The 55,790-nt window shown below is 72.9% G+C and carries 53 protein-coding genes and 1 pseudogene (1 of these 54 running past the window's edge); 30 read left to right on the forward strand and 24 right to left on the reverse strand.

Annotated elements, in window-relative coordinates:
• Nucleotides 1-132: 132 nt before the first annotated feature.
• A complete protein-coding gene (locus ACIA79_RS31980) occupies nt 133-354 on the reverse strand; it encodes a hypothetical protein (RefSeq protein ID WP_399431916.1) in 222 nt (73 codons plus the stop codon).
• A 12-nt stretch (nt 355-366) separates the two neighbouring features.
• Nucleotides 367-1,629 carry an anion permease gene (locus ACIA79_RS31985; protein WP_399431917.1) on the reverse strand — a complete coding sequence of 421 codons (1,263 nt, stop codon included), beginning with the start codon at nt 1,627-1,629 and terminating at the stop codon, nt 367-369.
• 251 nt (nt 1,630-1,880) lie between these two features.
• Here ACIA79_RS31985 and ACIA79_RS31990 point away from each other — a divergent pair, with 251 nt between their 5' ends.
• The 3 genes from ACIA79_RS31990 (at nt 1,881) to ACIA79_RS32000 (ending at nt 5,628) form a co-directional block, all read left to right on the forward strand.
• On the forward strand, nt 1,881-2,549 hold the full coding sequence (locus ACIA79_RS31990; RefSeq protein WP_399431918.1) for a class II aldolase/adducin family protein: 669 nt from the start codon (nt 1,881-1,883) through the stop codon (nt 2,547-2,549).
• 479 nt (nt 2,550-3,028) lie between these two features.
• Complete coding sequence (locus ACIA79_RS31995; protein ID WP_399431919.1) at nt 3,029-4,156, forward strand: alpha/beta hydrolase; 1,128 nt, start codon at nt 3,029-3,031, stop codon at nt 4,154-4,156.
• A gap of 80 nt (nt 4,157-4,236) precedes the next feature.
• A complete protein-coding gene (locus ACIA79_RS32000) occupies nt 4,237-5,628 on the forward strand; it encodes a hypothetical protein (protein ID WP_399431920.1) in 1,392 nt (463 codons plus the stop codon).
• An 81-nt stretch (nt 5,629-5,709) separates the two neighbouring features.
• On the opposite strand, the gene ACIA79_RS32005 is transcribed toward ACIA79_RS32000, so the two are convergent.
• Nucleotides 5,710-6,114: a VOC family protein gene (locus tag ACIA79_RS32005; RefSeq protein WP_399431966.1), complete on the reverse strand. Its 405-nt coding sequence runs from the start codon at nt 6,112-6,114 to the stop codon at nt 5,710-5,712.
• A 379-nt stretch (nt 6,115-6,493) separates the two neighbouring features.
• Here ACIA79_RS32005 and ACIA79_RS32010 point away from each other — a divergent pair, with 379 nt between their 5' ends.
• From ACIA79_RS32010 to ACIA79_RS32020, 3 genes are all read left to right on the forward strand, one after another.
• The gene (locus ACIA79_RS32010) at nt 6,494-8,092 is read left to right on the forward strand and encodes an ABC-F family ATP-binding cassette domain-containing protein (protein ID WP_399431921.1); all 1,599 of its coding nucleotides are present in this window, start codon (nt 6,494-6,496) and stop codon (nt 8,090-8,092) included.
• A 388-nt stretch (nt 8,093-8,480) separates the two neighbouring features.
• Complete coding sequence (locus ACIA79_RS32015) at nt 8,481-8,702, forward strand: helix-turn-helix domain-containing protein (protein ID WP_043439149.1); 222 nt, start codon at nt 8,481-8,483, stop codon at nt 8,700-8,702.
• A gap of 176 nt (nt 8,703-8,878) precedes the next feature.
• Nucleotides 8,879-9,679: an enoyl-CoA hydratase/isomerase family protein gene (locus tag ACIA79_RS32020; protein ID WP_399431922.1), complete on the forward strand. Its 801-nt coding sequence runs from the start codon at nt 8,879-8,881 to the stop codon at nt 9,677-9,679.
• A 25-nt stretch (nt 9,680-9,704) separates the two neighbouring features.
• On the opposite strand, the gene ACIA79_RS32025 is transcribed toward ACIA79_RS32020, so the two are convergent.
• Nucleotides 9,705-10,484, reverse strand: a complete 780-nt coding sequence (locus ACIA79_RS32025; RefSeq protein ID WP_399431923.1) for a hypothetical protein — start codon at nt 10,482-10,484, stop codon at nt 9,705-9,707.
• Nucleotides 10,485-10,577: 93 nt separating this feature from the next.
• Here ACIA79_RS32025 and ACIA79_RS32030 point away from each other — a divergent pair, with 93 nt between their 5' ends.
• The 5 genes from ACIA79_RS32030 to amaP all read left to right on the forward strand — a co-directional run bounded on the left by ACIA79_RS32030 (nt 10,578) and on the right by amaP (nt 12,917).
• Nucleotides 10,578-11,084, forward strand: coding sequence for an Asp23/Gls24 family envelope stress response protein (locus tag ACIA79_RS32030; RefSeq protein ID WP_399431924.1), 507 nt, complete (start codon nt 10,578-10,580; stop codon nt 11,082-11,084).
• Nucleotides 11,085-11,151: 67 nt separating this feature from the next.
• Entirely contained in the window at nt 11,152-11,352 is a 201-nt protein-coding gene (locus ACIA79_RS32035; protein WP_399431925.1) for a hypothetical protein, read from the forward strand.
• Nucleotides 11,353-11,368: 16 nt separating this feature from the next.
• Nucleotides 11,369-11,791, forward strand: a complete 423-nt coding sequence (locus ACIA79_RS32040) for a hypothetical protein (RefSeq protein WP_399431926.1) — start codon at nt 11,369-11,371, stop codon at nt 11,789-11,791.
• On the forward strand, nt 11,788-12,342 hold the full coding sequence (locus tag ACIA79_RS32045; RefSeq protein ID WP_399431927.1) for a DUF6286 domain-containing protein: 555 nt from the start codon (nt 11,788-11,790) through the stop codon (nt 12,340-12,342). The genes ACIA79_RS32040 and ACIA79_RS32045 overlap by 4 nt, the downstream gene beginning before the upstream one ends.
• Nucleotides 12,339-12,917: an alkaline shock response membrane anchor protein AmaP gene (gene amaP / locus ACIA79_RS32050; protein WP_399431929.1), complete on the forward strand. Its 579-nt coding sequence runs from the start codon at nt 12,339-12,341 to the stop codon at nt 12,915-12,917. Before ACIA79_RS32045 ends, amaP begins: the two co-directional genes overlap by 4 nt.
• A 160-nt stretch (nt 12,918-13,077) precedes the next feature.
• On the opposite strand, the gene ACIA79_RS32055 is transcribed toward amaP, so the two are convergent.
• The 6 genes from ACIA79_RS32055 to ACIA79_RS32080 all read right to left on the reverse strand — a co-directional run bounded on the left by ACIA79_RS32055 (nt 13,078) and on the right by ACIA79_RS32080 (nt 20,661).
• The gene (locus ACIA79_RS32055; protein WP_399431930.1) at nt 13,078-13,833 is read right to left on the reverse strand and encodes an SDR family oxidoreductase; all 756 of its coding nucleotides are present in this window, start codon (nt 13,831-13,833) and stop codon (nt 13,078-13,080) included.
• Nucleotides 13,834-13,837: 4 nt separating this feature from the next.
• Nucleotides 13,838-15,628 carry a glycoside hydrolase family 15 protein gene (locus tag ACIA79_RS32060; RefSeq protein ID WP_399431931.1) on the reverse strand — a complete coding sequence of 597 codons (1,791 nt, stop codon included), beginning with the start codon at nt 15,626-15,628 and terminating at the stop codon, nt 13,838-13,840.
• Between the two features lie 143 nt (nt 15,629-15,771).
• Nucleotides 15,772-16,569, reverse strand: coding sequence for an SURF1 family protein (locus ACIA79_RS32065; RefSeq protein ID WP_399431932.1), 798 nt, complete (start codon nt 16,567-16,569; stop codon nt 15,772-15,774).
• A 105-nt stretch (nt 16,570-16,674) separates the two neighbouring features.
• A complete protein-coding gene (locus ACIA79_RS32070) occupies nt 16,675-16,911 on the reverse strand; it encodes a hypothetical protein (RefSeq protein ID WP_078887695.1) in 237 nt (78 codons plus the stop codon).
• 64 nt (nt 16,912-16,975) lie between these two features.
• Nucleotides 16,976-17,968 (reverse strand): DEDDh family exonuclease, encoded by a 993-nt coding sequence (locus ACIA79_RS32075; RefSeq protein WP_399431933.1) that lies wholly within the window; start codon nt 17,966-17,968, stop codon nt 16,976-16,978.
• A gap of 110 nt (nt 17,969-18,078) precedes the next feature.
• Nucleotides 18,079-20,661, reverse strand: a complete 2,583-nt coding sequence (locus ACIA79_RS32080) for an MXAN_6230/SCO0854 family RING domain-containing protein (protein WP_399431967.1) — start codon at nt 20,659-20,661, stop codon at nt 18,079-18,081.
• 245 nt (nt 20,662-20,906) lie between these two features.
• Between ACIA79_RS32080 and ACIA79_RS32085 the strand changes: the two are divergent.
• Nucleotides 20,907-21,398, forward strand: a pseudogene (locus ACIA79_RS32085) (VIT1/CCC1 transporter family protein); the annotation flags it as partial.
• Here the strand turns inward: ACIA79_RS32085 and ACIA79_RS32090 are convergent.
• The 3 genes from ACIA79_RS32090 to ACIA79_RS32100 form a co-directional block, all read right to left on the reverse strand.
• Nucleotides 21,385-24,501, reverse strand: a complete 3,117-nt coding sequence (locus tag ACIA79_RS32090; protein ID WP_399431968.1) for an NACHT domain-containing protein — start codon at nt 24,499-24,501, stop codon at nt 21,385-21,387. The pseudogene ACIA79_RS32085 and the gene ACIA79_RS32090 sit on opposite strands and share 14 nt — an antisense overlap.
• A 167-nt stretch (nt 24,502-24,668) precedes the next feature.
• A complete protein-coding gene (locus ACIA79_RS32095) occupies nt 24,669-26,054 on the reverse strand; it encodes a CoA transferase (protein ID WP_399431934.1) in 1,386 nt (461 codons plus the stop codon).
• A 39-nt stretch (nt 26,055-26,093) separates the two neighbouring features.
• Nucleotides 26,094-27,644: a S8 family serine peptidase gene (locus ACIA79_RS32100; protein WP_399431935.1), complete on the reverse strand. Its 1,551-nt coding sequence runs from the start codon at nt 27,642-27,644 to the stop codon at nt 26,094-26,096.
• Between the two features lie 259 nt (nt 27,645-27,903).
• On the opposite strand from ACIA79_RS32100, the gene ACIA79_RS32105 reads away from it, so the two are divergent.
• From ACIA79_RS32105 to moaA, 3 genes are all read left to right on the forward strand, one after another.
• Nucleotides 27,904-28,269, forward strand: a complete 366-nt coding sequence (locus ACIA79_RS32105; protein WP_399431936.1) for a DUF485 domain-containing protein — start codon at nt 27,904-27,906, stop codon at nt 28,267-28,269.
• Complete coding sequence (locus tag ACIA79_RS32110; protein ID WP_399431937.1) at nt 28,266-29,906, forward strand: cation acetate symporter; 1,641 nt, start codon at nt 28,266-28,268, stop codon at nt 29,904-29,906. Before ACIA79_RS32105 ends, ACIA79_RS32110 begins: the two co-directional genes overlap by 4 nt.
• A gap of 152 nt (nt 29,907-30,058) precedes the next feature.
• Nucleotides 30,059-31,048 carry a GTP 3',8-cyclase MoaA gene (gene moaA / locus ACIA79_RS32115; RefSeq protein WP_399431938.1) on the forward strand — a complete coding sequence of 330 codons (990 nt, stop codon included), beginning with the start codon at nt 30,059-30,061 and terminating at the stop codon, nt 31,046-31,048.
• Here moaA and ACIA79_RS32120 read toward each other — a convergent pair.
• Nucleotides 31,031-31,258: a hypothetical protein gene (locus ACIA79_RS32120; RefSeq protein WP_399431969.1), complete on the reverse strand. Its 228-nt coding sequence runs from the start codon at nt 31,256-31,258 to the stop codon at nt 31,031-31,033. The genes moaA and ACIA79_RS32120 overlap by 18 nt on opposite strands.
• 220 nt (nt 31,259-31,478) lie before the next feature.
• On the reverse strand, nt 31,479-31,865 hold the full coding sequence (locus ACIA79_RS32125; RefSeq protein WP_399431939.1) for a DUF3099 domain-containing protein: 387 nt from the start codon (nt 31,863-31,865) through the stop codon (nt 31,479-31,481).
• A gap of 237 nt (nt 31,866-32,102) precedes the next feature.
• Here ACIA79_RS32125 and ACIA79_RS32130 point away from each other — a divergent pair, with 237 nt between their 5' ends.
• Nucleotides 32,103-32,378, forward strand: a complete 276-nt coding sequence (locus ACIA79_RS32130; protein ID WP_399431940.1) for a GlsB/YeaQ/YmgE family stress response membrane protein — start codon at nt 32,103-32,105, stop codon at nt 32,376-32,378.
• Between the two features lie 102 nt (nt 32,379-32,480).
• On the opposite strand, the gene tyrS is transcribed toward ACIA79_RS32130, so the two are convergent.
• The 3 genes from tyrS to ACIA79_RS32145 all read right to left on the reverse strand — a co-directional run bounded on the left by tyrS (nt 32,481) and on the right by ACIA79_RS32145 (nt 36,807).
• On the reverse strand, nt 32,481-33,749 hold the full coding sequence (tyrS, locus tag ACIA79_RS32135; protein ID WP_399431941.1) for a tyrosine--tRNA ligase: 1,269 nt from the start codon (nt 33,747-33,749) through the stop codon (nt 32,481-32,483).
• 60 nt (nt 33,750-33,809) lie between these two features.
• The gene (locus tag ACIA79_RS32140) at nt 33,810-35,201 is read right to left on the reverse strand and encodes a metallopeptidase TldD-related protein (RefSeq protein WP_399431942.1); all 1,392 of its coding nucleotides are present in this window, start codon (nt 35,199-35,201) and stop codon (nt 33,810-33,812) included.
• 82 nt (nt 35,202-35,283) lie between these two features.
• Nucleotides 35,284-36,807: a TldD/PmbA family protein gene (locus ACIA79_RS32145; protein ID WP_399431943.1), complete on the reverse strand. Its 1,524-nt coding sequence runs from the start codon at nt 36,805-36,807 to the stop codon at nt 35,284-35,286.
• Nucleotides 36,808-37,007: 200 nt separating this feature from the next.
• Here ACIA79_RS32145 and fabG point away from each other — a divergent pair, with 200 nt between their 5' ends.
• From fabG to ACIA79_RS32160, 3 genes are all read left to right on the forward strand, one after another.
• Nucleotides 37,008-37,724: a 3-oxoacyl-[acyl-carrier-protein] reductase gene (gene fabG, locus ACIA79_RS32150; protein ID WP_031072440.1), complete on the forward strand. Its 717-nt coding sequence runs from the start codon at nt 37,008-37,010 to the stop codon at nt 37,722-37,724.
• Nucleotides 37,725-37,729: 5 nt separating this feature from the next.
• Nucleotides 37,730-38,497, forward strand: coding sequence for an enoyl-ACP reductase FabI (fabI, locus tag ACIA79_RS32155; protein WP_399431944.1), 768 nt, complete (start codon nt 37,730-37,732; stop codon nt 38,495-38,497).
• Nucleotides 38,498-38,734: 237 nt separating this feature from the next.
• Nucleotides 38,735-39,019, forward strand: coding sequence for a hypothetical protein (locus ACIA79_RS32160; protein WP_399431971.1), 285 nt, complete (start codon nt 38,735-38,737; stop codon nt 39,017-39,019).
• On the opposite strand, the gene ACIA79_RS32165 is transcribed toward ACIA79_RS32160, so the two are convergent.
• Complete coding sequence (locus ACIA79_RS32165; RefSeq protein WP_399431945.1) at nt 38,998-39,681, reverse strand: FadR/GntR family transcriptional regulator; 684 nt, start codon at nt 39,679-39,681, stop codon at nt 38,998-39,000. The genes ACIA79_RS32160 and ACIA79_RS32165 overlap by 22 nt on opposite strands.
• 152 nt (nt 39,682-39,833) lie before the next feature.
• On the opposite strand from ACIA79_RS32165, the gene ACIA79_RS32170 reads away from it, so the two are divergent.
• The 4 genes from ACIA79_RS32170 to ACIA79_RS32185 all read left to right on the forward strand — a co-directional run bounded on the left by ACIA79_RS32170 (nt 39,834) and on the right by ACIA79_RS32185 (nt 42,380).
• Nucleotides 39,834-41,198 carry a CynX/NimT family MFS transporter gene (locus tag ACIA79_RS32170; RefSeq protein WP_399431946.1) on the forward strand — a complete coding sequence of 455 codons (1,365 nt, stop codon included), beginning with the start codon at nt 39,834-39,836 and terminating at the stop codon, nt 41,196-41,198.
• Nucleotides 41,199-41,216: 18 nt separating this feature from the next.
• Nucleotides 41,217-41,336 carry an SGM_5486 family transporter-associated protein gene (locus ACIA79_RS32175; protein WP_107064446.1) on the forward strand — a complete coding sequence of 40 codons (120 nt, stop codon included), beginning with the start codon at nt 41,217-41,219 and terminating at the stop codon, nt 41,334-41,336.
• A gap of 267 nt (nt 41,337-41,603) precedes the next feature.
• Entirely contained in the window at nt 41,604-41,804 is a 201-nt protein-coding gene (locus ACIA79_RS32180) for a hypothetical protein (protein ID WP_399431947.1), read from the forward strand.
• A gap of 57 nt (nt 41,805-41,861) precedes the next feature.
• Nucleotides 41,862-42,380 (forward strand): SixA phosphatase family protein, encoded by a 519-nt coding sequence (locus tag ACIA79_RS32185; protein ID WP_399431948.1) that lies wholly within the window; start codon nt 41,862-41,864, stop codon nt 42,378-42,380.
• A 157-nt stretch (nt 42,381-42,537) separates the two neighbouring features.
• Here the strand turns inward: ACIA79_RS32185 and serB are convergent, their stop codons facing one another.
• Nucleotides 42,538-43,746 (reverse strand): phosphoserine phosphatase SerB, encoded by a 1,209-nt coding sequence (gene serB / locus ACIA79_RS32190; protein WP_399431949.1) that lies wholly within the window; start codon nt 43,744-43,746, stop codon nt 42,538-42,540.
• A gap of 701 nt (nt 43,747-44,447) precedes the next feature.
• Here serB and ACIA79_RS32195 point away from each other — a divergent pair.
• The gene (locus ACIA79_RS32195) at nt 44,448-47,054 is read left to right on the forward strand and encodes an FHA domain-containing protein (protein ID WP_399431950.1); all 2,607 of its coding nucleotides are present in this window, start codon (nt 44,448-44,450) and stop codon (nt 47,052-47,054) included.
• A gap of 118 nt (nt 47,055-47,172) precedes the next feature.
• Here the strand turns inward: ACIA79_RS32195 and ACIA79_RS32200 are convergent, their stop codons facing one another.
• The 3 genes from ACIA79_RS32200 to ACIA79_RS32210 form a co-directional block, all read right to left on the reverse strand.
• Entirely contained in the window at nt 47,173-47,901 is a 729-nt protein-coding gene (locus ACIA79_RS32200; RefSeq protein WP_399431951.1) for a transglycosylase SLT domain-containing protein, read from the reverse strand.
• 312 nt (nt 47,902-48,213) lie between these two features.
• The gene (locus ACIA79_RS32205) at nt 48,214-49,314 is read right to left on the reverse strand and encodes an S-adenosylmethionine:tRNA ribosyltransferase-isomerase (RefSeq protein WP_399431952.1); all 1,101 of its coding nucleotides are present in this window, start codon (nt 49,312-49,314) and stop codon (nt 48,214-48,216) included.
• Nucleotides 49,311-50,012, reverse strand: coding sequence for an SDR family NAD(P)-dependent oxidoreductase (locus ACIA79_RS32210; RefSeq protein WP_399431953.1), 702 nt, complete (start codon nt 50,010-50,012; stop codon nt 49,311-49,313). Before ACIA79_RS32210 ends, ACIA79_RS32205 begins: the two co-directional genes overlap by 4 nt.
• 173 nt (nt 50,013-50,185) lie before the next feature.
• Here ACIA79_RS32210 and ACIA79_RS32215 point away from each other — a divergent pair, with 173 nt between their 5' ends.
• The 3 genes from ACIA79_RS32215 to ACIA79_RS32225 all read left to right on the forward strand — a co-directional run bounded on the left by ACIA79_RS32215 (nt 50,186) and on the right by ACIA79_RS32225 (nt 52,395).
• Nucleotides 50,186-51,352: a GAF domain-containing sensor histidine kinase gene (locus ACIA79_RS32215; protein ID WP_399431954.1), complete on the forward strand. Its 1,167-nt coding sequence runs from the start codon at nt 50,186-50,188 to the stop codon at nt 51,350-51,352.
• Nucleotides 51,345-52,028 carry a response regulator transcription factor gene (locus ACIA79_RS32220; protein ID WP_234334831.1) on the forward strand — a complete coding sequence of 228 codons (684 nt, stop codon included), beginning with the start codon at nt 51,345-51,347 and terminating at the stop codon, nt 52,026-52,028. The genes ACIA79_RS32215 and ACIA79_RS32220 overlap by 8 nt, the downstream gene beginning before the upstream one ends.
• Nucleotides 52,029-52,149: 121 nt before the next feature.
• The gene (locus ACIA79_RS32225) at nt 52,150-52,395 is read left to right on the forward strand and encodes a chaplin (RefSeq protein ID WP_399431955.1); all 246 of its coding nucleotides are present in this window, start codon (nt 52,150-52,152) and stop codon (nt 52,393-52,395) included.
• A gap of 257 nt (nt 52,396-52,652) precedes the next feature.
• Here the strand turns inward: ACIA79_RS32225 and ACIA79_RS32230 are convergent, their stop codons facing one another.
• Nucleotides 52,653-53,441: a hypothetical protein gene (locus ACIA79_RS32230; protein ID WP_399431956.1), complete on the reverse strand. Its 789-nt coding sequence runs from the start codon at nt 53,439-53,441 to the stop codon at nt 52,653-52,655.
• Between the two features lie 139 nt (nt 53,442-53,580).
• Between ACIA79_RS32230 and ACIA79_RS32235 the strand changes: the two genes are divergently transcribed.
• The 3 genes from ACIA79_RS32235 to ACIA79_RS32245 all read left to right on the forward strand — a co-directional run.
• On the forward strand, nt 53,581-54,372 hold the full coding sequence (locus tag ACIA79_RS32235) for an ABC transporter ATP-binding protein (protein WP_399431957.1): 792 nt from the start codon (nt 53,581-53,583) through the stop codon (nt 54,370-54,372).
• An 86-nt stretch (nt 54,373-54,458) separates the two neighbouring features.
• Complete coding sequence (locus tag ACIA79_RS32240) at nt 54,459-54,887, forward strand: NfeD family protein (RefSeq protein ID WP_399431959.1); 429 nt, start codon at nt 54,459-54,461, stop codon at nt 54,885-54,887.
• A gap of 142 nt (nt 54,888-55,029) precedes the next feature.
• Nucleotides 55,030-55,790, forward strand: partial view of an SPFH domain-containing protein gene (locus tag ACIA79_RS32245; protein ID WP_399431960.1) — the 5' portion only. The gene runs 190 nt beyond the window's last position; only the first 761 of its 951 coding nucleotides appear in the window; the start codon lies at nt 55,030-55,032; its stop codon lies off the right edge, out of view.

The following is a 55,790-nucleotide window of genomic DNA, read 5'->3' on the forward strand; positions in this document are numbered from 1 at the left end:
TCGGGGGGGCGAAGTGGGGCGGGCGCCCCCCCGGGGGGGGGGGGGCGGCCGGCCGGGGGGGGGGGCGCCCCCCCCGGCCGGAGGATAGGTCCCGGGAGGACGGGCCCGTCCCTGGGAGGACGGGCCCGGTTCTCAGGTCACGATCAGATAGATCCCGAAGGCGACGGCGGCCGCGCACAGCGCGAACGCCGCGTAGGCACCGGTGCGGGCCATGGCGGCCGAGCCGCCGTTCGCGGTGGCCTGCTCCTGCTTGGAGAGGCCGACGATGCCGAGGGTGAACAGGCCCACCAGTGCGACGGTGGCCAGGAGGCTCACACCGAACACGGAGCAGAGAGCTGCCCAGTCGATCTTCATGCTGTTCTTTCCTTACACCGTGGCGGCGGGAGCCGGGGCGGCCTCACCGGACGCGGCCGGGATGGTGGCCTTGAGGTCGTCGGAGGCGAGGGTGGCGGCGACGGCACCGGTCGGGGGCGGGGTGACCGCGGCGATCGCGGTGGTCACCACACCGGCGGGCTCGGCGTCCGCCGGCTCCACGTCGTTGACGTTGGTGTGGTCGACGACCTGGCGGCGGGAGATGAACCAGATCGCGGCGCAGGAGGCGACCAGGAAGACCGCGACGGCGGCGACGCCCCAGTCGCCCTGCTGGGTCACGTACTCCGAGCCGGCGGCGACGAGGCCGGCGGCCGGCAGGGTCAGGCCCCACGCCACGAACATCCGGGTCGCGGTGGACCAGCGGACGACGCCGCCCTTGCGGCCGAGGCCGGCGCCCATCACGGCACCGGAGCAGGAGTGCGTGGTCGAGAGCGAGAAGCCCAGGTTGGACGAGGCGAGGATGACCGTGGCCGCGCTGGTCTGGGCGGCGAAGCCCTGCTGCGGCTGGAGGTCGGTGAGGCCCTTGCCCATGGTGCGGATGATGCGCCAGCCGCCGAGGTAGGTGCCGAGCGCGATGGCCAGACCGGCGGAGACGATCACCCACAGGGGCGGGTTCGAGCCGGGGGCGAGGATGCCGCCGGCGACCAGCGCCAGGGTGATGATGCCCATGGTCTTCTGCGCGTCGTTGGTGCCGTGGGCGAGGGAGACCAGGCCCGCGGAGGCGATCTGACCGGCGCGGTAGCCCTTGCGGCCGGTCTTCTCGTCGATGTTCGCGCCGGCCTTGTACGTCAGCCGGGTGGCCAGCATCGCGGCGAGGCCCGCGACGAGCGGGGCCGCGACGGCCGGGATCAGGACCTTGGTGACGACGACGCCGCCGTTGACACCGCTCAGGCCGACCGAGGCGATGGTGGCGCCGACGAGGCCGCCCATGAGGGCGTGGGAGGAGCTGGAGGGCAGACCCACCAGCCACGTCACGAGGTTCCAGAGGATGGCGCCGACGAGCGCCGCGAAGATGACCTCGGGTGTGATTCCTTCTTCGTTCACCAGGCCGCTGGAGATCGTCTTGGCGACCTCCACGGACAGGAACGCGCCGACCAGGTTCAGCACGGCGGACATGGCCACCGCCGTCTTGGGCTTCAGGGCGCCGGTCGAGATGGTGGTGGCCATCGCGTTGGCGGTGTCATGGAAACCGTTCGTGAAATCGAACACTAGAGCTGTCACGACCACAATGGCGAGCAGCAGCGTGATGTGTTCCATTTACCCAGGCAATCGTTCGACGTCAGTGGCTCGGCGAACGTAAGCAACCTGAGTGAACGGAAGGTGAACTGGGTCGGGCGTCATGGTGTCCGAAGATCCGGATGGGGTTCCTCCGGTTCCAGTGGTGGACGCCCCGATCCCAGCGCCCACGGGCCCGGGAAGTCGGATTGCCGCCGTTTCGCGCCTTTCCGTGGAGACGCATCTCACGCCCCGGATCCCCGTCCGGACGCCGGCCTGACAGGATCGGGTGCATGACACAGGACACGGCCGAGCCCCGCGAAGCGATCGAACGGGCGTGGGACGCCCTGGTGGCCACCGCCCGCCGGACGGTGACGGACGGGCTGGTCGTCGGCACCTCCGGAAACGTCTCCGTACGGGTCGGCGACCTCGTCCTCGTCACGCCGAGCGGCGTGCCCTACGACCGGCTCACCCCCGCCGACCTCACCGCCGTCGACCTGGACGGACGCCAGGTCCGCGGCACGCTCACGCCCACCAGCGAGCTGCCCATGCACCTGGAGATCCACCGCCGCACCCCGGCCCGCGCGGTGGTCCACACCCACGCCGTGCACGCCACCGCGGTCTCCACCCTGGTCGGCGAGCTCCCCCCGATCCACTACATGACCGCGGCGCTCGGCGGCCCGGTCCGCGTCGCCCCGTACGCCCTGTACGGCACGCAGGAGCTCGCCGACCACATGCTGCGCGCCCTCGACGGCCGCACGGGCTGCCTGCTGCGCAACCACGGCACGGTCACCTACGGCGACACCCTCGACCAGGCTTACGACCGCACGGCCCAGCTCGAATGGATGTGCCGCCTCTGGCTCACCGCCACCTCCGTCCCCGGCCACGCCCCGACCCTCCTGACCCCCGCCGACCTCGACGCCGCCGCGGCCAAGCTGCACGGCTACGGCCAGCCCGGCTGAGCCCCCCGGCGCCGGGCCCACGGCCGCCGGGCGTCCGGGGCCGACCCGCGGCCGGCGATGGCGTCCCGGGGCTTCCGGCGGGCCCGCCCGGCCCCCCGGCCGGCAGGCCCCACCCGGCCGGCGCCTTTCCGCCCCGAGGCCGCCCGGGTGCGCGGCCCATGGCCCCGGGGCGGCGGCTGACCCGGGGCGGTGCCCCCCCGCCGTGCCCCGCGCCGGGGCCGCGCGGGCGCCGGGCGTCGGGGACCGCCCCGCCCGGGGCTCCGGGTGCCGACCGCCGCGGCGGCCCGGGTCGCCGTCCTGGGCGTCACCGCGCCTCGCCCGCTGCCCGGCCCGGCCGCGGTCGCGCCCGCCGGCATGGCCACCCTCACGGCGGGCCCGGCCCGGCGCCCCCGGCGGGGAACCCGTACCCCCGGAGCGGCCGTGCCACCGGCGGAGCAGGCCCACTGGCAGGGCGGAGGCGCCCCGGCGAAGATGGAGCGGTGCGCCCGGCTACAGCGACGGCAGCGGCCGTCACCACCCTCATCGGTGTCGGCGCGGCCACGATCGCGGCCGGCCGGTACGCCAGCGACGCCGCGCTCAGGCCGCGGCCCGGCCGGCCCCTGCCCGGCGAGCCCCGGCTCACCGTGCACGCCACCGCCGCCGGACAGGTCACCCTGACCCGCCACCTGGCCTCGCTGCGCCCCGGCACCTACGGCCTCCAGGGCCCGGACGTCCACGCGGTCGTCGGACCCGTCCTGGACGACGTGCCGCACTCCGCCGACACGGTCGTACGCCGCCTGGAGAGCGTGTCCCTCGGCATCCTCGACAGGGGCAGTCGCGTGAGGCTCACGCCGCAGCTGCACACCGGCACCCCCGCCACCGCCCTCGGCCTCGACCACGAGGACATGGACATCCAGGGCGAACTGGGCGAGATGCCCGCGTGGTTCGTCCCCGCCACCCGCGCCACCTGGGTCATCGCCGTCCACGGCCTCGGCACCACCCGCGCACACACCCTGAACGTCATGGGCTTCCTGCACGGCCTGCGGCTCCCCGTGCTCGCCCCCGCCTACCGCGGCGACCCGGGCGCCCCCCGCCCCGCGGACGGCCTCGGCCACCTCGGGGACTCGGAGTGGCGCGACCTGGACGCGGCGATCCGGCACGCCGTACGCCACGGCGCCGACCGCGTCATCCTGTACGGCTGGTCCACCGGCGCCTCCATGGCCCTGCACGCCGCCGCCAACTCCGGCCTGCGCGACCGCATCACCGGCCTGGTGCTGGACTCCCCGGTCCTCGACTGGGAGACCACCCTGCGCGCCCTGGCCACCGCCCGCCGCACCCCCGCACCGCTGCTGCCGCTCGCGGTCCGCGCCGCCCAGGGCCGGACGGGCGTGCACCCCGACCGCATCGCCGAGGCCGCCGACGCCGGCGGGCTGCGCGTACCGACGCTCCTCCTCCACGGTCCGGACGACCACCTCGCCCCCTGGCAGGGCTCGCGCGAACTGGCCGCCCGCCGCCCCGAGCTGGTCACCCTTCACACCGTCGCGGAGGCGCCGCACGGCGCCATGTGGAACGCCGACCCCCACCGCTACGAGGAGGCCCTGCGCCGCTTCCTCACCCCCCTCCTGTAGCAACCCCCTCCGGTACCCCCGGAGCCCGGGGAATCCCATTCCGTTTGGGCTTTCGGGCCGTCAGCGGGAAGACTGCCCCCGTGACGTCTCGAAAGCCTGATGAGCAACTGGCGCGCAACTCCAGACTCCGACTCGTCCGTCCGCGGCCCCTGTCCACGGCCCGACGGGCTGTGACGACCCGGCGCACCCGGCCGGCGCCGCGGCCGCCCGAGGGCACGCCGCCCCCGACCGAGCTGGCCCGTCAGGCGAGGGCCGTCCTCGACGACGCGGTGCGCATCGCCCGCTGGGCAGCCGTCGAGCGCCACCCCGACGCCACCCCCGCCCAGGAACGCGCCGCCGCCGCGCTCGGCCTGACACCCGAGCAGGTGCGCGCCGGCTGGGACCGGGCGCGCCTCGCCGGCCTCGTCGAACTGCACGACGGCACGGCGCGCCCCGGGTGGCGGCTGCGTGCCTGGGACCGCGACGACTCGGCCGTCCTGCGCGGCTGGGTCGCCCTCTTCGACGCCTGGTCACTCGTCCACCCGGCGCCCGCCGACGTCGCGCCAGCCGCCGTGGCCGAGGTCGTGGAGGCCGTGCCCCAGGTGCTCTCCCTCCTCCAGCTCTCCGCCGGGCCCGTACCGGTGCCGTCCCTGCTCGACCTGCTCCAGCAGCGCGTCGCCGAACTCCGCGAGGAGCGCTGCGAGGTCCCCACGGGCCCCGCCGCCGGCGCGGCGCCGCGCGAGCACGTGCCCGAGCCGCTGCCGGGCCCCGACTCGCTCGCCCAACTGCTGGACTGGGCGCTGGAGGGCCTGGCCGCCGTCGGCGCCCTGACCCTCGGCGAGGGCCAGGCCACCCTCACCCCGCTCGGCAACTGGGCGGTGTGGGTCAAGCTGGAGCAGATCTGCGTCGCCGCGCAGAGCCCCGCCGGCCACATCGAGCAGTCCGCCGAGGACATGCTGCGCGCCTGCGCCCGTCTCACCCCCGGCCCGGCCCGCGCCGAGTACCGCGCCTGGCTCGCCGCCCGGCCGGTCGGCAGCGCCGTCACCGAGCTGCTCGACGTCGCGCGCGGCGAGGACGCCCTGCTGCGGGGCCTCGCCTTCGAGGCCCTGCGGGTGGTCGGCGCCGCGGCCGAGGGCGAGGTGCGGACCGCCGCGCAGGAGGTCTCGCTGCGCCCCTACGCCCTGCTGTGGCTCGCGGAGTACGAGGGTGCCGACCCCGACGACGCGCCAGACGTCCTCACCCGCGAGGAGGCCACCTGGCTCTGGGTGGACACGGCCGCCGCCGTCGCCGACCACGGGGAGGCCAGCCTGCTCGTCCGCCACCTGGAGTCCGCGGTCCAGGGCACGGTCCCCGCCCTGCTCGACGAGGTCCGCGCGGTCGGCCACCCGCGCACCGTGCAGGTCCTGGTCGCCCTGGCCGCGGCCCACCCCGACCCGGCCCTCGCCAAGGCGATGCGCCGTGCGGCCTTCCAGGTCCACACCGGCGGAGCCTGACCGCCGGCCGGCGCCGCGACTCCCGCCCCCGCCCGCCGTGCGGCCTCCCGAGGCCCCGGCGGGCGGCCCGGCCGCGGGGGCCTAGCCCGCCGCCGTACCGGGGGCGTACGTCCCGAAGCTCCAGATGTTGCCCTCGCCGTCCCGCGCCATGTAGTCCCGAGAGCCGTAGTCCTGGTCCGTCGGCGGCATCAGGATCTCCACCCCGTGCTCCACCGCCCGCGCATGGTGCGCGTCCACGTCGTCCACGACGACGTACACCCCCACCGGGCCCGCCCCCGCCATCGCCTTGGCGAAGACGCCGTCGCCGCCCTTGGTGCCCAGCATCACCATGCCGTTGCCGCAGGCCAGCTCGGAGTGGACGACGGAGCCGTCCTCGCCCTCGTACACACTCACCTCGGTGAACCCGAAGGCTTCCTTCAGCGTTCTGATGGCCGCCTTCGCGTCCTCGTACAGGATCGTCGGATAGATGCTCGGTACGTCCGCCATGCTGCTCACGCTCCGATTCGGCGCTCGATGCGACCTTGCGACCTTTCGACTGTGACCCGGATCTCAGCTGTTCCCCAGTCTGGCAGCCGCCACCGACGACGCCGCCCGGAGCGGCCGCCGGTCACCGGAAGGTGTTGCGCCGCGCCATACCGCCCGTGCGGCAGCCGCCGGCGCACTACAGCCCCCCGCACAGCCCGCGCGCACGCAGGACCCGCCCGGGCCCGGGGCCGCCCGCCCGCCGCGGCCGAAAGCGTGCCGAAAAGCAGTTGCAGCCGCCCGTTAGACTGGCCCGTATGGCCATTCTCCCTGTGCATTAGCCGGCGTCGAAGCCACCGCACTCGCCGTCCTTCCGCCGTCCATACCGCCCTGGAGTCTGTCCGTGATCACCGCTTCCGGCATCGAGCTGCGCGCCGGTGCCCGCATCCTCATCGAGTCCGCTTCCTTCCGCGTCGCCAAGGGTGACCGCATCGGCCTGGTCGGCCGCAACGGCGCCGGCAAGACCACCCTCACCAAGTGCCTCGCGGGCGAGGGCATCCCCGCCGCCGGCACCATCGCCCGCTCCGGCGAGGTCGGCTACCTCCCCCAGGACCCGCGCACCGGCGACCTCGACGTCCTGGCCCGCGACCGCATCCTGTCCGCCCGCGGCCTCGACGTCCTCATCCGCAAGATGCGGCTGAACGAGGAGCGCATCTCCAGCGGCCAGGGCGCCACCCGCGAGAAGGCGATGCGGCAGTACGAGCGCCAGGAGACCGAGTTCCTCACCAAGGGCGGGTACGCCGCCGAGGCCGAGGCGGCCACCATCGCCCACGCGCTCGGCCTGCCGGACCGCGTCCTCGGCCAGCCGCTCCACACCCTGTCCGGCGGTCAGCGCCGCCGCGTCGAGCTGGCCCGCATCCTCTTCTCGGACGCCGACACCCTGCTCCTGGACGAGCCCACCAACCACCTCGACGCCGACTCGATCGTCTGGCTGCGCGACTACCTCAAGACGTACCGCGGCGGCTTCATCGTGATCTCCCACGACGTCGACCTCGTCGAGACCGTGGTCAACAAGGTGTTCTACCTGGACGCCAACCGCTCGGCGATCGACATCTACAACATGGGCTGGAAGCTGTACCAGCAGCAGCGCGAGGCCGACGAGAAGCGCCGCAAGCGCGAGCGCGCCAACGCCGAGAAGAAGGCCGCCGCCCTCAACGCGCAGGCCGACAAGATGCGCGCCAAGGCCACCAAGACGGTCGCCGCGCAGAACATGGCCCGCCGCGCCGAGCGGCTCCTGGCCGGCCTCGAGGACGTCCGCGCCTCCGACAAGGTCGCCAAGCTGCGGTTCCCGGACCCGGCGCCCTGCGGCAAGACCCCGCTCACCGCGGAGGGCCTGTCCAAGTCGTACGGCTCCCTGGAGATCTTCACCGACGTCGACCTCGCCATCGACAAGGGCTCGCGGGTCGTCATCCTCGGCCTCAACGGCGCGGGCAAGACCACGCTGCTGCGGCTGCTCGCCGGCGTGGAGACGCCGGACACCGGCCAGGTCACCCCGGGTCACGGCCTGAAGCTCGGCTACTACGCCCAGGAGCACGAGACCCTCGACCCGGACCGCACGGTCCTGGAGAACATGCGGTCCGCCGCGCCCGACATGGACCTCGTCGAGGTCCGCAAGGTGCTCGGCTCCTTCCTCTTCTCCGGCGACGACGTCGACAAGCCGGCCGGTGTTCTCTCCGGCGGCGAGAAGACCCGCCTGGCGCTGGCCACGCTGGTCGTCTCCTCGGCGAACGTGCTGCTCCTCGACGAGCCGACGAACAACCTCGACCCGGCCAGCCGCGAGGAGATCCTCGGCGCGCTGCGCACGTACAAGGGCGCGGTCGTCCTCGTCACCCATGACGAGGGCGCGGTCGAGGCGCTCCAGCCGGAGCGGATCATCCTGCTGCCCGACGGCGTCGAGGACCTCTGGGGCGCGGACTACGCCGACCTCGTCGCGCTCGCCTGACCCCGTTCCCGTGCCCGTGGAGGCCCTCGCCGCGCCCGTCCGGTGCCGCGGCGGAGGCCGCCCGGGGCCTTCCTGATCGTCTCCGTATGGATCATTCGGCTTACGCGTGATCCTTCATCTGAGTGAGTGCGTCTCATACCGCGGCGTGGCGGGCTGCGGAGGCCCGCCTTCCGCCCCCGAGCCGACCGGTCGTCCCGGGCACCGCGCTGACCTGGCACTTCGCCGTCACGCCCGCCGCGCCGCCGGTCTTCCGGTCGGGACGGTGACCGTGCGGTGACCTGCCGGTGGCGAAACCTTGCAGCACCGACCTTGTCGAATGGCTGGCCATGTGGCGCCGGAGGGGTGATCATGAGAAGTCCAGAGGCGCACTTCCCATGAGGAGGCACGGGTGGCCGAGACTCTGAAGAAGGGCAGCCGGGTGACCGGCGCCGCGCGCGACAAGCTCGCGGCAGACCTGAAGAAGAAGTACGACTCCGGTGCGAGCATCCGGGCACTGGCCGAAGAAACCGGCCGGTCCTACGGCTTCGTCCACCGGATGCTCAGCGAGTCCGGAGTGACGCTGCGGGGACGCGGCGGAGCGACGCGAGGCAAGAAGGCCCCTTCGGCCTGACGGTCACCGCGGGTTCCGGGTGTACCCGGCGCTCCGGCGTCCGGGCTGACGTCCGAGCGGGCCCGACCGGCCCCATGGTTCCGGCAGGGCCACCCGGTCGATCGATGTGTCGGCCGGGTGGTTACTGTGCAGTCACTTAATTGGCTGCACTGTCGCACCGGATCCGGAGGCGCCTCATGACCTCGCTCGACCCAGCCCTCGAAGTGTTCGACAAGGACGGCGTACGGCTCACCGTCGAGGACGCCGTCGCCACGGTGACGCTGGCCAATCCGGCCAAGCGCAACGCGCAGTCGCCCGCCCTGTGGCGGGCGCTGGTGGAGGCCGGCCGTTCGCTCCCGGGCAGCGTGCGGGTCGTCGTGCTGCGCGGCGAGGGCAAGTCCTTCTCCGCGGGGCTCGACCGGCAGGCGTTCACGCCCGAGGGCTTCGACGGCGAGCCGTCCTTCCTCGACCTGGCGCGCGGCTCGGACGAGGACCTGGACGCGGTCATCGCCGAGTACCAGGAGGCGTTCACCTGGTGGCGCCGCAACGACATCGTGTCGATCGCGGCGGTCCAGGGGCATGCGATCGGGGCCGGCTTCCAGCTCGCCCTCGCCTGCGACCTGCGCGTCGTCGCGCCGGACGTGCAGTTCGCCATGCGCGAGACCAGCCTGGGCCTGGTGCCCGACCTGACGGGTACGCACCCGCTCGTCGCGGCGGTCGGCTACGCGCGGGCGCTGGAGATCTGCGCCACGGGCCGCTTCGTGCACGCCGACGAGGCCGAGCGCATCGGCCTCGCCAACCTGGTCGTTCCGGCCGATGAGCTGGACGGCGCCGTACGCGACCTCGCGGCCGCGCTGCTCGCGGCCCCGCGCGACGCCGTCATCGAGACGAAGGCGCTGCTGCGCGGCGCCCAGGAGCGCACCTACGAGGACCAGCGCGTCGCCGAGCGCGCCGCCCAGGCCCGCCGCCTGCGCGACCTCGCGGGCCTCTCCGAGTAGGTCGCTGTCCCGGTCCGGCCGGCCGTTACGGCTCGCCGGTCGCGACGTCCGTGACCAGCACGCTCACGGGCAGGGTGCCGCCGACGGCCGCCCGGACCGCCAGCGCCACGTCCAGTGCGCGGTGGCCCGGCGCGGTCGCCAGCTCGATACGGAGATGATCGGCGCCCCGGTGCACGGAGGGGCCCAGCGCCGAGGTCAGCCGCAGCACGCCCGGTACTGCCGCGGCCACCGCGGCCGTCGTGGCCGTCGGGCCCGTGCCGGTGCCCGTACCGCCATCCGTACGCATATCCGTACCGGCCGCCGGGCCGAGGGCGTCTGCCGGCGCACCGCTCGCGGCGCCGGGCGCCTCTTCCCCGCCCGCTTCTCCCGGCGCCTGCTCCTCGCCGGGCGCCGCGCCCTCCAGCAGGGCCGTCACCCGGAGGTCCGCGACCGTCACCAGCAGGCCCAGCCGTTCCTCCGCATCCCGCAGCAGGGCGGTGCGCAGCAGCTCGGCGGTGTCCGGCAGCGGTACGGTCCGGTTGCCCGCCAGGCGCACCGCGAAGTCCGCCTCGATGCGCAGCGGGCCGGGCGGCAGGGCGCCGGGCGGAGGCGGGACCACCGGCTCCCCGGCCGATTCCGGGTCGGCGAGGCCGATCCGGAGTCTGCCGGGTGACACACCCGGCACCGCCCACGCGGTCCGGCGCAGCACCCCGGCCGCCGCCCGCTCCGCCAGCCACACCCCGTCCGCCGCACCGCCCAGCGGGAGCAGCCGCCCCAGGCCGAGCCTGCTGCGCACCGCCGTGGCCCATCCGTCAGCCGTCGTCATTCCTCCAGACTGCCCCATTTCCGGCGCAAGATGGAGCAATCAGCCTTAGTGTGGTCAAGAGAGCCCAAATCCTCCCTGAAGGGACGAACGGCGATGAGTGATACCTCGCAGACCCCGCAGGCCGCCCAGGCGGCGAAGTCCTCGCAAATCAGGGAACCGGCGGCCGAGGCGACCCGGAAGGCCTCGGCGGCCCGGCGCTCTGCCGACCCGGGGGCACGCGGCCGTACCACCATCGCCGACGGCGTGGTCGAGAAGATCGCCGGACTCGCGGCCCGGGACGTCGACGGCGTCCACGCCATGGGCAGCGGGATGTCCCGCACCTTCGGGGCCATGCGCGACCGGGTGCCCGGCGGCCGGTCGAGCGTCACGCGCGGCGTGAAGGTCGAAGTCGGAGAGGTGCAGACGGCGCTGGACCTGGAGATCGTCGTCGAGTACGGCGTCTCCATCATCGATGTCGCCCGGGATGTCCGGGAGAACGTCATCGCGGCGGTTGAGCGGATGACCGGACTGGAAGTGGTCGAGGTCAACATCGCCGTCAGCGACGTGAAGCTGCCGGAGGAAGAGGAGGAAGAAGAGGAGCAGGAGACACGGCTCCAGTAGCCGCGGGCACTACGGACGCCGCAGGCAAGCGGCGTCACAGGCAAGCGCAGAGCGCGGAGGAGCGCAGATGAGCATGGCGATGGTCGGCCTGCTGGCCGGGATGGCGCTCGGGTTCGCCGGGTATTTCGGCGGCTTCGGCGCGTTTTTGCTGGTCGCGGCGTTGGGTGCGGTCGGCTTCGTGGTGGGGCGGTTCGTGGACGGAGACCTGGAGCCCGGTGACTTCTTCCGCAGCCGCGACCGTTACGACCGCTACGACCGGCGGCGGTGACGCGGTGACGGGGGCGATGACGGTCTCGCGCGGTCCGGGAGGCCCCGGTGGCCGCCCGGACGGCGGCGCAGGCGGTGAAGGCGGCGGTCGCGTCGGCGCGGCGGACCGCGGGGCGACGACGCTCGCCGACCGCGTCGTCGCGAAGATCGCAGCGCAGGCGGCCCGCGAGGCCCTCGACGACCTGCCGGAGGGCGGCGTACCGCAGGGCGGCAAGCCGCCGCACGCGTCCGTCGTCGTGCACCGGGACAGCGCGCGCGTCCGGATCAGCCTGGAGCTCGGATACCCCTCGGATCTCGGCGCCCAGTGCGGAGCCGTGCGCCACCACGTCGGCCGCCGGGTGGAGGCCCTCGCAGGCCTGCGGGTGCCGGAGGTCGCGGTCCGGGTGGAGCGGCTCCATTCGCCGCACAGGGGCGGCCGGGACCGCAGGAGGGTCCGATGAGCACACGGGACAAAGGGCGGTTCTGGTCCGTGCGGCGCGTCCCGGCCGTACTGGTCGGGCTGGTCGTCCTGGGCGGCGCGGGACTGCTGCTGTACGACGTCGCGGCGGTATGGGCCGGACGGCGGGGCATGGCCTGGCGCCGCGTGCTCTCCGACGAACTGGCCACCCGGCCCCTGGACGACACCTACGTCCGCGTCGGCGCCGCGGTGGCGGTGGCGCTCGGCCTGTGGCTGCTCGTGCTGGCCCTCACCCCGGGGCTGCGCACGATCCTGCCGATGCGGCGCGACTCCGTACCCGTACGCGCCGCTCTCGACCGGAACGCGGTGACGCTGGTGCTGCGTGACCGGGCGCTGGCCGTGTCCGGCGTGCAGTCCGTCCGCGTCCGGACCCGTCGGCGCGCCGTCGCCGTGCGTGCGGTGTCGCACTTCCGAGAACTGGACGAGGTGCACGACGACCTGCGCACGGCGCTCGACCAGGCGATCGCGGACCTCGGGCTGCAACGGCCGCCGTCGCTGTCGCTGCACGTCGCCCACGCGGTGAAGAGGAGGTGACCGGCGTGCTCCGTACCGTCAACCGCGCCCTCGTCGGCCTGGCCGGGCTGGTGCTGCTCTGCGTGGGCGGCGCGGTCCTGGCGGCCGGCCTGGACCTGGGCGTGCCGTCGTGGTGGCCGTGGCGCGGCCCCGACGCGGTGCTGCTCGCGGAGGACCGGCGCGGCACGGGCGACTGGCGGTGGCCCGTCGCTGTCGCGGTTCTCGCGGCCCTGGTGCTGCTGGCGCTGGTGTGGCTGCTGGCGCAGCTGCGGCGTCAACGGCTGACCGAGGTGCTCGTCGACACGGGCGATGGCGAGGGCGCGGTGCTGCAGGGCCGGACGCTGGAGGACGCGGTCGAGTCCGAGGCGGAGACACTGGACGGCGTGGCCAGCGCCCGGGTCCGGCTCACCGGCCGCCGCACGGCCCCCGAGGCCCGTGTCTCCCTGACACTGGAGCCGCACGCGTCGCCGGCCGCCACGCTCACGCACCTGTCGTCCGAAGCCCTCGGCCATGCCCGTACCTCGGCCGGCCTGCCCGTGCTCCCGGCCGAAGCCCTTTTGCGCCCCCTCAAGCACCGCCCGGGCCGCGTCACCTGACGCCGACCGCCCGGCTGGGGGCCGCCGACGAACTCCGCGGCCCCACGACGGCCCCCTGAGGGGGCTCGGAAGACGCGAAACCGGCCGCGGCCCGAAGCCGTGCCGCGGCCGGACCGGCCCGTCGGTCAGAACCCGTGCCGCGGCCGGACCGGCCCGTCGGTCAGAACCCGTGCCGCGCGCCCCCGTCCACGGGCAGCATCACGCCCGTCAGGTAGGAGGCGGCGGGGGAGAGGAGGAACGCGGCCGTGGTGCCGAACTCCTCCGGGGTGCCGTAGCGGCGCAGCGGGATCCGCTCCTCGTTGGCCGCGCGCGCCGCGGCGGCGTCCCCCGACAGGGCGTCGAGTTCGCGGACGCGGTCGGTGTCGATCCGGGAGGGCAACAGGCCGACGACGCGGATGCCGCGCGGCCCCACCTCGTCGGCGAGGGACTTGGCGAAGCCCGCCAGCCCCGGCCGCAGGCCGTTGGAGATGGTCAGGCCCGGGATCGGCTCGTGCACCGAGCCCGAGAGCACCAGCCCGATCACGCCGCCCTCGCCCAGCGCGGCCGCCGCCGAGCGGGCCAGGCGCACCGCCCCCAGGAACACCGCGTCGAACGCCGCCCGCCACTGCTCCTCGGTGGTGTCCGCCGCCGAGCCCGGCGCCGGGCCGCCCACACTGATGAGGATGCCGTCGAACCGGCCGAAGTGCGTACGGGCGGCGTCGATCAGGCGCTCGGGCGCCGCCGGATCGGCGTTGTCCATGGCGACGCCCACGGCCCCCGGCCCCAGGTCGGCGGCCGCCTGAGCCACCGCCTTCTCGTCGCGCGACGAGAGCACCACCCGCGCCCCGTCCGCCACCAGCGCCCGCGCCGACGCGTTGCCCAGCCCCCGCGACGCGCCCGTCACGACGTACACACGGTCCTTCAGTCCAAGATCCATGCGCCTATCCTGCTCCGGCGGCCTCCTCGCGCGCCAGGGCACAGGCGGTTCCGACCAGTCCGACGTGGCTGAACGCCTGCGGGAAGTTGCCCAGCTGCCGCCGCGCCGCCGGGTCGTACTCCTCCGCCAGCAGACCGACGTCGTTGCGCAGCGCCAGCAGCCTTTCGAACAGCTCCCGGGCCTCCTTGGCGCGCCCCGTCATCCGCAGGGCGTCCGCCAGCCAGAACGAGCACACCAGGAACGTGCCTTCGCCGCCCGGCAGCCCGTCGATCGCCACACCCTCCACGCTGTAGCGGCGGACGAGCCCGTCGTGCGTCAGCTCCCGCCGCACCGCGTCCACCGTCCCCACCACCCGCGGATCGTCCGGCGGCAGGAAGCCGACCCGCGGTATCAGCAGCGTCGCCGCGTCCAGCTCCCGGGACCCGTACGACTGCGTGAAGGTGTTCCGCTCCGGGTCGTAGCCCTTCTCGCACACCTCGCGGTGCACCTCGTCCCGCATCACCCGCCACCGCGCCGCGTCGCCGCCCAGCTCCGGGTGCGCCTCCAGCGTCCGTACGGCCCGGTCGGCGGCGACCCACGCCATGACCTTCGAGTGCACGAAGTGGCGCCGCGGCCCGCGCACCTCCCACAGGCCCTCGTCGGGCCGCCGCCACGCCGACTCCAGGAAGTTCAGCAGGCTCAGCTGGAGGTTCCACGCGTGCGACAGCGCGGCCATGCCCGCCTCGCGCGCCAGGTACAGCGAGTCGATGACCTCCCCGTACACGTCGAGCTGCAACTGGTGCACCGCGGCGTTCCCGGTCCGTACCGGACGGGACCCCGCGTACCCGCGCAACCACGGCAGCTCGGTCTCCGGCAGCCGCCGCTCGCCCGCCAGCCCGTACATGATCTGCAGGTCGGCCGGGTCGCCCGCGACCGCCCGCAGCAGCCAGTCCCGCCACGCGCCCGCCTCCTCCAGGTAGCCGGCGGACAGCAGCGCGCCCAGCGTGAGGGTGGAGTCGCGCAGCCAGCAGTAGCGGTAGTCCCAGTTGCGCACGCCGCCGATCTCCTCGGGCAGCGAGGTCGTCGGCGCGGCCACGATCCCGCCCGTGGGCGCGTACGTCAGCGCCTTCAGCGTGATCAGCGAGCGGAGCACCGCGTCCCGGTAGGGCCCCTCGTAGGAGCACTGCGCCGCCCACGACTTCCAGTCCTCCAGCGTGTGCTCCAGCGACTCGTACGGGTCGATCAGCGGCGGCCGCGGATGGTGGGAGGGATGCCAGGTCAGGACGAAGGCGACCTTCTCCCCGGCGCCGACCGTGAAGGACGAGCAGGTGCTGTACTGCTGGCCCCACGTCTTGACCTCGGGCTCACTGCGCAGCCAGACGGAGTCGGGGCCGGCGATCGCCACCCGGTGGCCGTCCGAGCGGCGCACCCACGGCACGATCGACCCGAAGTCGAAGCGCAGCCGCAGCACCCCCGCCATCTCGACGGTGCCGCTGATGCCCTCCACGATGCGGACGACATCGGGCGCCTCGTCCCGCTGCGGCATGAAGTCGAGGACCCGTACCGTGCCCGTGCGGGTCTCCCACACCGACTCCAGGACGAGCGAGTCACCGACGTAACTTCGTCGTGTGCACGCCGACGCGCCCTTCGGCGCCAGCCGCCAGTGCCCGTTCTCCTCGTCGCCGAGCAGCGCCGCGAAACAGGCCGACGAGTCGAAGCGCGGCAGGCACAGCCAGTCGATGGAGCCGTCCTTGCCCACCAGCGCCGCGGTCTGCAGGTCGCCGATGAGGGCGTAGTCCTCGATGCGTTGCGTCACGACTGGCGTGTTCCCGCACCGGCGTTCGGCTAAGCAAACGCCCACGCGGCGGGAGCGCCCAACGGACGCCGCACGCGCCGGCGCCTCAAGGCCGCGTTCGTGCCCGGCGGCGCCTCAAGGCCGCGTTCCTGCCCGGCGGCGCCTCACGCGACGGACGGTTCGGGCGCGGCGCCCTCCTGCGTCCCCGCGGCCTCCGCCGCCTCGCGGTCGCGCTTCTCGCGGCGCACCAGCACCACCCACCCGACCGGTACACCGGCCGCGAACAGCCACCACTGCACCGCGTACGCCATGTGCGCGCCGATGGAGTCGTGGTCCGGCTCGGCGATCAGCTCGGGGGTGTCCCCGGCCGGCCGCGGCTCGGTCTGCTCCAGATAGCCGCCGAGGACCTCGCGGCCGAGCCGCTCGGCCTGCTGCTCACTGTTGATCAGCATCACCTGGCGGGGCGGCAGACCGCTGAGGTCCTTGATGCCGCTGGCCCCGGTGGTCTCGTCCGCCTTGAGCCGGCCGGTCACCGTCACCTCGCCCGCGGGGGCGGGCGGGACCTCCGGGTACGCCATCTGATCGGCGGCGGCCGGCACCCAGCCCCGGTTCACCAGCACGGCGCGGCCGTCGGCGAGGACCAGCGGGGTCAGGACGAGGACGCCGACCTTGTCGTCGGCGTTGGTGCGGCGGCGGACGACGACCTCGTGGGCGGAGTCGAAGGTGCCGGTCGCGGTCACCTGGCGCCAGTAGTCACCGCGCGGGACGGTGTGCCCGGGGGAGGTGAGCTCCGTCACGGGCACGGGCTCCGCCTTGAGGTTGTCCGCGATCAGGGCGTTCTGCGCGACCCGGTGCTGGTGCCGGTGGAACTGCCAGAAGCCCAGCTCGATCATCACGGGGATGAGGACGAGGGCGACGAGGGTGAGGATCACCCACTGCCGGGACAACAGGAAGCGGTACACCCCATGACCGTACAACTCGGGCCATGGGGTGTGGGGAGCGGGGGTCCCGGCCGCGGGGCGACGGGGCCGGGCGAACCGGCCGGGCGGCGGGACCGGGGCGGGGGATCACACCTTGTCGACGATGCCCACCTGGCCCTTCTCCGCGCGGGCGCAGTGCCCGCCGCAGAACCACTGGCCGTCGACCTCGACGCCCTGGCCGATGATCTGGACCCGGCAGTGTTCGCAGATGGGCGCCATGCGGTGGATGGCGCAGGCGAAGCAGTCGAAGACGTGCACCGCGCCCTGCGCGTGCACCTCGAACGACATGCCGTAATCGTTTCCGCAGACCTCGCAACGTGCCATGCGCCACAGGGTGCGGCGCCCGTCGTCGGAACGGACGGCGAAACGCCCGACGGCGGCCGCGCGGTCACCCGTCTGCCGAGTCCTCCGCCGGAGCCACGTCCCGCAACAGATGGGTGAACGCCGCCTCGTCGAGGATCGGCGTCCCGAAGGACTTCGCCTTGATGGTCTTCGACGTTGCCGCGTCCGGGTCGTTGGTGACGAGCAGGCTGGTGAGCCGCGACACACTGGACGCCACATGCAGGCCCGCCTCCACGGCGCGGTCCTCCAGCAGGTCACGGTCGATGGACGTATCACCCGAAAAGGCCACTCGCATGCCCTGCTTGAGCGGCTTGTCCGCTTCGTAGCGTCCGGGGTTGGGGTACGGGCACGGCGGGCGCTTGCGCGAGGGCCGCCAGCTGCCCGGCCGGTACGAGGACGACGTGGCCTGCCGGCCGATGCGCGGGACCGGCGCCGCCGACCACTCGGTGAGCGGCCGGCACTCCAGCAGCGGCAGCCGTACGTCCCGCTCCGCCGCCGTGTGCAGGCTCGGCCGGAACGCCTCCGCCAGCACGCGCGCGTCGTCCAGCGCGTTGTGCGCGCGCCGCTGGACGACACCGAAGTGCGCGGCCAGCGACTCCAGCTTCAGGTTCGGCAGCGGCAGCGCCAGCTCCTTGGCGAGTGCGATGGTGCACAGCCGCTGGCGTACGGGCGCGGTGCACTCCGCGCGGGCGTACTCCCGGGCGATCATCGACCAGTCGAACATCGCGTTGTGCGCGACGAGCACCCGGCCGTCGAGCCGCTGCGAGAACTCGGCGGCGACCTCGGCGAAGAGCGGCGCCCCCTCCAGCACGTCGCTCGTCAGGCCGTGGATCCACACCGGGCCCGGGTCCCGCTCCGGATTGACCAGCGTGTACCAGTGGTCCTCGACGTTGCCCTGCGCGTCGAGCCGGTAGACGGCAGCGGACACTATCCGGTCGTCGCGGGCGAGTCCGGTGGTCTCCACGTCGACGACCGCGTACCCCTGCGGGTAGGCGGCCGGCCACGCTGCTGCTGTCGTACGGTCGTCGAGCATGGTCACTGAGAATAGAGGCCGCCACTGACAACGCCGTCCCCGGCATCCCCCGTCCCGTCGCCGTGTTGACGCCCCGTGCCCCCAAAACCGGTCCCCGTACGGCAGTTGGGGCCGCGTCAGCCGAGCGGGGCGAGCAGGTCCCCGGCCGACGCCTGGTCCAGGCCGCAGCCGTCGACCGCGCCCGGGAGCAGCCGGTAGACCGTTCCCGACGCCCTCTCGGGCGCCACCGCGCCGTCGACCAGCGCCAGCAGCGCCCGCCTCCCGGCCGCCGCCCTCGCCGCGAGCGCCACCGGGTCGTCGTCGCGCCGCCGCGCGTCCGGTGCCCCGTTCGTGCGGATACGCCCGGCATAGGCGCCGAGCGTCTCGCCGAGCCGGCGCGTGAAGTACAACAGCTCGCCATCGCGCACCACCAGGGTCTCCTCCGCGCGGGCCGCCGCGTGCCACACCGCCAGGTCCCACAGGGTCGTACGCCCCGCGGTGAAGTACTGGAACAGGTCCCGGCCGATGCCGCCCAGGGCGGTGCTGTGCCGGGCGACGCTGTGGTAGCCCTCCGCCGGCGGCAGGTGCACGTCCGTCCACAGGAAGGTGCCCCGCTCCAGGTCCACCAGCAGCGGCACGTGGATCCTCGACTCGCCCGCCAGGTCGTAGCGCTGGCGCACCGCCCTCGGGTCGTACCGCGAACTCCTGGCCTCCTTCGAGCCCAGCGCCATGAAACCGGCGAACGCGTCGAGGAGCCGGTCGAAGGGGATGTTGTTGAAGCTGAAGACGATGGGCAGCGCGAACCGCACCCCCGCCGCCGACAGCGCCGGCAGGTCCAGGTCGACGTACTCGGTCGCCCCGTCGGGCGCCGGCGCGGACGTCAGGTCGCCGGAGTGGACCGCCGCCCGGGCGCCGTACACCAGCCTCGTGTAGTCGCACAGGCCGAGGTACGTCCAGTCCGCGTCGTACAGCGCGACCGACAGGTCCAGGTCCACGCGGGTCCCCGGCGGCTCGGTCCAGTGCAGGAACAGGCGCAGCACGTCCCCCTCCGGCAGCGGCTGGGTGCTGCCGCGCGGCACCGACACCAGGGACTTCGCGGCGGCCCCCTCGGCCGAGGGGACGGCCAGCCCGGCGAGGCCCGCGTCCAGCACCGCCAGGCGGAACCGCGACGCACCGGACAGACGGCGCAGCGCCTCCGCCTCCAGCAGCGCGCAGACCCGCGCGGTCAGGGCGCGGGGCAGCGGCGCGCGCGTGTCCTCCGCGGTGTACGCGCGGGTCACCCGACCGCGGGGGAAGAACACCCGCCGCTCGCCCGGCAGGTGACGGGTGCGCAGCCGGCCGAGCGCCGCGAGCAGCGGTCCGGGGCCCGCACTCGGCAGGGCGCGCGCCAGCGCCGCGCTCTCCCCCTGCGACAGCGGCCGGGCTCCGTCCAGGCGCAGCAGGTGGTCCAGGCGGCGCAGCAGCTCTCCCGGGCGCTCGGCGAGCAGCGCCAGGGCCGCCGGCCGGTCCCCGGCGCGCAGGGTCTCCTCGACCCGCGCGCCCCAGGTGTTCGCCCTGATGCGGGTGGAGTCGACCCGCACCGCGTCCGGGTGCTCGGCGGCCGTGCGCAGCAGCGCCGCGCCGAACGAGACGGCCGAGGTGTCGGTGGCCCGCAGCACCGCGAAGGCGAGCGCCGCCTTCGGGTGCCTGCCGTGCTGCTCGAACGGGTGGAGCACTTCGGCCGCGCGCTTCCACAGGCCCGGGTGCCGCAGCACGTCCTCGACGAGCGGAGCGGCGGCCAGACCGTCCAGGACGGTCAGGAGCCGGCGGCGCAGCCCGCGCGGGAGCGACCGGAACCGGCGCGGCTCCAGCAGGTCCGGCGTACCGCCCGACAGCACGGCCAGCAGTCGCAGCACGTCGGTCGCGGTGGTCAGCCGGTCGCCCAGCAGCGGGTGCACGGCCTCCCGGGTGCGCGGGTCGAGCAGCAGCGTGCCCAGGACGAGCGCCTTGGTCTCCCGTACCGGGACGTCGGCGGGCAGCCAGTCGAGCGCGGGCGGCGCGTACGCCAGGAGCACCCCGAGGTCGTCGCGGTCCTGCGGCGGCAGCGGCGTGCGGCGCGCCAGCAGGGCGCGCAGCGCGGTGGCGGCGTCCGCGGCCCGGTCGACGCCCAGATCCAGCAGCCGCAGCGGCCCGCCCGGCGCCCCGGAGGAACCCCGCGGCGCGCTCGCCGCCGGCTTCGCGGGCTCCAGGAACGGGTCCGCCGGGTCGACGCGGCGGTGGCAGACCGGGCAGCCGGAGTAGTCGGCGCCGTCCCAGCACCGGCGGCACACCAGATGCGCGCAGGGCGACACCGGGTGGACGGTGCCGACCGTGCCGCACAGCACGCAGGGCTGGGCGGGCCACTGGAGCAGCACCGTGAAGACCCGGTCCACGAAGAGCCGGTACGTGTCGTCCGGGACGGACGCCGGGAAGCCGCGGAACAGCGGCATGTGCGTGCGGTCCGCGCCCAGTTCCGCGTCGAGCCGGGCGAGCAGCTCCTTGCCCGCGTCCGCGAGACCGGCCGGTCCGAGCCGCGCCAGCGCGGCGCGCAGGCGTGCCGTCGGGGCGAACCCGCGGTCCAGCAGCTCGGCTTCGAGGGCGACGAGGCCCTCGGCGGCCGACGCGTCACCGGGGCGGGGCCCGGCCCCCTCGACGTACACCGTGCGCAGCCGGCGGAGCAGGACGGACGAGACGGACGACAGCACGGACAAACAGATCCCCCTGGGACACCGGACGACCGGAAGAAGTCGGAGGCGGGGACGGAGAGTGGGCGCGCTACGGATTCTGTGGAAGAGAAGAGGAGAAGGAAGCACGCGTACGGAGCCGTCCCCGCGGCACCGACTCTAGGGAACGCCTGTGCGCCGCCGCCACCCGTTTTCCCCCGCCGCGCCCCCGCGGGCCGTTCGCCCCGACACCCGGCCCGGCAGGCGCGGGGCCCACGATGGACGAGTACGTCTCCGTCCCCACGCAACGAGACTCGAGAAAGGAAGCTGGCCGTGGAGAAGCGCGAAATGCGCGAGCAGCCCGAGGAGCTCACCGACCTCCTGGAGGTTCGCGGCCTGACCGGGAGGGTCACCCACGAGGCCGCCGAACAGCTCACGGAACGCGACGCCCTGCGTGCCCACGCGCGCGTGTGGAGGTGGGCATCGACCCCGGCGAACTCACCAACCCCTGGCACGCGGCCGCCGCGAGCTCTCTCGCCTTCACGATCGGCGCGCTGTTCCCGCTTCTCGCGATCGTCCTGCCCTCGGCCCCCCGCGCGCCTGTACGTGACCGTCGTGTCGATCCTCGCGGCCCTCACCTTCACCGGCTGGTCCGGCGCCCGCCCTCGGCGCCGCCCGGCCCGCCCGGCGGCCCTCCGGGTGGTGGGCGGGGGAGCGGTGACGTACTGGGCGGTTCGCTGCTTGGTGCAGCGGGGGTGACCGTCACGTCGTCCTGATGCGGATCTCCACGATGCGTTCGGGCGGAAACAGCTCCGTGCCAACGACCGCCGTGTCATCGGGGATCTCCAAGGTGAGCTGTTCCATGCTCGCCAGGGGGCTCACGTCGAGCGGGGCTCCTGAGGGCGGGCACTGACTGAGAGTGAGCCTGTTCAGGGCCGGCATGTCGCGCAGGGCCCCGAGGCCGGCAGGCAGGTCGCACCGCCAGAGATAGAGCTCCTGGACGTGGCTCAACTCGGTGAGCAGGCTCGGTTCCAGTGGGTTCAGCTCGTACAGGGCCAGCCGCGCCAAGGAGGGGGGCAGCTGCATCTGGGACAGCTGTCGGAGCTGGGCCCGTCCGGCGAGGGAGACGGACCGCAGTCTGGGCCAGCGGTCGAGGCCCTCGAGGCCGACATGGCGGGTCTGCTGATGCAACCCCAGGTGAAGGAGCTGCTGCCCGACCGGCAACTCGGCAAGGCTTTCGATGATGAGGGGCTGGGACAACATGATGCTTTCCAGGCCCGACATGTCGCGCAGGGGCTCCAGGAAGACGTCAGGATGCACGTCGTACAACGACAGGTGCCTCAAGGCCGGTCCGGCCAGCGGGGAGAGATCCCGTACCCCGGCGCAGCGGCTCAGTCCGACCTCTCGTAGACGCGGGAACCGGGCCAGCACCGAGAGATCGGTGAGCGTGCCGTTTTCCAGGATGAACAGCCACTCGGGATTCTCCACCGCGAGGAGAGGGCTGAGATCGGCGTGGTCGCCCGTGATGTGCAGACGACGGGCCGTGGGGACGTGCCGTAGGGCATGCAGTTGCTCATCGCTGTGTGCGTACAGGTACGACGTGTTCCAGGGCACTGCCGCGAGTACCTGCTGGGCGAAGCGTTCGGTCTCAAAGGATCCCCAGGCCTTGGAGACCTGCATCGCAACCAGCACCCTCGTATCGTCGCGGAACCTCGCCACCATCTCGAAGGCGGAATCGCCGCCCACCAGGGCGGCCGTCCGCACCACCGCGCCCGCGCTGAAATCGTCGAGTCCCTCCTCCGGCCCGGGCAGCAGCTCCAGCACCAGCTCGCCCACTTTCGCCAGCTCTTCAGCATCGCTCAGGCTGCGCGGTGGCAAGAGTTCCTGCGTCCGCTCCTGGACCGCCGCCCGGACCTCAGGGTCCAGCTCGGGGGCGTGCTCCAGGCACGCCGCCGCCAGCAGCACCAGCCGGTGCCGGTGGTGCGGCTCGTCGTCCGCCCTGCGCAGCAGGTCGGTCAGCAGCCGCGCCCGCTCGTCCACGCGCGCGTGTCCGACCGCCATCTGCACGACGTCGTCCCACTGGTCATCGTGCGCATGCCGCACCAGCACCCCGAAGTCACGGCTCTCCACCGCCGCCTTCGCCCCCAAGTAGTCCTGAAAGGTCCGGTGCACGAAATTGACGGCGCTCGGCTGGGGCTCCCGCAGCAGGCCGCTTCTGATCAGCAGGTGGGAGAACACCTGCTCGGCCGTGCCCTCCACCTGGGGCATCGCGCCGAGCCAGCCCTTCACCATGTCTGCGGCCTCACCCCGGTCTGCCTCGGTCCGCCCGTTGCGGATGAGCCAGTACGCGAACCGCTGGAGTAGCGCCAGCTGCTCTTCACGCGTGAGGTCGACGCCTTCGACCCCGATGACTTCGCGTTCCGTGTCCCGGCGGACCAACAGCATGTCCAGGGCGGCGTCGTACAGCTCCTTGCGGGCACGGGGCAGTTGCATCCTGCGGTCCCGGTTGAGGGCGCACAGCAGCGCGCACATGAGCGGGTTGGTGGCCAGCCGCCCCAGCGCCCGCCGTGTGCCGACCGCTTGCAGCAACGACTTCTCGTAGGTGTCGAGCTGCGCTCGCTCGGCTTCACCGCCGCACTCGAGGCGTGCCGCCTCGTGCCAGTGCTCGATGAAGGCGCGGATGTCGTCCCGTTCCATGGGCAGCAGGGAGTGGGCGGCGAAGCCGTGCCGGGCCAGCCAGTCCTCGGGCACCGCGGAGGGGCGGGTCGTCACCACGTAACGCGCGTGGGGGAAGGCAGCGATCAGGCTCTTGAGCCAGTCCTGGGTCCGTTTGCGCAGCCGTGCCGGAACCTCGTCCACCCCGTCGACGAGGACAAGAGCCCTGCCCTCGGCCATCAGGTGCTCGACCCATCCTGCGGGCGCTGAGCCGTACAGGGGCACCCCGGCTGCTCGCAGAAAGTCACCGGGGCCGGGCAACGTGTCGGACGAGCCGAAGGTGCGCAGCCGCAGGACGAAGGGGACACACCGGTTCCAGTCGTCGAGTTCCCGGCCGAAGCGGCGGTGGGCGGCGTTCAACGCCAGCCACTGCACGAGTGTGCTCTTCCCCGAACCGGCCGGCCCGCGCAGCAGGATCCGGTAGGCCTCCGCGAGCGCCTGCTCGGCCTTGACCGTGACCTGCCCCATACCGGGCGGACCGAAGCCCTCGTGGTGGATGCCCTCGCCGCTCACCGCCAGCGAGATGTACGCCGTGTCCAGCGGCCACTCGCTCGCCGACCGCCCCAGCGTCAGCCCGAACAGCTCCAGCCGCCCGTGCGTCGCCGCCACGTAGTCGGCGTACCGCTGCTCGAACTCCAGCGCCACCGCGTCCGGGCGGCGGCGGTCCGCGGCGAGGCCCTCGACCAGGGCCTGCGTGCGGCCCGCCGCGCGGGTCTGTTCGACGGCGGCGCGGGCCGGGAACGACGGATGCGCGGTGAGCTGCTCCACCACGTGGGCGCAGCACAGGGACAGCAGCTCCTCGTACAGGTCCGACGCCCGTTCGCCGAGCCCGGCCAGGGCCGAGGGCGAGCGCAGCTCCTCGTGGAGCCGGGCGGGGTCCAGGCCCAGCCGGAAGAGCCGGTCCGCGTCGAGGGCGCCCGCCGCCGCGAAGCTGTCCCGTACGGCGTCGACGGCAGCGAGCCGCTCGTGCTCGGGCAGCGCCGCGTACGACCCGGCCAGCCGCCGGGACAGGACCGTCGCCAGCCGGTCGGGTTTCGCGGGGAGGGGGAGCGGGCGCACGGGCCGGTCCACCAGGCCCGCGCCGGCGCCCGGCCGCGCGGGCAGCAGAGACGTGGCGACCGCGCCCAGTACCGTACCCGCGAGGCGGGCGACCACAAGTTCCATGCCCTGCACGGCTGCTCCCCCCAGGTCGTCGCCCGGGGATGGTACGACGTCCCGCACGACGAAGGTCACGGAACGTCAGGTTGTCGTACCACCGGCGTACGGTGGACGGTCGTATCCGGCCGAAAACCGACGGAGCGAGCGCTGTCGCCGCCGTACCGGAGCCGTGATCAGGACCCGAGCCACTCGGCGCGGTCCGCGCCCCAGCGGCCCGGCGGGCGCGCCCAGTCCGCCGGCGCGCCGTCGTACGCCACCGGGGGCAGCGCGTACCGCAGCCGCCCCATGGGGGTGTCCCGCTCCGTCAGCCACCGGTCCGGGCCGGGGGACCCGGCGGCGTCGTCCGCCGGACCGCGGGTGAGGCCGTGCACCAGCCAGTGCGCGGTCTGCGTCAGGGCCAGGCGGGCGAGCCACGTCCCGCCGTCCCGGTGGCGCTCGGTCAGCGCGCGCAGCAGGGCCGCGGCCAGCAGGTAGCCCGTGCCGTGGTCGAGGGCCTGCGCGGGCAGGGCACCAGGCTCGCCGGCGGAGCCCTCCAGCACGGCGATGCCCGTCGCCGCCTGGACCAGGCTGTCGAAGCCGCGCCGCTCGCCCCAGGGGCCGTAGCGGCCCCACGCGGACAGCTGCCCGACGACCAGGCCGGGGCGGCGCTCGGCCAGCGCCTCGGGGGAGAGCCCGAACCGGTCGAGCGCGCCCGGACGGTAGCCGGTGACCACCACGTCGGCATCCGCCAGCAGCGCGTCGAAGGCGCGGCGGTCCGTGTCGCGCCGGAGGTCCAGGGTCGTGGACCGCTTGCCCAGGCCGGTGTCGTTGTGCGCCTCCTGGCTCTCGGGCAGGTGCGGGGCGTCCACCCGCAGGACGTCGGCGCCGAGCAGGGCCAGCGTCCGGGTGGCGACCGGCCCGGCGAGTACCCGCGTCAGGTCCAGCACGCGCAGGCCGGAGCAGGGCAGCGGCGCGTCGTCCGGGACCCGCCCCGGCGCGTCACCGGTGCGCTCCAGGGTGAGCAGCGGCCGGCGCGGCACCAGGGCGCCCTGCTCGTGCGCCGCCCACTCCCGCGGGCTGCGTACGGCGACGGCCAGACCGCCCGCCGCGTACACGGCGTCCTCCACCTCCCGGGCCGGCCGCCCGGCGACGGCACGGGCCACCTCCTCCGGCCCGGAGCCGTCCGGCAGGCCGAGCGCGGCCAGCAGCCGGGCGCGGTGATGCGGGTAGTTGGCGTGCGTGCGCACCTGCCCGTCGGCGGCGCGCCAGAACCGCGACAGCGGTGCGAAGGCGGTCCATGCCTGCCCGTCGAGGCGGACGAGCCGGTCGCTGCGGAACGCCGCCGCGACCGCCCCGTCGTCCACGCGCACCCTCGGCACCGGCCGCCCGGCGCGTACGGCACCGAGCTCGGCGGCCGCCAGCGAACAGGCCGCGACCGTGGCGCGGGCCAGTTCCATGACGGGCAGCCGCGACGGCAGAGCGCCCCGCGGGCCGACCGGGGAGATCCGGTCGATCAACGAAGTATCGGCACCGAGTGCCACCCAAACCGGGGTGACATCGTCAGGAGTGGGCGAGTTCATCCTCGCACTATGGCACTCGGTGCCACTCCGGGGAAGGGGCTACCGCTTCACGGCGTCCAGGGCGTCGATCATGCCGCGCCCGTAGAAGCCGTTCTTGTGCTCGCCGCCCTCGCAAACGGCGTCGATCTTGCCGTCCTTGTCGATGTCGTACGACTCGGTGCAGGCCATGTCGTCGGCCTGTGCGTAGAGCAGCGCCTTCACCTGGGCCGGCGTGGCCTGCGGGCGGGCGGACTTGATCAGGGCGGCGACACCGGCGGCGTGCGGGGCCGCCATGGACGTACCGCCCTTGTAGTTGTACGTGTGGCCGCCGCGGAACGTCGTCGACAGGATCAGGCCGCTGGTGGCCGGCGCCTCCGGCGCCTGGTACCGCGTGGAGTCACCGCCCGGCGCCGCGACGTCCACGACACCCAGACCGTAGTTCGAGTACGACGCCTTCAGCCGCTGCGCGCCCGTGGCGGAGACCGTCACGACACCCGGCAGCTGCGACGGGATGTCCAGGCAGTCCCGGGTGTTCACCTCGCGCTCGACCGGAGTGGTGTCGTTCGGGCTCGTCCTGTCGGTCAGCGTCTCGGACGCCAGGTCCGTCCGGGCGTTGCCGGCGGCGGCCACGTTGACCACGCCCTTGCGCTCGGCGTACCGGGACGCCCGCGTGACCGCCTCGACGAGCGCCTTCTGGTCCGCGTCGGTCGTGCAGTTGAACAGCCAGGGGTCCGTGTAATAGCTGTTGTTGGTCACGTCGGCGCCGTGCTCCGCCGCCCACACGAAGCCGCAGACGACCGCCTCGGTGTAGTACAGACCGGTGTCGGGCTCGGCCACCTTGAGGCTGGAGACCTTCACCCCCGGGGCCACGCCCGTGACGCCGACGCCGTTCTTCGCCGCGGCGATGGTGCCCGCCACGTGCATGCCGTGGTCGCTCTCGTCCGCCGCCGGCCGCCAGGCGTTGTCCTTCTGCACCGGCACACCGCCCAGGCAGCTCGCCGAGGCCGCCCGGTCGAAGTTCGGCGCGATGTCCGGGTGCGTGTCGTCCACGCCGGAGTCGAGCACGGCGACCGTGACGCCGCGGCTGCCCAGCGTCCGCTGGTGCGCCTTGTCCGCCTTGATGGCGGGCAGGTCCCACTGCAGCGGCTGCAACGGGTCGTCGTCGGCCGGGGAGGCCGCCGCCCGCGCCGCCGCGGCCTGCGCCTCGGAGGCCTTCAGCGGCTGCTCCGCCGAAATGTCGTCACTAATCTGCGCCGCCAGCGGAGCGGTCCGCGTCGCACCGGCCGACGACACGCCCGCCACCCCGCGGATCTCCTCGGCGAAGGCCGGGTTCTGCGCGTGGACGACGATGACGCCGATCTGGTCGTACGCGATGACCACCGTGCCACCGGCCCGGGCTATCGCCTTCTTCACCGACGCGGCGGTCGCGTGGCCGCCCGTCACGTTGACGACGTACGACATCGTGGGGCCGTTCGTGACGGCGGCCGCCGGTGCCGTGCCCGCCGGGGCGGCGGACGCCGCTCCCGCGGGCAGCAGACCGAGCGATGCCGTGAGCGCCAGTCCGGCGGGCAGAGCGAGTACGCGCCCGCGCCTGGATCCCAGATGAGCCATGGGTTCTCCACATCATCCGTGACAGCCGCCCGCACGCCGTGCGCGTACGGGCAGGTACATGACGAGTGAAGCTATCGCCGATCATCTTCGCGCATCAACGGATTGGCGCATCCCGGTGGCCGCGGAGGAAAAAACGGCCGGTGGTGAACCGCTTCGCCCCGCCCTCCGTGACGTTGTCAGGGGGAGGAGCGTCACCGGCCCCCGTCCAGTGAGGATCCCTTGTCCATGCCCAGCTCATCCGCGTCGCGAGGAGTTTTCCGTGGCTACCGATGCACCGCCGCCCCGGGGCGGTACGGACACCAGCCCCGTCCAGCCCACGACAGAGTCGTTCGTCGAGGTGCAGGGAAGCGCTGACTTCGGCGAACTGCGCCGCACGTACCGCTCCTTCGCCTTTCCCCTGACCGTCGCCTTCATCGCCTGGTACCTGCTGTACGTCCTGCTGTCCAACTACGCGGGCGGCTTCATGGGCACCAAGCTGTTCGGCAACATCAACGTGGCCCTCGCCCTGGGCCTCGCCCAGTTCGTCACTACGTTCCTCATCGCCTGGTTCTACTCGCGGCACGCGGCCGAGAAGCTCGACCCGAAGGCGGAAGCCATCAAGTCCCGTATGGAGGCCGACGTATGAGCGCCGCCGACACCATCGACGCCGCCACCCTGCTGGCGGCCGCGTCCGATGCCTCCGAGCACCGCCCGCTGATCATCACCCTGTTCGCCTGCTTCGTCGTCGCCACCCTCTTCATCACCGTCTGGGCCGGCCGGCAGACCAAGAGCGCGGCGGACTTCTACGCGGGCGGCCGCCAGTTCACCGGCTTCCAGAACGGGCTGGCCATCTCCGGCGACTACATGTCCGCCGCGTCCTTCCTCGGCATCGCCGGAGCCATCGCCCTCTTCGGCTACGACGGCTTCCTGTACTCCATCGGCTTCCTGGTCGCCTGGCTGGTCGCCCTGCTCCTCGTGGCCGAGCCGCTGCGCAACTCCGGCCGCTTCACGATGGGCGACGTCCTGGCGTACCGGATGCGCCAGCGCCCGGTACGCACCGCCGCCGGCACGTCCACGATCGTCGTCTCGATCTTCTACCTGCTGGCCCAGATGGCGGGCGCCGGCGTGCTCGTCTCCCTGCTGCTCGGCATCACCTCCGACGGCGGGAAGATCGCGATCGTCGCGCTCGTCGGACTGCTGATGATCGTCTACGTCACCATCGGCGGCATGAAGGGCACCACCTGGGTCCAGATGGTCAAGGCCGTCCTGCTCATCGCGGGCACCCTGCTCATCACCCTGCTGGTGCTGTGGAAGTTCCACTTCAACGTCTCCGACCTGCTCGGCAAGGCCGCCGAGAACAGCGGCAAGGGCGCCGCCTTCCTCGAACCGGGCCTCAAGTACGGCGCCACCGGCACCTCGAAGCTGGACTTCATCTCCCTCGGCATCGCGCTGGTCCTCGGCACCGCCGGCCTGCCGCACATCCTCATCCGCTTCTACACCGTGCCCACCGCCAAGGCGGCCCGTAAGTCCGTCAACTGGGCCATCGGCATCATCGGCGCCTTCTACCTGATGACCATCGCCCTCGGCTTCGGCGCCGCCGCGATCGTCGGCCCCGCCGACATCACCGCCTCCAACAAGGCCGGCAACACCGCCGCACCGCTGCTCGCCCTGCACATCGGCGGAGTCGACTCGGCGGGCGGCGCCATCCTGCTGGCCGTGATCTCCGCGGTCGCCTTCGCCACCATCCTCGCCGTCGTCGCCGGACTGACCCTCGCCTCCTCGTCCTCCTTCGCGCACGACATCTACGCCAACGTGATCCGCAAGGGGCAGGCCACCGAGCAGGAGGAGGTCCGCGCGGCCCGCTGGGCGACCGTCTTCATCGGCATCGTCTCCATCGGGCTCGGCGCGATGGCCCGCGACCTCAACGTCGCCGGCCTCGTCGCGCTCGCCTTCGCGGTGGCCGCCTCCGCCAACCTGCCGACCATCCTCTACAGCCTGTTCTGGAAGCGGTTCACCACCCAGGGCGCGCTGTGGTCCATCTACGGCGGTCTCGTCGCGTCGGTGACGCTGGTGCTCTTCTCCCCGGTGGTCTCCGGCAAGCCCAGCTCGATGTTCCCCGACGCCGACTTCGCCTGGTTCCCGCTGGAGAACCCGGGCCTGATCTCCATCCCGCTCGGCTTCCTGCTCGGCTGGCTCGGCTCGCTGCTCTCCAAGGAGCAGCCCGACAAGGGCAAGTACGCGGAGCTCGAGGTCAAGTCCCTCACCGGTGTCGGAGCGCACTGACCCGCACACCGTACGCAGCGGCGGGAGGGCCGGGTCGTAGATCCCTACGACCCGGCCCTCCCGCTCCTGTGGACAATGGCCCGTGTCGTTGTCGGAGGCGTCGCGTAGTCTCGCTGGTGTACGGATCCCGTCAACACGGGGGAGGGGGCCCAGTGCTCATCGACACCTACGGCCGTGTGGCCACCGACCTGCGGGTCTCGCTCACCGACCGCTGCAATCTGCGGTGCACGTACTGCATGCCCGAAGAGGGCCTGCAGTGGCTTGCCAAGCCCGACCTGCTCACCGACGACGAGATCGTCCGGCTGATCACCATCGCCGTGACCGCCCTCGGCGTCACCGAAGTGCGCTTCACCGGCGGCGAACCGCTTCTGCGCCCCGGCCTGGTGTCCATCGTCGAGCGCTGCGCCGCCCTGGAACCGCGCCCCCGGATGTCGCTCACCACCAACGGCATCGGGCTCAAGCGCACCGCCGGCGCCCTCAAGGCCGTCGGCCTCGACCGGGTCAACGTCTCCCTCGACACCCTGCGGCCCGACGTCTTCAAGACCCTCACGCGCCGCGACCGCCACAAGGACGTCCTGGAGGGCCTGCAGGCCGCCCGCGACGCCGGCCTCACCCCGGTGAAGGTCAACGCCGTGCTGATGCCGGGGCTCAACGAGGACGAGGCCCCCGAGCTGCTGGCCTGGGCCGTCGCCCACGACTACGAACTGCGCTTCATCGAGCAGATGCCGCTCGACGCCCAGCACGGCTGGAAGCGCGACGGGATGATCACCGCTGGTGACATCCTGGAGTCGCTGCGCACCCGCTTCACGCTCACGCCCGAGCCGGACGAGGCGCGCGGCTCCGCGCCCGCCGAGCGCTGGATCGTCGACGGCGGCCCGCACCGGGTGGGCGTCATCGCCTCCGTCACCCGCCCGTTCTGCCGGGCCTGCGACCGCACCCGGCTCACCGCCGACGGACAGGTGCGCACCTGCCTGTTCGCCCGCGAGGAGACGGACCTGCGCGCGGCGCTGCGCTCCGACGCGCCGGACGAGGAGATCGCCCGCATATGGAAGCTCGCCATGTGGGGGAAGAAGGCCGGCTCGGGCCTGGACGACCCGAGCTTCCTGCAGCCCGACCGTCCGATGTCAGCGATCGGAGGCTGAGCCGGCCTCCCACTCGGCGAGGGTCACCACGTCCTTGAGGAAGCCGCGCACCCCCAGGAACTGGGACAGGTGCTCGCGGTGCTCGTCGCAGGCGAGCCAGGTCTTGCGGCGCTCGGGCGTGTGCAGCTTCGGATTGTTCCACGCCAGCACCCAGACGGCCGCCGCCCGGCAGCCCTTGGCGGAACAGATCGGAAGGGTTTCGTCGCTCACCACACGTCCCAGTAAAAGGCCCGAACAAAGGCGACGCCGGGCAGCCACGGGGGGAGCTGCCCGGCGTCGGTCCGTCGCTCCGACGGGGGATGCGGAGCGCCTACGCAGTATGTCACGCGCGCATTGCCGCGGTGCACCGGAACGTCATGATTGATCTGAGCTTTTTTTGAGCTTGTCTGTCCCGTCGCAGGTCAGCGCGGTCCCCGTCGCGCCGGGTGTGTCATCTCTGCTCGTACTGACGCTCCTGTACGGCGTCCGGCACCGGCTGCCGCGCGGTGTCCGCGCCGCCGCCCGCCGGTGGCCGCGACGACTCCAGCGCCGGATGAACGGGAGTCGGCGTGACCGTGAAGGATGCAGGCGCCGGAGGGGCGGTCTCCCGCCCGGCGTTGGCGATCACCACCGCGATGTACGGCAGCACCGCGCCCAGGACGAGCGCCACGATCGCCACGTGCCGCTCGACGTTCCACAGTGTGGCCGCCGCGATCACCGCAAGCGTGCGCACGGACATCGAGATGACGTACCGGCGCTGCCGGCCCCGTACGTCATCCGCCAGACTCTGGCGCGCGCCGGTGATCCGGAAGACCTCGTCCCGACCGTGCTTCCGCATCGCGTTCCACCACCCGACGTCTGTGCCGGACCCTCCCCGGGCCGGACCTGTTTCCACCGTACGCCCGCCGCGCACGGCATTCGAGGCCGGGGAGTCCCTTTCGCCCCCTCGCCAGGGACAGCGGGCACCGGCACGGCCCCGCGTCGGGCCGCCCGACATGCGCCGTACAGCCCAACCCCTCACACTGTCGATGACTGCTCATGTCGATCTGTACCGATCTGTACCGAGGAGGCAGCCATGGGCTGGTTGTGGGCGATCATCGTGGGCCTCGTGCTGGGTCTGCTGGCGAAGGCGATCCTGCCGGGCAAGCAGCACAGTCCCCTGTGGCTGGCCACCATCTTCGGCATCATCGGCGGCATCATCGGCAACGCCCTCGCCAGGGCGTTCGGCATCGAGGCCACGCCGGGCATCGACTGGGGCCGCCACGCCCTCCAAGTGGCGGCGGCGGTCGTCATCGTGGGAGTCGGCGACATGCTCTACATGTCCATGCGCCGCAACAAACAACGCGCCTGACCCGACGGCCCGCCCCGGGTCAGCACACGACGAGGGGCCCGGATACGTCGTACCCGGGCCCCTCGCCCCGACGGGGGCGGTGCCGGCCGCCCGGCCGGTGTGTCAGCCCGCGGCGACCTCGATGGCCGCCAGGTTCTTCTTTCCGCGGCGCAGCACCAGCCAGCGCCCGTGCAGCAGCTCGTCGGCGGCCACCACGGCGTCCTCGGACGTCACCTTGGCGTTGTTCACGTACGCGCCGCCCTCCTTCACCGTGCGGCGGGCCGCCGACTTGCTGGGCGCCAGGCCCACCTCGACGAACAGGTCCACCACCGGGCCCGGCTCGGCCACCCGGGCGTGCGGCAGCTCGGCGAGCGCCGCGGTGAGCGTCGCCTCGTCCAGCTCCGCCAGCTCACCCTGCCCGAACAGCGCCTTCGACGCGGCGATGACCGCCGCGCACTGCTCGGCACCGTGCACCAGTGTCGTCAGCTCCTCCGCCAGCGCACGCTGGGCGGTGCGGGCCTGCGGGCGCTCCTCGGTGACCTTCTCCAGCTCCTCCAGCTCCGTACGGCTGCGGAAGCTGAGGATGCGCATGTACCGCGAGATGTCCCGGTCGTCCACGTTCAGCCAGAACTGGTAGAACGCGTACGGCGTGGTCAGCTCCGGGTCCAGCCAGACGGCGCCGCCTTCGGTCTTGCCGAACTTGGTGCCGTCCGCCTTGGTCATCAGCGGCGTCGCCAGCGCGTGCACCGTGGCGCCCGGCTCCAGCTTGTGGATCAGGTCCAGGCCGGCGGTCAGGTTGCCCCACTGGTCGCTGCCGCCCTGCTGGAGCACACAGCCGTACCGCCGGTACAGCTCCAGGAAGTCCATGCCCTGCAGCAGCTGGTAGCTGAACTCGGTGTAACTGATGCCCTGCTCGGACTCCAGCCGTCGGGCGACCGAGTCCTTCGTCAGCATCTTGTTGACGCGGAAGTGCTTGCCGATGTCGCGCAGGAACTCGATCGCGCTCATGCCCGCGGTCCAGTCCAGGTTGTTCACCATCAGCGCCGCGTTCTCGCCCTCGAAGGACAGGAACGGCTCGATCTGGGCCCGCAGCCGCGTCACCCACTGCGCGACGGTCTCCGGATCGTTCAGCGTGCGCTCCGCGGTCGGCCGCGGGTCACCGATCTGCCCCGTGGCGCCGCCCACCAGCGCCAGCGGCCGGTGCCCGGCCTGCTGGAGCCGGCGGACGGTGAGCACCTGCACCAGGTGCCCGACGTGGAGACTCGGCGCGGTCGGGTCGAAGCCGCAATAGAACGTGATCGGACCGTCCGCGAGCGCCTTGCGCAGGGCGTCCTCGTCCGTGGACTGGGCGAACAGCCCGCGCCACTTCAGCTCGTCGACGATGTCCGTCACGATCTCGTGTCTCCTTGAACGGTCGGTTTCGGTCGGTTGTGCCGGGTCAGTCTATGGGCGTCACACGCCCTGGCTGACCGAACTCATGTTGAAATCCGGCACCCGCAGCGGCGGCATCGCGGCCCTCGTGAACCAGTCGCTCCACTCGCGCGGCAGCGTCTTCTCCGTACGGCCCGCCTCCGTCGCCCGGGACAGCAGGTCCACCGGCGACTCGTTGAAGCGGAAGTTGTTCACCTCCCCGACCACCTCGCCGCCCTCGACCAGGTACACGCCGTCCCGCGTCAGCCCGGTCAGCAGCAGCGTCGCCGGGTCCACCTCGCGGATGTACCACAGGCAGGTCAGCAGCAGCCCGCGTTCGGTCGAGGCGACCATCTCCTCCAGCGACCGCTCGCCACCGCCGTCCAGGATCAGGTTGCCGATGGCCGGGGCCACCGGCAGCCGGGTGAGTCCCGCGCTGTGCCGCGTGGTGACCAGCCGCTCCAGGCGCCCGTCCCGCATCCAGTCCGTGGCCGACAGCGGCAGCCCGTTGTCGAACACCGACGAATCGTCCCCCGAGCTGTGCGCGATCACGAACGGCGCGGACTCCAGACCCGGCTCGTTCGGGTCGCTGCGCAGCGTCAGCGGCAGCGGGGAGAGCGTCTCGCCGACGCGCGTGCCGCCGCCCGGCTTGGAGAAGACGGTGCGGCCCTCCGCCGCGTCCCGCCCGGCCGACGACCACAGCTGGTAGATGGCCAGGTCGGCCACGGCGGTCGGCGGCAGCAGCGTCTCGTACCGCCCCGCAGGCAGCTCGATCCGGCGCTCCGCCCAGCCCAGCCGCCGCCCCAGCTCCGCGTCCAGCGCCGTCGGGTCCACGTCCTTGAAGTCCCGCGTCGAGCGGCCCGCCCACGCCGAACGCGTCCGGTCCGGCGACTTGGCGTTGAGCTCCAGCGTCCCGGAGGGCTGGTCGTGCCGCAGCCGCAGCCCGGCCGACGTGCCCAGGTACGTCGAGGTCAGCTCGTGGTGGGCGAACCCGTACAGCTCCCGGCCGCCGGCCCGGGCCCGGGCGAACGCCTCGCCGAGCGCGGGCGCGAAGTCCGCGAAGACCGAGGACGACGTCTCGACGGGCGCGTCCGTGAAGTCGGGCGACGCCGCCACGCCCTCGACCAGCGGCTGGGCGTCCTCGGCCGGACCGGCGGCCCGCGCCGCGGCCTCGGCCGCCCGCACCAGCGGCTCCAGCTCGTCGGCGGTGACCGCCGAGCGGGACACCACCCCGGAGGCCGTGCCCTGCGCGCCGTCGACGGTGGCGATCACCGTGAGCGTCCGGCCACGGGTGACGCCGTTCGTCGTCAGCGCGTTGCCGGCCCACCGCAGGTTGGCGGAGGACTGCTCGTCCGCGATGACGACGCACCCGTCCGCGCGCGACAGCTCCAGGGCGCGCTCGACGATCTCGTACGGCTTGCTGACGGCGCTCATCGGCCGGCCTCCTGCGTGGTGTCGAGACTGTGCTGGCCCGGGGGGCGACCCCCGGACCCCCGGCGAAGGGCGTGGTGGGCGCTCATCGGCCGGCCTCCTGCGTGGTGTTGAGGATGTTCACGCCCCGGAACAGGGCCGACGGGCAGCCGTGCGAGACCGCCGCGATCTGGCCCGGCTGGGCCTTGCCGCAGTTGAAGGCACCGCCCAGGACGTACGTCTGGGGGCCGCCGACCTTCTCCATCGAGCCCCAGAAGTCCGTCGTCGTCGCCTGGTACGCGACGTCCCGCAGCTGGCCGGCCAGCCGCCCGTTCTCGATGCGGAAGAAGCGCTGCCCGGTGAACTGGAAGTTGTAGCGCTGCATGTCGATGGACCACGACCGGTCGCCGACCACGTAGATCCCGCGCTCCACCCCGCCGATCAGATCCTCCGTCGACAGGCCCCCCGGCTCCGGCTGGAGCGACACGTTCGCCATGCGCTGCACCGGCACGTGGGCCGGCGAGTCGGCGAAGGCGCAGCCGTTCGACCGGCCGAGGCCCGTCAGCCGGGCGATCCGGCGGTCCAGCTGGTAGCCGACCAGGATGCCGTCCTTCACCAGGTCCCAGCGCTGCGCCTCGACGCCCTCGTCGTCGTACCCGATGGTCGCCAGCCCGTGCTCGGCGGTCCGGTCACCCGTCACGTTCATCAGCGGGGAGCCGTACACCAGCTTGCCGAGCTGGTCGAAGGTGGCGAAGGACGTGCCCGCGTAGGCCGCCTCGTAGCCGAGCGCCCGGTCCAGCTCCGTGGCGTGGCCGATCGACTCGTGGATCGTCAGCCACAGGTTGGACGGGTCCACGACCAGGTCGTACGTCCCCGCCTGCACGCTCGGGGCCCGCATCTTCTCGGCGAGCAGCTCCGGGATCTGCTCCAGCTCCGCGTCCCAGTCCCAGCCGGTGCCGGTCAGGTACTCCCAGCCGCGCCCCGCCGGGGGCGCGATCGTCCGCATGGAGTCGAACTCGCCCGTCGACCCGTCCACGGCGACCGCCGTCAGCTGCGGGTGCAGCCGTACCCGCTGCTGCGTCGTGACGGTGCCGGCCGTGTCCGCGTAGAACTTGTTCTCGTGGACGGTCAGCAGCGACGCGTCCACGTGCGCCACCCCGTCCGCGCGCAGCAGCCGCGCGCTCCACTCGGCCAGCAGCCCGCTCTTGTCGGCGTCCGGCACGGTGAAGGGGTCGATCTCGTACGACGAGACCCACGTCCGGTCCGCGTGCACCGGCTCGTCGGCGAGCTCCACGTGCTCGGCCGACCCCGCCGCCGCGATCACCTGCGCCGACAGCTTCGCCATGGCCACTGCCTGCGAGGCGACCCTGGCCGCCGCGTCCATGGTCAGGTCGACCCCGGAGGCGAACCCCCAGGCCCCGCCGTGCACCACCCGCACCGCATACCCGAGGTCCGTGGTGTCCGACGACCCGGCGGGTTTGGCGTCCCGCAAGCGCCACGAGGCACTGCGGACGCGCTCGAGGCGGAAGTCGGCGTGCTCGGCGCCGAGCGCCCGGGCCCGCGCGAGCGCCGCGTCGGCGAGTGCCCGCAGCGGCAGCGCCGTGAAGGCTTCGTCGATGGAATGAGGCACGAATGTCTCCTGTCGTATGAGACCGGTCGTCCCCGATCATGTCGCGCCGCGCGCCTCGCTGCCCAGTGCTTTCCGGGGCGCTTTCTGTAGGGACCCGACAGTGACACTCGTACGCCACTGTCAGGGGTCGATTCCCTGTCCCGAGGACCGGACCGATAGGTTTTCGGTGAACCACACCGTGCAAGGGAAAGGGTGATCTGTTGAGCCGCTCGGTTCTTGTCACCGGAGGAAACCGGGGCATCGGCCTCGCCATCGCCCGCGCTTTCGTCGACGCCGGCGACAAGGTCGCGATCACGTACCGCTCCGGCGACCCGGAAGAGCTCGCCAAGGAGGGCTTCCTCGCCGTCCGGTGCGACATCACCGACTCCGAGCAGGTGGAGCAGGCCTACAAGGAGATCGAGGAGAAGCACGGTCCGGTGGAGGTGCTGGTGGCCAACGCCGGTGTCACCAAGGACCAGTTGCTGATGCGTATGTCGGAGGACGACTTCACCTCCGTCCTCGACACCAACCTCACCGGGACCTTCCGCGTGGTCAAGCGCGCCAACCGCGGCATGCTGCGGGCCAAGAAGGGCCGCGTCGTCCTGATCTCCTCCGTGGTGGGGCTGCTCGGCTCCGCGGGGCAGGCGAACTACGCCGCCTCCAAGGCCGCGCTGGTCGGTTTCGCGCGCTCGCTCGCCCGTGAGCTGGGCTCGCGCAACATCACGTTCAACGTCGTCGCGCCGGGCTTCGTCGACACGGACATGACCAAGGTGCTGACCGACGACCAGCGCAAGGGCATCGTCGCCCAGGTGCCGCTCGGCCGCTACGCGCAGCCCCAGGAGATCGCCGCCGCGGTGCGGTTCCTCGCGTCGGACGACGCCTCGTACATCACTGGAGCCGTCATCCCGGTTGACGGCGGATTGGGCATGGGTCACTGAGTCACATGAGCGGAATCCTCGAGGGCAAGCGCGTCCTGATCACCGGAGTGCTGATGGAGTCCTCCATCGCGTTCCACACCGCCAAGGTGGCCCAGGAGCAGGGCGCCGAAGTCATCCTGACGGCCTTCCCGCGGCCCACCCTGACCGAGCGCATCGCGAAGAAGCTGCCCCGCCCTGCCAAGGTCATCGAGCTCGACGTCACCAACGACGAGCACCTCGGCCGCCTCGCCGACGTCGTCGGCGAGGAGCTCGGCGGCCTCGACGGCGTCGTGCACTCCATCGGCTTCGCGCCGCAGGACGCGCTCGGCGGCAACTTCCTCAACACGCCGTTCGAGTCCGTCTCGACCGCGATGCACGTCTCCGCCTTCTCGCTGAAGTCGCTGACCATGGCCTGCCTGCCGCTGATGCAGAACGGCGGCTCGGTCGTCGGCCTGACCTTCGACGCGCAGTTCGCCTGGCCGCAGTACGACTGGATGGGCCCGGCCAAGGCGGCCCTGGAGGCCACCAGCCGCTACCTCGCCCGGGACCTCGGCAAGCAGAACATCCGCTGCAACCTGATCTCGGCCGGCCCGATCGGCTCGATGGCCGCCAAGTCCATCCCGGGCTTCGGCGAGCTGGCGAAGGTCTGGGACGAGCGCTCCCCGCTCGAGTGGGACATGGCCGACCCGGAGCCGGCCGGCCGCGGTGTCGTGGCGCTGCTGTCCGACTTCTTCCCGAAGACCACGGGCGAGATCGTCCACGTCGACGGCGGCGTGCACATCATGGGCGCCTGAGCCCGTACGCAGCCCGTACGACTCCGTGCGCACCGCCCGCGGAGTCGTACGCACCGAGGGCCGCGCGCCCGTCCCCGGACGGCCGTGCGGCCCTCGGGCGTCTCCTCGAGTCGAAGAGTTGCCGTGATCACGGCACACTGGGCAGAACGGACATTCGCGTCCGTCGCTCGGGGAGATCGGGGAGGAGGTGTGGCTGTGCGGAGCGACCACCTGGCCCTGGGGGCGGCATCGGCCCTCCTGTGCGGGCTCGCCGTCGGCACCCAGGCACATGCCGACGATCATGACCGGTACACCGCCTCGTGCCGTACGTCGGTCGAGGGCTCCCTCGTCACGGCGTACTGCCACAACCCCTACCCCCACACGGACCGGGTCCGCCTGCACGTTGAGTGCGACCGTTGGTGGGACATCGACTCCGACAGCGCGCCCGTCGAGGTGGTCCCCACCGCCTACGCCGAGCTGACCGAGCGGTGCTGGAAAGAGGTACGCGCCGCCTGGATCACTCACGAGCCGGTACGGGACTGACGCAGGCACATGAACGGATAGCCGGCCGCCTCGGAGGCCGCCGCGTCCGCGTCCCTTGAGCGGATGGCCTCCACCAGCCGCGCGTGGTCCATGTGGTACTCCGGGCGCAGCTCCTGGCCCACGTCCTCGCGCAGCCAGTCCCGCACGAGGTGGCCCAGGTCGGCGTAGAGCTCGGCCATCACCTCGTTGTGCGAGGCCGCCACCACCGCCAGGTGGAAGGCCGAGTCCGCCGTGACGAACCGCTCGGCGTCACCGGCCTCCCACGCCTCCTCGCGGCGCGCCAGCAGCGCGTCCAGCTGCTTCATGTCCCGGTCGGTGCGGCGCCCGGCGGCCAGGCGCGCGGCGGACGACTCCAGCGTGGCGCGCAGCTCGGCGATGTGCCGCGGGTCGGCCCCGGAGAAGCGGCGGTGCATCACGCCCGCGAGCTCGCTGGTCGCCACGACGTAGGTGCCCGAACCCTGGCGGATGTCGAGGAGCCCGTTGTGCGCGAGCGCGCGCACCGCCTCGCGGATGGTGTTGCGGGCCACGCCCAGCTGCTCCACCAGCTCCGGCTCGGTGGGGATGCGGGAGCCGACCGGCCACTCGCCCGAGGTGATCTGGTTCCGCAGCTCGGCGATCACCTGGTCGGAGAGCCCGGATCGGCGGGGAGAGCTGAGAGCCATGGTGCTCCTTGTCTGGGGGCTGTCCCGCAGATTATCGATGAGGCGCGCGAGCGCGGGAGCGCGCCGGTGGCCCGCTCGGCGGTGTGACCGTGGGCGGGACCGTCCGGCTCGCGATTGGACACCCAATCATCCCATGATTCTATGATGGCCTCATGTCCCGCGAGCCGCAGACCCCTACGTCCACCCGGATACCCCCGCAGCCCGGCAGCACCACGGACCGGGGCCGCACCCGCGTGCCCGCGGCCGTTCCCGGTCCCACGGGCCGCGCCGCCCGCCCGGACGGCGCTCCCGGGGCCCCCTGGCTCGCCCGGCTCCTTGTCGCCGGGCTCGTCCTGGCGGCGCTCAACCTCCGCCCGGCCATCACCAGCCTCGGCGCGCTCCTCGAAGAGGTACGGGCCGGGCTCCACATGAGCGGCAGCGTGGCCGGGCTGCTCACCTCCGTCCCGCCCCTGTGCTTCGCCGTCTTCGGCATCACCGCGCCCCGCCTCGCCCGCCGCTTCGGCCCCGCCACGGTCGTGTTCGCCGGCATGGCCGCCATCACGGCGGGCCTGGCCCTGCGGCCCTTCACCGGCGGCACCTACGCCTTCCTCGCCGCCAGCGCGCTCGCCCTGATGGGCATCGCCGTGAGCAACGTGCTCATGCCGGTGATCGTCAAGCGGTACTTCCCCGACCGCGTCGGCACCATGACCGGCCTGTACTCGATGGCCCTGGCGCTGGGCACCTCCGTCGCGGCCGCCGCGACCGTGCCCCTGACCGACGCGCTCGGCGGGAGCTGGCGCACCGGCCTGGGCGTGTGGGCGGTCCTCGCCGCGCTCGCCGTACTGGCCTGGCTGCCGCTGGTACGCGGCCGGGCGCGCGCCACCGCCACGGCGGCGGACCGGCCGGCCGGTCCCGGGGCGGCCGGCAGCGGCAGCAGCAGCGGCGGCGAGGCACCGGCGCTGCGGATCACGCGCAGCCGGACCGCCTGGGCACTGGGCTGCTTCTTCGGGCTCCAGGCCACGGGTGCGTACATCACCATGGGCTGGATGCCGCAGATCTTCCGCGACGCCGGTGTCTCCGCCGGCACCGCCGGGGTGCTGCTCGCCGTGACCATGGTGATGGGCGTGCCGCTCGCCTTCGTCATCCCCCGGCTCGCCACCCGGATGAGGAACCAGGGCCCGATCGTCGTCGCCCTCGCCCTCTGCGGCCTGAGCGGTTACGCCGGCCTCTTCTTCGCCCCGGCGCAGGGGGCCTGGCTCTGGGCGCTGCTCCTGGGCGTCTCCAACTGCGCCTTCCCGCTCGCGCTCACCATGATCGGCATGCGTTCGCGCAGCAGCGGCGGCGTCGTACGGCTCTCCGCCTTCGCGCAGAGCGTCGGCTACCTCATCTCGATCCCTGGCCCGACGCTGGTCGGCGCGCTGTACCAGCACAGCGGCGGCTGGGGGACCCCGCTGGCGCTGATGGCGGGCCTGATGGTGCCGCAGATGATCGTCGGCATCCTCGCCGGACGGGACCGGACGATCGAGGACGAGGTATGAGATGCGAGACTGGGGGACATGCAACCTGTGCTCGACCCGAACCCGCAGAACGGCCAGAAGAAGCTCCTCATCGTGGTGGGCTCGATGCTGGCGATCGGCGTGATCATCGGCATCATCGCCTCGATCGCCTCACCGTGAGTGCTTGAGCGTCCGGCTGCCGGAGCGCCTGTGTGCCTGAGCGCTTGAGTGCCTGAGTGCGGAGTACGTCGTGAAGTGCCGGATGCCCGGGCCGTGAAGCCGCCCTGAGCGCTCGGGTCCCCGCGCGGGGCCGCATCCCCTAGGGGGTGAGCGTCAGGGTGAAGTGGGTGGATCACCGGATGGGCCCGGGGTCCCGGGATGCGTACCGTCGAGCCAGACGGTACGACCCTCGAACCCTTCGGCACCCAGGAACCCACGGAGGCGGCCATGTCGGCCCCCACGCACCCCCGGCACCATGTCACCGGCCGCGTCGACACCCGCCTGCCCTGGTGGGCCCTCGCCCTGCCGGTGCTCGCCTTCGCGCTCCTGCTCGCCCTGCTCACCGGGGGCGGTGAGGCGCGTGCGGCCGGCGGGGAACCGGCGGCCGGACGGATACTCGAACGCATCCAGCAGACGCTCTCCCTCTGAGGCCGGAGCTGCCCAACACCCTGCGCCCCGTGGCGCGTTTCATGCGAAGCTGGGGCCATGAGCGTCGATACACCCCGCAGGATCGTGCTACTCCGGCATGCGAAGGCCGACTGGCCCCAGGTGTCGGACCACGAGCGGCCGCTCGCCGACCGAGGACGCAAGGACGCGCCCGTGGCCGGCCGCAGGCTCGCCGAGACCGGCATCACCTTCGATCTGGCCCTGTGCTCGACCGCGGTCCGGACCCGCGAGACGTGGAAACTGGCCGTGCACGAGCTCCCTCAGCGGCCCAGGACCGTGTACGAGGAGCGGCTGTACGAAGCCTCGCTCGGTGATCTCATCGCGCTGCTCAACGAGACCTCCGACGACGTGAACGACCTTCTCGTCATCGGCCACAACCCCGGGATGCACGCCCTCGCCGACGCCCTCGCGGGGCGGGCGGAGGGTGACACGCTCGCCCGGATGAGCCGGGGGGGCTTCCCGACCTCCGCGTTCGCCGTGGTGGAGTTCACCGGCTCGTGGAAGTCGGTGGAGCACGGGGTCGGCACGCTGACCGCCTACTGGGCGCCGCACGAGTGAAGCGGCGCTGCCCGTGACGACAGGGCCCGGACGCCGCCTCGGTGTCCGGGCCCTTCTTCCGTCCGGGCCCTTCTATTGTCCGGCCGTCGGCCGCCGGACGGCCGCGGGCTCCGCGGCCGTCCCGGACTGCCCGGAGCGTTCCGACCGTCCCGCAGCGTCAGCCGACGACGGCGGTGTCCGCCGCCTCGACCTCTTCCCGGGTGATGCCCAGCAGATAGAGGACCGTGTCCAGGAAGGGCACGTTCACGGCGGTGTCGGCGGCCCGGCGCACGACCGGCTTGGCGTTGAAGGCCACGCCCAGACCCGCGGCGTTGAGCATGTCCAGGTCGTTGGCGCCGTCGCCGATCGCGACGGTCTGGGCCAGCGGTACGCCCGCCTCGGCGGCGAAGCGGCGCAGCAGCCGGGCCTTGCCCGCCCGGTCCACGATCTCCCCGGTGACGCGGCCGGTCAGCTTGCCGTCGACGACCTCCAGCGTGTTGGCGGAGGCGAAGTCCAGCCCCAGCCGTACCTGCAGCTCGTCCGTCACCTGGGTGAAGCCGCCGGACACGACGCCGACCTGGTAGCCCAGCCGCTTGAGGGTCCTGATCAGCGTGCGGGCGCCCGGCGTCAGGCGGACCTCCGCGCGGACCTTGTCCACGACCGACTCGTCCAGTCCTTCGAGGAGCGCCACGCGCGCGTGCAGCGACTGCTCGAAGTCCAGCTCACCGCGCATGGCCGCGGCGGTGATCTCGGCGACCTGGTCCTCACAGCCGGCGTGCGCCGCGAAGAGCTCGATCACCTCGTCCTGGATGAGCGTCGAGTCGACGTCCATGACCACCAGGCGCTGGGCCCGGCGGTGCAGCCCCGCCGACACGACCGCCACGTCCACGCCGATCTCCGCGGCCTCGGTGGCGAGCGCGGTGCGCAGCGGCTCCGTCTCCGTACCGGACACCGCGATCTCGACCGCGGTCACCGGATACTTGGCTAGCCGGAAGATCCGGTCGATGTTGCCGCCCGTCGCGGTGATGGTGGCCGCTATGGCCGCCGTGTTCTCGGCGGTCAGCGGATGCCCGAGCACGGTGACGTGCGACCGGCCGACACCGCGCGGCCGGTTGTCGCCCGTACCGGAGATGATCTCCGCCTGGAGCTTCAGCGACTCCGCCCAGCTGTGGACCGTGGCCCGCAGCTCACCCTCCGTGCTCGCGGTGGGCTCGGTGACGAGCGCGCACAGGACGATGCGGCCCCGGGTGACGACCTGCTCGATGTCGACCACGTCGACCGAGAAGGCGGCGAGGGTGTCGAAGAGCCCGGCGGTGATCCCGGGCCGGTCCTTCCCGAAGATCTTGACGAGAAGGGTGGGTACGTCGGAGGTCTGCGATGCGCTCATGGTCCCCCCAGCGTATCGGCCCCGCGTCCGGCGGGCTCCCCCTGTCCCGCGGACCGGACACCGGCCTCACCGGCCTCCCCGGGGGAGCCGGGCACACCCGGACGCCCGCCGGCGGCACCCCTCGGGCCGCGGCCACCGCGTCCCTGCCCTGCCCCCCGCCGCGCCCTCGCCGGGCGACCCGCCACGCTGCCCCGGCCGGCATCGGATCCCGCGCCGCCCGCGCTGCCTCAGTCGGCGCCGTCCGCTTCCCGCGCCGCCCGTGCCACCGCCGGCACACGGGCGTACGGCGCCGGCCGCCATGCCCGCCGGCGCCCCCGGCGCCCGGCACCTCCCCGCCGCCGAAGATCGAGTCCAGGATCACATCGGCCCGCCGAACGCTGCCGCCCGGACCGCTCCCGCACCCCTCCGCAAACAGGAGGACCGTTCGAACGCGGGCGGAGGGGCGCCCAAAGGCCCGCGAAAGACCCTCGTCCCTTTCCGAGTTGCTCCGCCTGCACCTCATTCCTGCGCAGTTGGCAGGTTTTTGCCGCTGCCGGGGCATTTATCCTCCTGCCCCACCCCGGGGGAGCAAGGGCCGTACGCGCCTGCGCGCTGTCTTCACACCGCCCGACTTTCGAATACGGGACCGGGCCTGAAATAGTTCCCCACGATGTTCACCATCCCTAGACTCCCCGCGACGGGGGTCACTCGGGGGACAACTAGTGGGGCATGGAGTGCCGGAACTCGTACTGGAATTGAACGGAAGGACCTGGGCCCTCGATCCGTCCAGGTCGTACACCCTGGGCCGCGATCCCCAGGGTGACCTGGTGATCGACGACGCCAGGGTCTCGTGGCGCCACGCCACGATCAGCTGGGGCGGCCGGAGTTGGGTCATCGAGGATCACGGCTCCACCAACGGCACCTACGTGCAGGGGCAGCGGATCCACCAGATGGAGATCGGACCGGGATCGTCCGTCCATCTCGGCAACGCCACCGACGGCCCGCGGCTGAATCTGACCGGTGCCGGAGCGGGTGCGGACGCGGGTGCGGGTGCTTACAGCGCGCAGGCCGCGGCTCCCCAGGCCCAGGCGCACCAGGCTCCCCCGCAGCAGCACGGCTGGCCTCAGCAGGCGGCCCCGCAGCAGCACCCGGCGCCCCCTCAGCACCAGGGCTGGCAGCAGCAACAGCAACAGCCCCACGTCCCGCACCAGCAGTCCGGCCCCGGCGGCCCGGCCGGTCCCGCCGGCCCGGTGGAGCAGTACGCCCAGAAGGTCCCGGGCCAGGGCGGCGGCGCCGCGGGGGCCCCGCCGGTCTACGGCGACCGGAGCCCGACCACCTTCCACCAGTTCGCCCTCGGCCGGGTGATGCGCATCGGTCGTGCGCTCGAGAACGAGCTGGTGGTCTCCGACCTCCAGGTCTCGCGCCACCACGCCGAGTTCCACGCCACACCCGACGGCCGCTTCGAGATCCGCGACCTCGGCTCCCACAACGGCACCTACGTCAACGGACAGCCGCTCGCCAAGTCCGGCTCCGCCCTCATCGGCCCGAACGACATCGTCGGCGTCGGTCACTCGACCTTCCGGCTCGTCGGGGACCGCCTCGAGGAGTTCGTCGACACCGGTGAGGTCTCCTTCTCGGCCCGCCACCTCACCGTCACGGTCGACGGCGGCAAGCAGATCCTGAAGGACGTCTCGTTCGGCGTCCCGGAGAAGTCGCTGATCGCCGTCATCGGCCCCTCCGGCTCCGGCAAGTCGACCCTCCTCAAGGCGCTCACCGGTTACCGCCCCGCCAACCAGGGTGACGTCCTCTACGACAACCGGAACCTCTACAAGCAGTTCGCCGAGCTGCGCCAGCGCATCGGTCTGGTCCCGCAGGACGACATCCTGCACAAGGAGCTGACCGTCCGGACCGCGCTCAAGTACGCCGCGAAGCTCCGCTTCCCCGCGGACACCACCGAGCAGGAGCGCGAGGCCCGGATCGACGAGGTCCTGCGCGAGCTCAAGCTGGACGTCCACAAGGAGAAGAAGGTCACCTCCCTCTCCGGCGGCCAGCGCAAGCGCGTGTCCGTCGCCCTGGAGCTGCTGACCAAGCCGTCGCTGATCTTCCTGGACGAGCCGACCTCCGGCCTCGACCCCGGCATGGACCGCGACGTCATGCAGCTGCTGCGCGGGCTGGCCGACGACGGCCGCACGGTCCTCGTCGTCACCCACTCGGTCGCCGAGCTGGCGATCTGCGACAAGCTGCTCGTCATGGCGCCGGGCGGTTCGGTGGCGTACTTCGGCCCGCCGGAGGAGGCGCTCAACTTCTTCGGCTACGAGACCTGGGCCGATGTCTTCTCCGCGTTCGAGAACTACCGCGACTACGACTGGGCGGGCCGCTGGAAGGGCTCGCAGCACTACCAGATGTACGCCGCGGACATCGACGCCGTCGCCCCGCAGTCGGTGCAGATGCCGTCGGCCCAGGCCATGCGCCCGCCCAAGCCGCAGAGCTGGGGCGCGCAGCTGTGGACCCTGATCCGCCGCTACGCGTCGGTCATCGCGTCCGACAAGGGCTTCATCGGCCTGATGGTGATCCTCCCGGCCGTCCTCGGCCTGGTCTCGGTCGTCATCCCGGCCGACTTCGGCCTGGCCCCGCCCACGCCGCCGTCCCGCTTCAACGGGGACGCCGGCACGATCATGCTGATCCTCGCGGTCGGCATGTGCTTCTCGGGCGCCGCCAACTCCGTACGAGAGCTGATCAAGGAACGGGTCATCTATGAACGGGAGCGGGCCACCGGCCTGTCCCGCTCGGCGTACCTGATGTCCAAGGTGATCGTCCTCGGCGTGATCACGGCGATCCAGGGCGTCATCATCTGCGCCATCGGCTTCGCCACCCGCGAGCTCCCGGCGGAGGGCCTGATCATGCCTCCCGCCGTCGAGCTCTGCGTCGTGATCATCGCCCTCGGCTTCACCTCGATGATGTTCGGCCTGGTCATCTCCGCCCTGGTGAAGACCGCCGAGAAGACCATGCCGCTGCTGGTCATGTTCGCGATCGTGCAGGTCGTCTTCACCGGCATCCTGTTCCAGGTGTACGGGTCCCCGGGCCTGGAGCAGTTCGCCTGGCTGATGCCCTCGCGCTGGGCCATCGCCGGTGCGGGCGCCACGCTGGACCTCGCCCACCTGATGCCGCCGTGGGACCCGAAGGACCCGACGAACCTGGACCCGCTGTGGGACCACACGGCCGGCCAGTGGGGCTTCAACATCACCGTCCTGCTGCTGATCGGCATCGCCTGCGGCTTCCTGGTGGCGCGGCTGCTGCGCCGCCACGAGCCCGAGGTCATGCGCAAGTAACGCCTCCGTACGCCACCGGCGCCACGCGCGCGTGAAGGGCGGCACCCCGCACGGGGTGCCGCCCTTCCACGTCGGTGCGCACGGGAACCGTCAGGTGCCCCGGGACGACCGGTGCGTATCAGTACGCGCTGTTGACGTTGTCCATGGAGCCGTAGCGGTCGGCCGCGTAGTTGCAGGCGGCGACGATGTTGGCGACCGGGTCCCACTGGCTCTTCTTGGTGCCGGGGACGTGGTAGGCGTCGAAGGTCGGCTTGATGACCTGGAGCAGACCGATCGACGGGACGCCGTTGCGGGCGTTGATGTCCCAGTTGTTGATGGCGTTCGGGTTACCGCTGGACTCACGGATGATGTTGCGGTGGATGCCCTCGTAGGTGCCCGGGATGTTGTGCTTCTTCATGATGTCGAGCGCCTCGCGGATCCAGCCGTCGAGGTTGTTCGCGTACACCGGCTTGCGGGCGGCGGCGCGGCTCGCGGCGGCCTGTGCGGCGGCGCGCTTCTTCGCGGCGGCCTCGGCCTGGGCCTTCGCCTTGGCGGCGGCAGCGGCCTTGGCCTTGGCGGCGGCCTCCGCCTTCGCCTTCGCGGCGGCGGCCGCGTCGGCCTTGGCCTTCAGCTCGATGCTGGTGACCTGGTCGTGCAGGTTGACCTTCAGGGTGCCCGCCTGCGTACCGAACGCGACCGGAGCGGCGGCGACCGACTGCGGCTCGACGGTCTCGGCGGTGGAGGCGTTGCTGGGAACGGCGGAGAAACCGACGGCGACGGCGCCGATGGCGGCCACGCCGGCGAGGGAGAGCTTCTTCTGGTTCTTCTTGAGACGGCTGAAGCCGGGGCGGTTGCTGAACGCGGACATGCAGTCGTACCTCTTCGAATCGCGGGACGTCGCCTGGCCGGGTGGCGCTACGCCTGCTCGGCGGGCAACGGCTGCAATTCTTAGCGGCCGCAAAATCCTGTGGCAAAGGTGTGACGTACGATGCCGGGTAGTGGATCAGGAGGTGGCGTCAAGCCGTACAAATCGCCCATCCCACCCCCGCAACCAGCGACGATTCGGTCTTAACGGTTCCACTACAGCGCTTCGTAAGTGACCTGTGTCCTATGCGAGGGCTCACATCGCCCCCGTGGCGAACTCACCTTCTGTTGCGGGAGCAATGCTATGTGTGAGTGCTTACCGAGGGCCTTCCCCCGGCAGCTCCGGCAGCAGGAGATGCACGTCGCCGAACTCGTGCCAGAGGTAGCGACGGCTCAGCGCCTCGGTGTAGGCGCGGTCCAGCGCCTCCCGTCCGGCCACCGCCTCCAGCATCAGCAGGTGCGAGGCCCGCGGCTCGTGCAGCCCGGTCAGCAGCCCGTCGACGGTCCGCACCCCGCGCCGCGGCGTGACCACCAGGTCCGTCCACCCCGCCGCCTCCCGTACGACGCCGTCGGCGCCCGCCGCCGACTCCAGCGCCCGCACGGCCGTCGTCCCGACGGCGACGATGCGCCCGCCCCCCGCCCGCGCCGCGTTCACCAGCCACGCCGTCGCCGCCGGCACCGCGAAGCGCTCCGGGTACGGCGGCTCGTGCGCCTCCGCGGACGCCACTCCGGTATGGAGCGTCACCGGCGCGAACTGCACGCCCCGGCTCACCAGCTCCGCGACCGTCCCCGCCGTGAAGGGCCGCCCGGCACTCGGCATCTCCGCCGACCCGGCGCCGTCGGGGGAGGGCCGGGCGAAGACGGTCTGGTACGCGGCCAGCGGCTGGTCGCGCTCGGTGTACCCGTACCGGATGGGCCGCCCGTACTCCGCCAGCAGCCCCGGCACCCCGCCCGCCGCACCGCCGGGCACCCCGCCGGCCGCCGGGACCGACACCGACGCCCACCACAGCCGTGCCGCACCGGGCACGAGCGGTTCCTCCAGGACGAGCCGTGCGCCGCCGGGCAGCCGTACGACCCCGCCCACCGGACCCCCCGCCCGCGGCCGCGTACTGCCCCGCCCGTCCGGCGCACGCAGCTCCACCGCCCACCGGCCGTCGTCCCCGTACGTCGAGAAGTGCACCACCACAGGGGCCGCGCCGAGCCGCCCGCCGACGGCGGCCGCCAAGGTGGGGGAGGTGTTCACCACCAGCACGTCCCCGGGCCGCAGCAGCCCGGGAAGCTCCCCGAAGGCGTGGTGCGACACGGTGACCCCGCGCGAGACCAGCAGCCGCACGTCGTCCCGCCCGCGCCCCCGCTCCTCCGCGGGCACCCGCGCCGAGAGCTCGTCCGGCACCCGCAGCGCCCCCAGCACGCTCATGCGCCCGCCCCCAGCAGCGAAGGAGCGGTGTACCGCCCGCTCGCCGGCCGCTCCCGGAGCAGGCGCAGGAAGGCCGGGACCACCGTCTCGGGCGCGGGACGCCGGCTGTCGTCGCCCGGGACGGCGGCCGCGTACAGATCGGTCCGCATGTCGCCCGGGTCCACGGACCACACCCGCAGGCCCGGCTCCTCCACGCCCAGCACCGCCGCCAGCTGGTCCAGCGCCGCCTTGGAGGCCCCGTACCCGCCCCAGGACGGGTACGCCTCCGCCGCCGCGTCCGAACTGACCGCGATCACCGTCCCGCCGTACCCGCTCGCCCGCAGGAGCGGCAGAGCCTCCTGCACGAGGCCGAGCGCGGCCACCGCATTGGTCTCCAGCGCGGTCCGCAGCCCCGCCAGGGGCAGCGCGTCCAGCCGTACGAGCGGCTCGGCGCCCAGCGCGCTGGCGTTGCTCACCAGCAGGTCCAGCCCGCCCAGCTCCCGCGCGGCGGCCACCAGCCGCGCCCGGTGCGCCGCGTCCGTGACGTCCCCCGCCACCGCCACGACCCGCGTCCCGTGCGCCCGCGCCTCCCGGGCGCTGTCCTCCAGCACGCCGGCGGTCCTGGCGTCCAGCACCAGGTCCCACCCCTCACCGGCGAGCGCCGCGGCGAGTGCCCGCCCCAGCCCCTTGGAAGCACCGGTGATGATCGCGACAGCCATGGCGTCCACTTCCCTTCGTCGGACTGATGCCTCCAGCGTCGAACGCCGGATCCTCCCTCCACCTCCGGCGCCGGCCCCGACCGCCAGGGCACTTCGACCTAGTCCCGCGGCCCGATGCGACGGCGGTCCCCGGCCCGATACGCACGGTCACACCCCGCCGGTACCGTGAACGCATGACCGATCGACCAGACCGTCCGCCCCGCTCCGGCCTCGCCGCCGTGAGCACGGCCCTGCTCGCGATGAGCAGGCACCTGGAGGTCCGCGACGTCCTCAAGACGATCGTCGCCTCGGCGCGCGAGCTGCTCGACGCCGAGTACGCGGCCCTGGGCGTTCCGGACGACCACGGCGGCTTCGCCCAGTTCGTCGTGGACGGCGTCAGCGACGAGCAGTGGAAGGCGATCGGCCCGCTGCCCCGCCAGCACGGCATCCTCGCCGCGATGCTCCACGAGGCCCGCCCGGAGCGCCTCGCGGACGTCCGCAAGGACCCCCGTTTCGAGGGCTGGCCGGCCGCCCACCCCGAGATGTCGGACTTCCTGGGCCTGCCGATCCGCGACGGCGACGAGACGATCGGCGCCCTGTTCCTCGCCAACAAGCGCTGCTCCGGGCCCGCGCGCGCCGAGGGAAGCTGCGGCTTCACGGAGGACGACGAGGAGCTGCTCGGCATCCTCGCGCAGCACGCCGCGATCGCCCTCACCAACGCACGGCTGTACGAGCGCAGCCGCGAGCTCACCATCGCCGAGGAGCGCTCCCGCCTCGCGCACGAACTGCACGACGCCGTGAGCCAGAAGCTCTTCTCCCTGCGGCTGACGGCCCAGGCGGCCTCCGCACTCGTCGACCGGGACCCGGCCCGCGCCAAGGGGGAGCTCCAGCAGGTCGCCGCGCTCGCCGCCGAGGCCGCGGACGAGTTGCGCGCCGCGGTGGTCGAGCTGCGCCCCGCAGCCCTCGACGAGGACGGGCTCGTCCACACCCTCCGTACCCAGGTGCAGGTCCTGGACCGCGCCCACAGCGCCCGCGTCACCTTCGACAGCTGCGGGATACGGGCCCTGCCGGCCGCGCAGGAGGAGGCCCTGCTGCGCGTCGCCCAGGAGGCCCTCCACAACGCCCTGCGCCACTCCGGCGCCGACCAGGTGGCCGTGTCCCTGGTCCGGCGCGGCCAGGGCGCGGTGCTCAGCGTCACCGACAACGGCAAGGGGTTCGAGCCGCGCGCGGTCCGCAGGGCGGGCCGCCACCTGGGCCTGGTCTCCATGCGGGACCGGGCGGGCGGCGTCGGCGGCACGCTCACGGTCCACTCCGGGCCCGGCAAGGGCACCACGATCGAGATGGAGGTCCCCGGTGGCTGAGGCAGCGCCCCGTACGAGGACGGGGATCCGCGTCCTGCTGGTCGACGATCACCAGGTGGTCCGCCGTGGACTGCGCACCTTCCTGGAGGTGCAGGACGACATCGAGGTCGTCGGTGAGGCGGCCGACGGCGCCGAGGGCGTGGCCCGCGCGGAGGAGCTCCGCCCGGACGTGGTCCTCATGGACGTCAAGATGCCGGGCATGGACGGGATCGAGGCCCTGCGCAAGCTGCGGGAGCTGGACAACCCCGCGAAGGTGCTGATCGTCACCAGCTTCACGGAGCAGCGCACGGTGGTGCCCGCCCTGCGCGCGGGGGCCTCCGGGTACGTCTACAAGGACGTCGACCCCGACGCGCTGGCCGGCGCCATCCGCTCGGTCCACGCCGGGCACGTCCTGCTCCAGCCGGAGGTGGCCGTCGCCCTCCTCAGCCAGGACGAGGGGAACGGCGGCACGGGACGGGGCGGCACCCTCACCGAGCGCGAGCGCGAGGTACTCGGACTGATCGCCGACGGCCGCTCGAACCGCGAGATCGCCCGAGCGCTGGTCCTCTCGGAGAAGACGGTGAAGACCCACGTGTCGAACATCCTGATGAAGCTGGACCTCGCGGACCGCACCCAGGCGGCGCTGTGGGCCGTGCGCCACGGCGTGACCGGCTGGTCAACCGGTCCGGCCAAATAAGTCCGAGATTCATACCGTCGGGTGTATATCCCCCACACGGCGCAACCTCGGTGGCGCACGGCCGTTCTCCAGGGCGTGCTGCGGTGATCTCCGCAGCGACGTCCAACGGAGGATTCCCGAAGTGAAGAACCTGAAGAAGGCCGCTGCCATCACCATGGTCGCCGGTGGGCTCGTCGCCGCCGCCGCGGGTGCCGCGTCCGCCACCTCCGGCGCGCACGCGGACGGCGCCGCCATCGGCTCCCCCGGTGTCGGCTCCGGCAACCTGATCCAGGCCCCGGTCCACGTCCCGGTGAACGTCAACGGCAACAGCGTCAACGTGATCGGCGCCCTGAACCCGGCCTTCGGCAACGCGTCCGCCAACCACTGACGCCCCCGTCGGCGGCCCCTGCCCCACCCGGGGGCCGCCGTCCCGCCCGGCCCGCACCGCGGGTCCCGGCCTGCGGGACCGCCTCGGAACCGCCCGGCCCGCACCGCGCCTCCCGGCCTGCCTGACCGCCCCCGCACCCGTCCGCCGGCGCGAGCGGCGAACGCGCGCAGGGAAAGCTCACCGCGGTGAGCGGCCGCCGGCCGGCGGACGGCGACACAGCGGGGCTTCCCGGTGACGCAGCGGGCGCCGCTCCCGCGTCACCCCCGCTCGCGCTCCCGTTCCTCCACCCAGGCGTTGAACGCCGCCACCTGCGCCCGCCGCGCCACCCGCTCCACCGGCCGCAGCGCCTCCGTACGCGCCGCCATCTCCGACGCGCTCACCGCCCCGCCGTGCCCGTTGCCGTACGCCAGCGAGATCAGGAACCCCACGCGCTGCGCCAGCTCCAGCACCCGCACGGCCCGCGGCGGGTACCCCGGCGCCAGCACCTCGCCCCCGGCCTCCGCCCGCGCCCGGTACGCGTCCAGCGCCGCTTCCGCCACCGGCCCCGAGGCCGCCACGTCCAGCCGCGTCAGCACCACGGTCGCATCCCGCAGCGCCTCCGCCAGCTCCCGCTCCGCCTCCCCGAGCGACGGCACGTCCGCCGGCGGCGCCTGCCGCACCGGCAGGCAGTGCCACACCACCTCCACGTGCACGTCCCCGGTGGGACCCGCCTCGTACACCTCCGGCACGAGCCCGAAGGCGGCCCCGTACCCGACCACCGCCTCCTCCGCCTCCAGCGCCCGCGCGTTGAACTCCGGAGGCCCGCTGAGCCCCAGCGGATGCCCGGGCGCCGGCAGCGCGACGCGCCACCCCGTCACCCCGAGCCCGCGCAGCCGCCCCAGCGCCAGCGTCAGCCCGACCGGCCCCGCCTCGCCCGGCAGCCCCTCCACCCGGTGCACCGCGTCGTCCCCGACGATCGCGAGCACGGCCTCATCCGGTGACACCAACCCGGCCAGCAGGGCGTTCCCCCATGCGGCCAACCGTCCTGAACGTGGTTCCGAAAGCATGCCCCCACCCTAGGCACTGCCGCCGAACCGGACCTAAGGACCGACCCGCGCCACCGGTGGCGTAGGTTTTCCCTGGAGACCGCGCCCACAGGCACGGCCGCACGACGAGATCCGACCGCATAGGGGAGACAACGCGCTCATGAGCGATGTACTGGAGCTGGTGGACGTATCCGTGGTCCGCGACGGACGCGCTCTGGTGGACGACGTCTCCTGGTCGGTCAAGGAGGGCGAGCGCTGGGTCATCCTCGGCCCCAACGGCGCCGGCAAGACCACCCTCCTCAACATCGCCTCCACCTACCTCTACCCGAGCGCCGGCAGCGCCCGCATCCTGGGCGACCGGCTCGGCAAGGTCGACGTCTTCGACCTGCGCCCCCGCATCGGCATGGCCGGCATCGCCATGGCCGACAAGCTGCCCAAGCGCCAGACGGTCCTCGAGACCGTGCTCACCGCCGCGTACGGCATGACCGCCACCTGGCACGAGAACTACGACGCCGTCGACGAGGACCGGGCCCGCGCCTTCCTCGACCGCCTCGGCATGACCGAGTTCCTGGACCGCAGGTTCGGCACCCTCTCCGAGGGCGAGCGCAAGCGCACGCTGATCGCCCGCGCGATGATGACCGACCCCGAACTGCTGCTCCTCGACGAGCCGGCCGCCGGTCTCGACCTCGGCGGCCGCGAGGACCTGGTCCGCCGCCTCGGGCGCCTCGCCCGCGACCCGTACGCGCCCTCCATGATCATGGTCACCCACCACGTCGAGGAGATCCCGCCGGGCTTCACCCACGTCCTGATGATCCGTCAGGGCAAGGTGCTCGCCGCGGGCCCGATGGAGATGGAGCTGACCTCGCGCAACCTCTCCCACTGCTTCGGCCTCCCGCTCGTCGTCGAGCACGTCGGCGACCGCTACACGGCCCAGGGCCTGCCCCTCTCCTGACACCGCGTCCGCAGGCGGCACCGCAGCGGCGGTGCCCACCCTCCGCGCCCTGTCGGGGACCCGACTCCCGGTCCTACCATGGCCGGGTGGACATCGACGCATGGGTCTGGTGGCTGATCGGCGCGGTGGGGCTCGGCATCCCGCTCGTACTGACCGCGATGCCGGAATTCGGGATGCTGTCCGCCGGCGCGATCGCCGGAGCCGTCACCGCGGCCCTCGGGCCGGGCGTGGTCGCCCAGGTCGTGGTCTTCGCCGTCGTCTCCGTCGCCCTCATCGCGGTGGTGCGCCCCATCGCGGCACGCCACCGCGACGGCCGGCCCCAGTACGTCACGAACGTCGACGCCCTGAGGGGCCGTCAAGCCGTCGTCCTGGAACGGGTCGACGGCAACGGCGGCAGGATCAAGCTCGCCGGCGAGGTCTGGTCCGCCCGCGCACTCGACGCCGACCAGTCCTTCGAACCCGGACAGCAGGTCGACGTCGTCGAGATCGACGGAGCGACCGCCGTGGTCATGTGACGGTACGTCAGAAAGCAATGCGGGGGGACACCGTGCGACGCAACCCGGTCAAGCCCGGGGAAACGGTGCACGCGACGCCCCGCCGTCTGGGAAACTCGATCATCGAATACAACCGCGGCAGTGAAGGGCACGGGGAACATCGATGCCATCAGTCATCATCGTCCTGGTCATCCTGGTGGTGCTCGTCTTCATCGCCCTGATCAAGACGATCCAGGTCATCCCGCAGGCCAGCGCCGCCATCGTCGAGCGCTTCGGCCGCTACACCCGCACCCTCAACGCGGGCCTCAACATCGTCGTTCCGTTCATCGACTCGATCCGCAACCGGATCGACCTGCGGGAACAGGTCGTCCCCTTCCCGCCCCAGCCGGTGATCACCCAGGACAACCTGGTCGTCAACATCGACACGGTCATCTACTACCAGGTGACCGACGCCCGCGCCGCCACCTACGAAGTCGCCAGCTACATCCAGGCGATCGAGCAGCTCACGGTCACCACCCTCCGCAACATCATCGGCGGCATGGACCTGGAGCGCACCCTCACCTCCCGCGAGGAGATCAACGCCGCCCTGCGCGGCGTCCTCGACGAGGCCACCGGCAAGTGGGGCATCCGCGTCAACCGCGTCGAACTCAAGGCGATCGAGCCCCCGACCTCCATCCAGGACTCGATGGAGAAGCAGATGCGCGCCGACCGCGACAAGCGCGCCGCCATCCTCACCGCCGAAGGCATCCGCCAGTCGCAGATCCTGACCGCCGAGGGTGAGAAGCAGTCCGCCATCCTCCGCGCCGAAGGTGAGGCCAAGGCCGCCGCCCTGCGCGCCGAGGGCGAAGCACAGGCGGTCCGCACCGTGTTCGAAGCCATCCACGCCGGCGACCCCGACCAGAAGCTGCTCTCCTACCAGTACCT

The organism is Streptomyces sp. NPDC051310 (genome assembly GCF_044455245.1).
Classification (GTDB): Bacteria; Actinomycetota; Actinomycetes; order Streptomycetales; family Streptomycetaceae; genus Streptomyces.

Bases quoted from the DNA above. Each gene is read 5' to 3' on its own strand.
- ACIA79_RS32020 (WP_399431922.1), top strand. From the start codon at position 8,879: ATGACCTCGCTCGACCCAGCCCTCGAAGTGTTCGACAAGGACGGCGTA.
- ACIA79_RS32045 (WP_399431927.1), top strand. From the start codon at position 11,788: ATGAGCACACGGGACAAAGGGCGGTTCTGGTCCGTGCGGCGCGTCCCG.
- ACIA79_RS32215 (WP_399431954.1), top strand. From the start codon at position 50,186: ATGACCGATCGACCAGACCGTCCGCCCCGCTCCGGCCTCGCCGCCGTG.
- ACIA79_RS31990 (WP_399431918.1), top strand. From the start codon at position 1,881: ATGACACAGGACACGGCCGAGCCCCGCGAAGCGATCGAACGGGCGTGG.
- ACIA79_RS32025 (WP_399431923.1), bottom strand. From the start codon at position 10,484: ATGACGACGGCTGACGGATGGGCCACGGCGGTGCGCAGCAGGCTCGGC.
- serB (WP_399431949.1), bottom strand. From the start codon at position 43,746: ATGAGCGCATCGCAGACCTCCGACGTACCCACCCTTCTCGTCAAGATC.
- ACIA79_RS32035 (WP_399431925.1), top strand. From the start codon at position 11,152: ATGAGCATGGCGATGGTCGGCCTGCTGGCCGGGATGGCGCTCGGGTTC.
- ACIA79_RS32205 (WP_399431952.1), bottom strand. From the start codon at position 49,314: ATGAGCGTGCTGGGGGCGCTGCGGGTGCCGGACGAGCTCTCGGCGCGG.
- ACIA79_RS32130 (WP_399431940.1), top strand. From the start codon at position 32,103: ATGGGCTGGTTGTGGGCGATCATCGTGGGCCTCGTGCTGGGTCTGCTG.
- ACIA79_RS32185 (WP_399431948.1), top strand. From the start codon at position 41,862: ATGAGCGTCGATACACCCCGCAGGATCGTGCTACTCCGGCATGCGAAG.
- ACIA79_RS32165 (WP_399431945.1), bottom strand. From the start codon at position 39,681: ATGGCTCTCAGCTCTCCCCGCCGATCCGGGCTCTCCGACCAGGTGATC.
- fabI (WP_399431944.1), top strand. From the start codon at position 37,730: ATGAGCGGAATCCTCGAGGGCAAGCGCGTCCTGATCACCGGAGTGCTG.
- ACIA79_RS32070 (WP_078887695.1), bottom strand. From the start codon at position 16,911: ATGGCACGTTGCGAGGTCTGCGGAAACGATTACGGCATGTCGTTCGAG.
- ACIA79_RS32170 (WP_399431946.1), top strand. From the start codon at position 39,834: ATGTCCCGCGAGCCGCAGACCCCTACGTCCACCCGGATACCCCCGCAG.
- ACIA79_RS32005 (WP_399431966.1), bottom strand. From the start codon at position 6,114: ATGGCGGACGTACCGAGCATCTATCCGACGATCCTGTACGAGGACGCG.
- ACIA79_RS32200 (WP_399431951.1), bottom strand. From the start codon at position 47,901: ATGTCCGCGTTCAGCAACCGCCCCGGCTTCAGCCGTCTCAAGAAGAAC.
- ACIA79_RS32095 (WP_399431934.1), bottom strand. From the start codon at position 26,054: ATGAACTCGCCCACTCCTGACGATGTCACCCCGGTTTGGGTGGCACTC.
- ACIA79_RS32100 (WP_399431935.1), bottom strand. From the start codon at position 27,644: ATGGCTCATCTGGGATCCAGGCGCGGGCGCGTACTCGCTCTGCCCGCC.
- ACIA79_RS31985 (WP_399431917.1), bottom strand. From the start codon at position 1,629: ATGGAACACATCACGCTGCTGCTCGCCATTGTGGTCGTGACAGCTCTA.
- ACIA79_RS31980 (WP_399431916.1), bottom strand. From the start codon at position 354: ATGAAGATCGACTGGGCAGCTCTCTGCTCCGTGTTCGGTGTGAGCCTC.
- ACIA79_RS32110 (WP_399431937.1), top strand. From the start codon at position 28,266: ATGAGCGCCGCCGACACCATCGACGCCGCCACCCTGCTGGCGGCCGCG.
- ACIA79_RS32230 (WP_399431956.1), bottom strand. From the start codon at position 53,441: ATGCTTTCGGAACCACGTTCAGGACGGTTGGCCGCATGGGGGAACGCC.
- ACIA79_RS32040 (WP_399431926.1), top strand. From the start codon at position 11,369: ATGACGGTCTCGCGCGGTCCGGGAGGCCCCGGTGGCCGCCCGGACGGC.
- ACIA79_RS32030 (WP_399431924.1), top strand. From the start codon at position 10,578: ATGAGTGATACCTCGCAGACCCCGCAGGCCGCCCAGGCGGCGAAGTCC.
- ACIA79_RS32090 (WP_399431968.1), bottom strand. From the start codon at position 24,501: ATGGAACTTGTGGTCGCCCGCCTCGCGGGTACGGTACTGGGCGCGGTC.
- ACIA79_RS32140 (WP_399431942.1), bottom strand. From the start codon at position 35,201: ATGAGCGCCGTCAGCAAGCCGTACGAGATCGTCGAGCGCGCCCTGGAG.
- ACIA79_RS32055 (WP_399431930.1), bottom strand. From the start codon at position 13,833: ATGGATCTTGGACTGAAGGACCGTGTGTACGTCGTGACGGGCGCGTCG.
- ACIA79_RS32175 (WP_107064446.1), top strand. From the start codon at position 41,217: ATGCAACCTGTGCTCGACCCGAACCCGCAGAACGGCCAGAAGAAGCTC.
- ACIA79_RS32210 (WP_399431953.1), bottom strand. From the start codon at position 50,012: ATGGCTGTCGCGATCATCACCGGTGCTTCCAAGGGGCTGGGGCGGGCA.
- ACIA79_RS32235 (WP_399431957.1), top strand. From the start codon at position 53,581: ATGAGCGATGTACTGGAGCTGGTGGACGTATCCGTGGTCCGCGACGGA.
- ACIA79_RS32180 (WP_399431947.1), top strand. From the start codon at position 41,604: ATGTCGGCCCCCACGCACCCCCGGCACCATGTCACCGGCCGCGTCGAC.
- ACIA79_RS32125 (WP_399431939.1), bottom strand. From the start codon at position 31,865: ATGCGGAAGCACGGTCGGGACGAGGTCTTCCGGATCACCGGCGCGCGC.